The organism is Citrobacter sp. Cf072, assembly GCF_030334485.1.
Taxonomy (GTDB): Bacteria; Pseudomonadota; Gammaproteobacteria; order Enterobacterales; family Enterobacteriaceae; genus Citrobacter; species Citrobacter freundii.
The window spans coordinates 57,672-114,732 of record NZ_JAOWDX010000039.1 but is presented as its reverse complement, the minus strand read 5'-3'; the positions used below and the strand labels follow the sequence as shown (position 1 = coordinate 114,732).

55 protein-coding genes, 3 tRNA genes and 1 pseudogene (1 of these 59 running past the window's edge) are annotated in these 57,061 nt (G+C 53.8%); 35 read left to right on the top strand and 24 right to left on the bottom strand.

Annotated features, from left to right (window positions below):
- The 4 genes from OGX66_RS07795 to fecI form a co-directional block, all read right to left on the bottom strand.
- Nucleotides 1-892: the 5' portion of a Fe(3+) dicitrate ABC transporter substrate-binding protein FecB gene (locus OGX66_RS07795; RefSeq protein ID WP_088902444.1), read on the bottom strand. 11 nt of this gene lie to the left of the window's left edge; the window shows 892 of its 903 coding nt (coding positions 1-892); its start codon is at nt 890-892; its stop codon lies beyond the left edge, outside the window.
- A 57-nt stretch (nt 893-949) separates the two neighbouring features.
- On the bottom strand, nt 950-3,274 hold the full coding sequence (gene fecA, locus OGX66_RS07790; RefSeq protein WP_270939453.1) for a TonB-dependent Fe(3+) dicitrate receptor FecA: 2,325 nt from the start codon (nt 3,272-3,274) through the stop codon (nt 950-952).
- Nucleotides 3,275-3,360: 86 nt separating this feature from the next.
- On the bottom strand, nt 3,361-4,314 hold the full coding sequence (gene fecR, locus OGX66_RS07785; RefSeq protein WP_136346152.1) for a ferric citrate uptake sigma factor regulator FecR: 954 nt from the start codon (nt 4,312-4,314) through the stop codon (nt 3,361-3,363).
- Complete coding sequence (gene fecI / locus OGX66_RS07780) at nt 4,311-4,832, bottom strand: ferric citrate uptake sigma factor FecI (protein WP_003846770.1); 522 nt, start codon at nt 4,830-4,832, stop codon at nt 4,311-4,313. Before fecI ends, fecR begins: the two co-directional genes overlap by 4 nt.
- Nucleotides 4,833-5,055: 223 nt before the next feature.
- Here fecI and OGX66_RS07775 point away from each other — a divergent pair.
- A pseudogene (locus OGX66_RS07775) lies at nt 5,056-5,277 on the top strand (type II toxin-antitoxin system PemK/MazF family toxin); the annotation flags it as partial.
- A gap of 47 nt (nt 5,278-5,324) precedes the next feature.
- On the opposite strand, the gene OGX66_RS07770 reads toward OGX66_RS07775, so the two are convergent.
- Nucleotides 5,325-5,400: transfer RNA gene (locus OGX66_RS07770), tRNA-Asn, on the bottom strand.
- Between the two features lie 326 nt (nt 5,401-5,726).
- Here OGX66_RS07770 and nac point away from each other — a divergent pair.
- Together nac and cbl are read left to right on the top strand one after the other, a co-directional pair.
- Complete coding sequence (gene nac, locus OGX66_RS07765; protein ID WP_003030855.1) at nt 5,727-6,644, top strand: nitrogen assimilation transcriptional regulator NAC; 918 nt, start codon at nt 5,727-5,729, stop codon at nt 6,642-6,644.
- A 101-nt stretch (nt 6,645-6,745) separates the two neighbouring features.
- Nucleotides 6,746-7,696, top strand: a complete 951-nt coding sequence (gene cbl, locus OGX66_RS07760; protein ID WP_058842613.1) for an HTH-type transcriptional regulator Cbl — start codon at nt 6,746-6,748, stop codon at nt 7,694-7,696.
- A 140-nt stretch (nt 7,697-7,836) separates the two neighbouring features.
- On the opposite strand, the gene OGX66_RS07755 is transcribed toward cbl, so the two are convergent.
- A tRNA-Asn gene (locus OGX66_RS07755) sits at nt 7,837-7,912 on the bottom strand.
- A 99-nt stretch (nt 7,913-8,011) separates the two neighbouring features.
- Nucleotides 8,012-9,499 (bottom strand): EmmdR/YeeO family multidrug/toxin efflux MATE transporter, encoded by a 1,488-nt coding sequence (locus OGX66_RS07750; protein ID WP_003846749.1) that lies wholly within the window; start codon nt 9,497-9,499, stop codon nt 8,012-8,014.
- Nucleotides 9,500-9,659: 160 nt separating this feature from the next.
- Between OGX66_RS07750 and OGX66_RS07745 the strand changes: the two genes are divergently transcribed.
- A tRNA-Asn gene (locus OGX66_RS07745) sits at nt 9,660-9,735 on the top strand.
- 82 nt (nt 9,736-9,817) lie between these two features.
- Here OGX66_RS07745 and paaZ read toward each other — a convergent pair.
- Nucleotides 9,818-11,863, bottom strand: a complete 2,046-nt coding sequence (paaZ, locus tag OGX66_RS07740; protein WP_270939454.1) for a phenylacetic acid degradation bifunctional protein PaaZ — start codon at nt 11,861-11,863, stop codon at nt 9,818-9,820.
- 285 nt (nt 11,864-12,148) lie between these two features.
- Here paaZ and paaA point away from each other — a divergent pair, with 285 nt between their 5' ends.
- The 13 genes from paaA (at nt 12,149) to paaY (ending at nt 23,366) form a co-directional block, all read left to right on the top strand.
- Nucleotides 12,149-13,078: a 1,2-phenylacetyl-CoA epoxidase subunit PaaA gene (gene paaA, locus OGX66_RS07735; RefSeq protein WP_049002573.1), complete on the top strand. Its 930-nt coding sequence runs from the start codon at nt 12,149-12,151 to the stop codon at nt 13,076-13,078.
- Between the two features lie 11 nt (nt 13,079-13,089).
- Nucleotides 13,090-13,377: a 1,2-phenylacetyl-CoA epoxidase subunit PaaB gene (paaB, locus tag OGX66_RS07730; RefSeq protein ID WP_003030843.1), complete on the top strand. Its 288-nt coding sequence runs from the start codon at nt 13,090-13,092 to the stop codon at nt 13,375-13,377.
- Nucleotides 13,378-13,384: 7 nt separating this feature from the next.
- A complete protein-coding gene (gene paaC / locus OGX66_RS07725) occupies nt 13,385-14,140 on the top strand; it encodes a 1,2-phenylacetyl-CoA epoxidase subunit PaaC (protein WP_088902440.1) in 756 nt (251 codons plus the stop codon).
- A 12-nt stretch (nt 14,141-14,152) separates the two neighbouring features.
- A complete protein-coding gene (gene paaD / locus OGX66_RS07720; protein ID WP_044711769.1) occupies nt 14,153-14,653 on the top strand; it encodes a 1,2-phenylacetyl-CoA epoxidase subunit PaaD in 501 nt (166 codons plus the stop codon).
- Nucleotides 14,654-14,660: 7 nt separating this feature from the next.
- On the top strand, nt 14,661-15,731 hold the full coding sequence (paaE, locus tag OGX66_RS07715; protein WP_088902439.1) for a 1,2-phenylacetyl-CoA epoxidase subunit PaaE: 1,071 nt from the start codon (nt 14,661-14,663) through the stop codon (nt 15,729-15,731).
- Complete coding sequence (paaF, locus tag OGX66_RS07710) at nt 15,728-16,495, top strand: 2,3-dehydroadipyl-CoA hydratase PaaF (protein ID WP_286511295.1); 768 nt, start codon at nt 15,728-15,730, stop codon at nt 16,493-16,495. The genes paaE and paaF overlap by 4 nt, the downstream gene beginning before the upstream one ends.
- 2 nt (nt 16,496-16,497) lie before the next feature.
- A complete protein-coding gene (gene paaG / locus OGX66_RS07705; protein ID WP_032949037.1) occupies nt 16,498-17,286 on the top strand; it encodes a 2-(1,2-epoxy-1,2-dihydrophenyl)acetyl-CoA isomerase PaaG in 789 nt (262 codons plus the stop codon).
- Between the two features lie 3 nt (nt 17,287-17,289).
- On the top strand, nt 17,290-18,708 hold the full coding sequence (locus tag OGX66_RS07700; RefSeq protein WP_088902438.1) for a 3-hydroxyacyl-CoA dehydrogenase: 1,419 nt from the start codon (nt 17,290-17,292) through the stop codon (nt 18,706-18,708).
- Nucleotides 18,701-19,123 (top strand): hydroxyphenylacetyl-CoA thioesterase PaaI, encoded by a 423-nt coding sequence (gene paaI, locus OGX66_RS07695; protein ID WP_270939455.1) that lies wholly within the window; start codon nt 18,701-18,703, stop codon nt 19,121-19,123. The genes OGX66_RS07700 and paaI overlap by 8 nt, the downstream gene beginning before the upstream one ends.
- The gene (gene pcaF, locus OGX66_RS07690; protein ID WP_088902436.1) at nt 19,123-20,328 is read left to right on the top strand and encodes a 3-oxoadipyl-CoA thiolase; all 1,206 of its coding nucleotides are present in this window, start codon (nt 19,123-19,125) and stop codon (nt 20,326-20,328) included. The genes paaI and pcaF overlap by 1 nt, the downstream gene beginning before the upstream one ends.
- 28 nt (nt 20,329-20,356) lie before the next feature.
- Nucleotides 20,357-21,673: a phenylacetate--CoA ligase PaaK gene (gene paaK / locus OGX66_RS07685; protein ID WP_088902435.1), complete on the top strand. Its 1,317-nt coding sequence runs from the start codon at nt 20,357-20,359 to the stop codon at nt 21,671-21,673.
- Nucleotides 21,674-21,831: 158 nt separating this feature from the next.
- The gene (paaX, locus tag OGX66_RS07680; protein WP_164880753.1) at nt 21,832-22,758 is read left to right on the top strand and encodes a phenylacetic acid degradation operon negative regulatory protein PaaX; all 927 of its coding nucleotides are present in this window, start codon (nt 21,832-21,834) and stop codon (nt 22,756-22,758) included.
- Nucleotides 22,759-22,769: 11 nt separating this feature from the next.
- The gene (paaY, locus tag OGX66_RS07675) at nt 22,770-23,366 is read left to right on the top strand and encodes a phenylacetic acid degradation protein PaaY (protein WP_044711783.1); all 597 of its coding nucleotides are present in this window, start codon (nt 22,770-22,772) and stop codon (nt 23,364-23,366) included.
- Between the two features lie 22 nt (nt 23,367-23,388).
- Here the strand turns inward: paaY and fhuE are convergent, their stop codons facing one another.
- Nucleotides 23,389-25,575 (bottom strand): ferric-rhodotorulic acid/ferric-coprogen receptor FhuE, encoded by a 2,187-nt coding sequence (gene fhuE, locus OGX66_RS07670; RefSeq protein WP_286511287.1) that lies wholly within the window; start codon nt 25,573-25,575, stop codon nt 23,389-23,391.
- 349 nt (nt 25,576-25,924) lie between these two features.
- On the opposite strand from fhuE, the gene hinT reads away from it, so the two are divergent.
- The 8 genes from hinT (at nt 25,925) to OGX66_RS07630 (ending at nt 31,970) form a co-directional block, all read left to right on the top strand.
- A complete protein-coding gene (gene hinT, locus OGX66_RS07665) occupies nt 25,925-26,284 on the top strand; it encodes a purine nucleoside phosphoramidase (protein ID WP_003030826.1) in 360 nt (119 codons plus the stop codon).
- 2 nt (nt 26,285-26,286) lie between these two features.
- The gene (locus tag OGX66_RS07660; RefSeq protein ID WP_003030823.1) at nt 26,287-26,661 is read left to right on the top strand and encodes a YcfL family putative periplasmic lipoprotein; all 375 of its coding nucleotides are present in this window, start codon (nt 26,287-26,289) and stop codon (nt 26,659-26,661) included.
- Nucleotides 26,662-26,674: 13 nt separating this feature from the next.
- Entirely contained in the window at nt 26,675-27,316 is a 642-nt protein-coding gene (gene lpoB, locus OGX66_RS07655; RefSeq protein ID WP_003846732.1) for a penicillin-binding protein activator LpoB, read from the top strand.
- The gene (thiK, locus tag OGX66_RS07650) at nt 27,297-28,121 is read left to right on the top strand and encodes a thiamine kinase (RefSeq protein WP_044711789.1); all 825 of its coding nucleotides are present in this window, start codon (nt 27,297-27,299) and stop codon (nt 28,119-28,121) included. The genes lpoB and thiK overlap by 20 nt, the downstream gene beginning before the upstream one ends.
- A gap of 10 nt (nt 28,122-28,131) precedes the next feature.
- Nucleotides 28,132-29,157: a beta-N-acetylhexosaminidase gene (gene nagZ, locus OGX66_RS07645; RefSeq protein WP_003841848.1), complete on the top strand. Its 1,026-nt coding sequence runs from the start codon at nt 28,132-28,134 to the stop codon at nt 29,155-29,157.
- 21 nt (nt 29,158-29,178) lie between these two features.
- Nucleotides 29,179-29,721 carry an alpha/beta hydrolase YcfP gene (gene ycfP, locus OGX66_RS07640; protein WP_003030817.1) on the top strand — a complete coding sequence of 181 codons (543 nt, stop codon included), beginning with the start codon at nt 29,179-29,181 and terminating at the stop codon, nt 29,719-29,721.
- A gap of 236 nt (nt 29,722-29,957) precedes the next feature.
- Nucleotides 29,958-31,262 carry an NADH-quinone dehydrogenase gene (ndh, locus tag OGX66_RS07635; RefSeq protein WP_003030815.1) on the top strand — a complete coding sequence of 435 codons (1,305 nt, stop codon included), beginning with the start codon at nt 29,958-29,960 and terminating at the stop codon, nt 31,260-31,262.
- A gap of 168 nt (nt 31,263-31,430) precedes the next feature.
- On the top strand, nt 31,431-31,970 hold the full coding sequence (locus tag OGX66_RS07630; protein ID WP_003030814.1) for a glycine zipper 2TM domain-containing protein: 540 nt from the start codon (nt 31,431-31,433) through the stop codon (nt 31,968-31,970).
- Between the two features lie 57 nt (nt 31,971-32,027).
- Here OGX66_RS07630 and OGX66_RS07625 read toward each other — a convergent pair whose 3' ends face one another.
- Both OGX66_RS07625 and comR read right to left on the bottom strand, forming a co-directional pair.
- On the bottom strand, nt 32,028-34,208 hold the full coding sequence (locus OGX66_RS07625) for a TonB-dependent siderophore receptor (RefSeq protein ID WP_046670504.1): 2,181 nt from the start codon (nt 34,206-34,208) through the stop codon (nt 32,028-32,030).
- Between the two features lie 255 nt (nt 34,209-34,463).
- Nucleotides 34,464-35,099: a TetR family copper-responsive transcriptional repressor ComR gene (gene comR / locus OGX66_RS07620; protein ID WP_016149993.1), complete on the bottom strand. Its 636-nt coding sequence runs from the start codon at nt 35,097-35,099 to the stop codon at nt 34,464-34,466.
- A gap of 243 nt (nt 35,100-35,342) precedes the next feature.
- Here comR and bhsA point away from each other — a divergent pair, with 243 nt between their 5' ends.
- Entirely contained in the window at nt 35,343-35,600 is a 258-nt protein-coding gene (bhsA, locus tag OGX66_RS07615) for a multiple stress resistance protein BhsA (RefSeq protein WP_003030810.1), read from the top strand.
- A gap of 86 nt (nt 35,601-35,686) precedes the next feature.
- Here bhsA and ldtC read toward each other — a convergent pair whose 3' ends face one another.
- The 3 genes from ldtC to OGX66_RS07600 form a co-directional block, all read right to left on the bottom strand.
- The gene (ldtC, locus tag OGX66_RS07610; protein WP_003846722.1) at nt 35,687-36,652 is read right to left on the bottom strand and encodes a L,D-transpeptidase LdtC; all 966 of its coding nucleotides are present in this window, start codon (nt 36,650-36,652) and stop codon (nt 35,687-35,689) included.
- Between the two features lie 149 nt (nt 36,653-36,801).
- On the bottom strand, nt 36,802-40,248 hold the full coding sequence (gene mfd / locus OGX66_RS07605; protein WP_270939456.1) for a transcription-repair coupling factor: 3,447 nt from the start codon (nt 40,246-40,248) through the stop codon (nt 36,802-36,804).
- A 118-nt stretch (nt 40,249-40,366) separates the two neighbouring features.
- Nucleotides 40,367-41,431: an acyltransferase family protein gene (locus OGX66_RS07600; protein ID WP_088902432.1), complete on the bottom strand. Its 1,065-nt coding sequence runs from the start codon at nt 41,429-41,431 to the stop codon at nt 40,367-40,369.
- A gap of 261 nt (nt 41,432-41,692) precedes the next feature.
- Between OGX66_RS07600 and lolC the strand changes: the two genes are divergently transcribed.
- The 5 genes from lolC (at nt 41,693) to cobB (ending at nt 46,668) form a co-directional block, all read left to right on the top strand.
- Nucleotides 41,693-42,892 carry a lipoprotein-releasing ABC transporter permease subunit LolC gene (gene lolC / locus OGX66_RS07595; protein ID WP_003030806.1) on the top strand — a complete coding sequence of 400 codons (1,200 nt, stop codon included), beginning with the start codon at nt 41,693-41,695 and terminating at the stop codon, nt 42,890-42,892.
- Nucleotides 42,885-43,586: a lipoprotein-releasing ABC transporter ATP-binding protein LolD gene (gene lolD, locus OGX66_RS07590; protein ID WP_003030805.1), complete on the top strand. Its 702-nt coding sequence runs from the start codon at nt 42,885-42,887 to the stop codon at nt 43,584-43,586. The genes lolC and lolD overlap by 8 nt, the downstream gene beginning before the upstream one ends.
- Complete coding sequence (lolE, locus tag OGX66_RS07585; protein WP_088902431.1) at nt 43,586-44,830, top strand: lipoprotein-releasing ABC transporter permease subunit LolE; 1,245 nt, start codon at nt 43,586-43,588, stop codon at nt 44,828-44,830. The genes lolD and lolE overlap by 1 nt, the downstream gene beginning before the upstream one ends.
- Before the next feature lie 89 nt (nt 44,831-44,919).
- Nucleotides 44,920-45,831, top strand: coding sequence for an N-acetylglucosamine kinase (gene nagK, locus OGX66_RS07580; RefSeq protein ID WP_003030802.1), 912 nt, complete (start codon nt 44,920-44,922; stop codon nt 45,829-45,831).
- A gap of 15 nt (nt 45,832-45,846) precedes the next feature.
- On the top strand, nt 45,847-46,668 hold the full coding sequence (cobB, locus tag OGX66_RS07575; RefSeq protein WP_003030799.1) for a Sir2 family NAD+-dependent deacetylase: 822 nt from the start codon (nt 45,847-45,849) through the stop codon (nt 46,666-46,668).
- Nucleotides 46,669-46,767: 99 nt separating this feature from the next.
- On the opposite strand, the gene potD is transcribed toward cobB, so the two are convergent.
- The 10 genes from potD to OGX66_RS07525 all read right to left on the bottom strand — a co-directional run bounded on the left by potD (nt 46,768) and on the right by OGX66_RS07525 (nt 54,495).
- The gene (potD, locus tag OGX66_RS07570) at nt 46,768-47,814 is read right to left on the bottom strand and encodes a spermidine/putrescine ABC transporter substrate-binding protein PotD (RefSeq protein WP_003030797.1); all 1,047 of its coding nucleotides are present in this window, start codon (nt 47,812-47,814) and stop codon (nt 46,768-46,770) included.
- 27 nt (nt 47,815-47,841) lie between these two features.
- Nucleotides 47,842-48,621: a spermidine/putrescine ABC transporter permease PotC gene (gene potC / locus OGX66_RS07565; protein ID WP_003030794.1), complete on the bottom strand. Its 780-nt coding sequence runs from the start codon at nt 48,619-48,621 to the stop codon at nt 47,842-47,844.
- Entirely contained in the window at nt 48,618-48,827 is a 210-nt protein-coding gene (locus OGX66_RS07560; RefSeq protein WP_137397961.1) for a hypothetical protein, read from the bottom strand. The genes potC and OGX66_RS07560 overlap by 4 nt, the downstream gene beginning before the upstream one ends.
- Nucleotides 48,806-49,924, bottom strand: coding sequence for a phage integrase Arm DNA-binding domain-containing protein (locus OGX66_RS07555; protein WP_115258738.1), 1,119 nt, complete (start codon nt 49,922-49,924; stop codon nt 48,806-48,808). Before OGX66_RS07555 ends, OGX66_RS07560 begins: the two co-directional genes overlap by 22 nt.
- Complete coding sequence (locus OGX66_RS07550) at nt 49,899-50,162, bottom strand: excisionase (protein ID WP_137397962.1); 264 nt, start codon at nt 50,160-50,162, stop codon at nt 49,899-49,901. The genes OGX66_RS07555 and OGX66_RS07550 overlap by 26 nt, the downstream gene beginning before the upstream one ends.
- Before the next feature lie 67 nt (nt 50,163-50,229).
- Nucleotides 50,230-52,701, bottom strand: a complete 2,472-nt coding sequence (locus OGX66_RS07545; RefSeq protein WP_286511278.1) for a 3'-5' exonuclease — start codon at nt 52,699-52,701, stop codon at nt 50,230-50,232.
- A gap of 141 nt (nt 52,702-52,842) precedes the next feature.
- Entirely contained in the window at nt 52,843-53,181 is a 339-nt protein-coding gene (locus OGX66_RS07540) for an RrF2 family transcriptional regulator (protein ID WP_256873913.1), read from the bottom strand.
- The gene (locus OGX66_RS07535; RefSeq protein ID WP_135107954.1) at nt 53,181-53,519 is read right to left on the bottom strand and encodes a hypothetical protein; all 339 of its coding nucleotides are present in this window, start codon (nt 53,517-53,519) and stop codon (nt 53,181-53,183) included. The genes OGX66_RS07540 and OGX66_RS07535 overlap by 1 nt, the downstream gene beginning before the upstream one ends.
- A 161-nt stretch (nt 53,520-53,680) precedes the next feature.
- Nucleotides 53,681-53,896 (bottom strand): hypothetical protein, encoded by a 216-nt coding sequence (locus OGX66_RS07530; RefSeq protein WP_032943037.1) that lies wholly within the window; start codon nt 53,894-53,896, stop codon nt 53,681-53,683.
- A gap of 218 nt (nt 53,897-54,114) precedes the next feature.
- Nucleotides 54,115-54,495, bottom strand: coding sequence for a helix-turn-helix domain-containing protein (locus OGX66_RS07525; RefSeq protein ID WP_003832307.1), 381 nt, complete (start codon nt 54,493-54,495; stop codon nt 54,115-54,117).
- Between the two features lie 105 nt (nt 54,496-54,600).
- On the opposite strand from OGX66_RS07525, the gene OGX66_RS07520 reads away from it, so the two are divergent.
- From OGX66_RS07520 to OGX66_RS07505, 4 genes are all read left to right on the top strand, one after another.
- Nucleotides 54,601-54,813, top strand: a complete 213-nt coding sequence (locus tag OGX66_RS07520; protein ID WP_003832309.1) for a helix-turn-helix domain-containing protein — start codon at nt 54,601-54,603, stop codon at nt 54,811-54,813.
- Between the two features lie 3 nt (nt 54,814-54,816).
- Nucleotides 54,817-55,371, top strand: coding sequence for a toxin YdaT family protein (locus OGX66_RS07515; RefSeq protein ID WP_038643237.1), 555 nt, complete (start codon nt 54,817-54,819; stop codon nt 55,369-55,371).
- Nucleotides 55,372-55,623: 252 nt separating this feature from the next.
- Nucleotides 55,624-56,535 (top strand): DnaT-like ssDNA-binding domain-containing protein, encoded by a 912-nt coding sequence (locus tag OGX66_RS07510; protein WP_038643236.1) that lies wholly within the window; start codon nt 55,624-55,626, stop codon nt 56,533-56,535.
- Nucleotides 56,447-56,992, top strand: a complete 546-nt coding sequence (locus tag OGX66_RS07505) for a replication protein P (protein ID WP_127785720.1) — start codon at nt 56,447-56,449, stop codon at nt 56,990-56,992. Before OGX66_RS07510 ends, OGX66_RS07505 begins: the two co-directional genes overlap by 89 nt.
- Nucleotides 56,993-57,061: the final 69 nt, after the last annotated feature.

Below are 57,061 nucleotides of genomic sequence, written 5' to 3'. Positions count from 1 at the left end.
CGGATAAAGGCTGGTGATGAAAGATTTTTACCGTGTCGCTGGCAATACGTTCGGCCGCAAAAATGCCGCGCATCCGCGCCCAGGCGTTACTGTCGACCGACGCCGTCTGCTGTTTTTGCGCAGCCGTTAACATCTGCCACAGCGGGTCTTGCTGCCAGCGTTTCACGATGCTCTCTTCGCGATAATGTGCGACCAGCAGCCATGTAGGATTAAGCGCCAGCAACTGCTCCAGGCCGATGGACGGCATAGACGCACCCGCCATCGCCGCAGGTACCTTCAGCCCCAGAGCGGTCAGGACGCCCCCGGTCCAGGTCTCCTGCGTGTGCAGGTTGAACTGCTGCTCCCGGGACGTACCAAACAACACCTGCGTGCCTTTTGGCAACTGGCTGGCCCACGCTGACATCTGTTGTTTGTGTTTCGCCAGGCGTGACTGCATCTGTGCCTTTTTGCCCACAATCTCGCCGATGATGGCCGCAGACTGAAGATTTTCAGCGTAGGTTTCATTGCGAGATTTCAGCAGCAGCACCGGTGCAATTTGCTGTAAGGCGCTGAAAATACCCGCATGACGGCTGCTGTCGGCAATGATCAGGTCCGGTTTCAGCGCGCTGATGGCTTCTAAACTCGGCTGCGCACGCGTGCCGACAGACTGCCAGGGGTTCAGATGGGCGCGAACTTCGGGAAGAATGCGCGTGGCATCGTTATCGTCGGCAATGCCGATCGGACTAACATCGACGGCAGCCAGCGCGTCCGCGAACGACAGCTCCAGTACCACTATCCGCTGTGGCGTTTTATCAAGCGTAAAGGCGCCATGTTCGTCCTGAACCGTGGCGGCAAAAGCGTGGCTGGTGACCAGCAGCAGAGCGGCGAAAAGTGTGCGGATAAATGTGAACATCGGTGCTCCTGAAAGCCGGGTGGCGCTGCGCTTACCCGGCCTACGAAATCGGTTGAATTAGAACTTCAACGACCCCTGCATATACAGCGTGCGCGGCTGGCCTGCGTAGATGCCTTTATTGTTGTCGTCGTAAGAGCGGGTGAAATACGCTTGGTCGAAGATATTCTTCACGCCGAACGCCAGGTTCAGGTCTGCCATCTGCGGACCAAAGTCATAGGCTACGCGTGCGCCCCAGAGCATGAAGCCCGGGATGCGGCCGGTGCTGCCGTCGGCACTCTCTTTAACGGTGTTGGCGTTATCCGCAAACTGGCTGGACTGGAAATCGCTGTTCAGGTTGAAGGTCCAGCTACCCGGTTTATAGTCCACGCCCAATGTGCCTTTGTGTTTCGGCGAGAACGGCACCTGGTTGCCGTAGGTGTCGCCTTTCTCGCGGATCTCGGCGTTCACATACGCATAGCTTGCGTAGACCGAAACGTTGTCGAGCGTTGGCGTCAGCGTGCCGAGGTCATAGCGGGCCTGGGTTTCCAGCCCGGTATGGCGCGTTTTACCCCGTGCGGTTACAGTGTCGTTGGTCTGGTTGGAGTCGTACTGATTATTAAAGTTAATCAGGAACAGCCCCATTTCCGCGGTCAGCGCGCCACCGTCGTATCGGGTTCCGAGCTCCCAGGTTCGCGCTTTTTCCGGTTCCACATTGCCGCTTTGCACAGCCTTGCCAATTTGGCTGTACTGTACGGTGCCGAATGAGCCTTCAGTGTTTGCATAAAGATTCCAGCTGTCAGTCAGGTGATAGAGCACGTTTAGCGCCGGAAGTGGGGCGTTGTAGCTCACTTCCTCATGCGTGCCTTTGATGGCGTTGTTCTGGTATGACTCGATATGTTCAAAGCGCATACCCGGTGTGATCGTCCAGTTGCCTACGTCGATTTTGTCATCCAGATACCAGGCGTGCGCTTCGGTACCGGAACGGGTGTCGCGATCGTAAGGGCTGGAGTTGGACGGCAACTGCCCGCTGCTGGTGGCGGTGTAGTAACGCATTTCATGCGTCGACTCGCTCACATAGCGGTATCCCACGCCCACTTCGTGCGCGGAAGGACCCACCATAAAGCTCTGACTGTAGCGCGGTTCAATGCCGCGTACCCAGTAGTTACGCGGTGAAAGGGTGAGGCGTTTGCCCTGTTCCAGGTAGCCGCTACGCAGGGTTTCGGTGTAGAAGCCCTGAATATTGAATTTATGCTGGCTGTCCGGCTGAAACTGATAGCCGAGGCTTGCCAGCTTGCGGCGCCCCCAGAAGCGATCGTAAGGGCGCGTGGACTGCCAGCGGTCGGCGTTGTAATCCGCGCGCGACAGGCCGCCGGGCATGTCGGCTTCACCGTCGTAGTATTGCAGCAGGCTGTTGAAAGTATGCACGTCGTTCGGCGCATATTTGCTTTTCATCATCAGATCGTCGATGCGCGTTGCGCTGTGCTCGCGCCAGTCGCTGCCGCGCGTGCCGGAGTAAAGCAGGGCGTTACCAAAACCGTTATCCGCCGTGCCGCCCACCATCAGGTTGTGCGTCTCTTTGGGATTATTTTGTGAGGACGTTGGGCTGAGCTGGCCTTCCATGCCGGCTTCGATCCCGAAGTCTTGCGGAATGGCGCGGGTGACAAAGTTCACCACGCCGCCCACGCTCTGCGGCCCGTAACGTACAGCACCGCCGCCGCGTACCACATCGATGGCGTCCATATTTCCGAGCGAAACGGGTGCCAGGGAAAGCTGCGGCTGGCCGTAAGGGGCAAACGGCACCGGAATACCGTCCATCAGTACCGTTGAACGGCTGGCCAGGCGTGGGTTCAGGCCGCGAATACCAAAGTTCATCGCCAGATCGTGGCTACCGGTACCGTTGTTTTCTGGGGCGGTAACGCCAGGAATGCGGTTCAGCACCTCGCGCATGGTCGTCGCGCCGGTTTTGGCGAAATCTTCACGGCGGATAACGTCACGCGCGCCAGCATGTTCGAAAACGTCGTTTTCGCGCGCATCCCCCAGCCAGTCGCCCACCACGGTCAGGGAATCTTCTTGCGGTGCGGGTGCGTGCTCCAGTGTCCAGCTGTTATTACCCAGCGGTTTCACCTGCAGGCCGCTACCGTTCAGCAGGTGTTGCAGGCCGGTTTCGACGTCGTAGTCACCGTGAAGACCGTTACTCTGTTTGCCGCGCGTCAGGCTGGCGTCAACCGACAGGGTAATTCCGCTGAGCGCGGCATACTGATTAAGGGCTTTGTCGAGCGAACCCGGTGCAATATCAACCTGCGCTGCGAAGGCGGATAACGACAGCCCGGCCAGCGGCAGCAGGCTCAAGCGAACGGCGTTAACCAAAGGTGTTGTTTTGCGAAAAACGCGTAAAGGCGTCATACCTTCTCCATCATCATTTTTGTTGTGTTCATCTATGAGTCGAATGAGAAGGGGAAAAAGGATAATCGAAATGAGAATTATTTTTCTTACAATGCTGAGATATTTACCCAGTATCGCGTAACCGACTGAATTTTCACTGGAAGAGTCTTGGCGATAATATCCAGGATTGCATCAGTATCTTTCAGCGGGAAAGAGCCACTCAGGCGTAACCCGGCCACAGCCGGATCGCAGCGCAGCACGCCGTTGCGATAACGGCTCAGCGTGGCAATCACTTCACCCAGAGGTTTATCGCTAAAGCTCAGAATGCCCTGCGTCCAGGCGGCGCTTTCATCATCCGCTGAGGTAATTGCACCAAATTCAGACGCGCTAAACTGCAGGCTCTCGCCAGCGCTGACGATGCGTTTTTCCTGCGGACGATTTGCCAGTAAGACTTCAACCGCGTGTTGTTGAACGGTAACGCGTGTGACGTTGTCCTGCTGGTAGACGGTAAATTCTGTGCCTAACGCGGTGAGCTGGCCCTGGCGGGTCACAACGTGGAAAGGTCTTTGCTGCGCGTCTTTTGCGGTAGTAATAGCAATTTCGCCGTACCAGAGATGGACAGCGCGTTGACGCGTATCAAAACGAACGTCCGCGGCGCTTTGTGTGTTGAGCGTCAGCAGCGAGCCATCGTCCAGCCGCTGATGGCTGACCGCGCCTTTGGCGGTGCGGTAGTCTGCGCGCAGACCTTCTCCGGCTTCAGATTGCCAGAGCTGCCAGCCGCCGCCCACGCCGAGCAGCAGCAGTAGCCCTTTCATGATATGACGACGGGTAAGATGCGTATCGTGCAGCGCCCGGCTGGCGACATCGCCCGGAACGCTGCTGAGCTGGTTGCGCAGGTTTTCAACCTGTTGCCAGGCCCACTGATGATCTTTGTCCTCTTCATACCATTGTTGCCAGCGTGCTTCCTGCTGTGGGCTGACACGCTCGCCGCTCAATACGGCATACCAGTGTGATGCCGAGCGCAATGCCTGGCGGCGAGAATCGGTGATAGAGGCGTTCACAGACCGTGCTCCAGACGAAACAGCAGACAATGTTCGATAGCCTTTGCCATATATTTTTTCACTGAACTGACCGAAACACCGAGCTTTAGCGCTATTTCGCTGTAGGTCAGACCATCCAGCTGTGAAAGGAGAAACGCTTCGCGTGTTTTTCCGCTCAGCCCGTCAAGCATGCTGTCGATGAGTTGCAGGGTTTCGAGCTGACTCTCGCGTTCCTCGGGCGAAGGCGCGAGATTTTCCGGCATAAGCGCCAGCATCTCCAGATAGGCTTTTTCCAGCGCGTTTCGGCGAAACAGGTCGACCATCACCCGTTTGGCGAGAGTGCACAGAAAGGAACGCGGATCGCGGATCGTCGAGAGCGACCCGCTGCCCATTACCCTTAGAAAAGTGTCTTGGGCAATGTCATCTGCATCAAAGGCGGACTGGAGTTTGCGCGTCAGCCAGCTTTTCAGCCAGCCGTGATGTGCGCCATAAAGCGACTCGAGCGTAAAGGAAGCAGTGGTAGTGGCGTGGTCAGACATGCGGAATGTATCAAAAGTTAATTATCACGCGATTATAGTAATATGAGAATGGTTATCATTACAATTGGAAATATAATTGTATTACGCTGAACGTCTTAACACATTGTTTTTTATAAAAATCTCATGATGTGGATATTGGATGGGAAAAGGAGTCTGCTTTTGGCATGTGATGGTTGGAATGACATCTGACCATGTCTGTTGCGAGCGAGAATCGGACACCTCAGTTCCTGTCACCAGTTGCGGAAACCTTGCTCATGCTGCTGGTGTTAGCGTTTAACTGGATGATGCGGGCACTAAAACGACGGGCGTTATTCGCCGTGATCAGCCCAGAACTATTGATATGGAAGCTCGGAACGGCAAGCGCCTGGAACAAATACCTGCGGTCATTATAAATGAAGTGTTGGCCAGACTGAGCAGGGGCTTTGATATGCGCAATGAGCAATAGCAAAAAGCAAAAAGCCTGCTTAGTTTCCTAAGCAGGCTTCTTAAATATGGCTCCTCTGACTGGACTCGAACCAGTGACATACGGATTAACAGTCCGCCGTTCTACCGACTGAACTACAGAGGAATCGTTTGAACGAGGCGCATATTAGCGAGGGTGGTGAGGCTTGTCAAAGGGGTAAATACATTTGTGTGTTCGTTTGCTGACAAAATCAGCAAAGCGGCGATCTTTCCGTCTTTTTATGCTTTTGCCCCATTCTGGTGCGTTTCTACCTCTTCCAGGGCAGCCTGAATGAGATATTTCGGTGTGCAGAATGATCTTCCTTCGCTTTTACTCCTGACTTTGTGCGGCTTTAACCATAAAACACCGTTTTAGACGAAAGTGGCAAGCATCTTGCAATCCTGAATTCAATGACTGCCAGCACGGGTTCTGGTATTCCGACAGGAGGCAAAATGAACTTCAGACGACTGAAATATTTCGTGAAAATCGTCGATATTGGTAGCCTGACCCAGGCAGCGGAAGTATTGCACATTGCGCAACCCGCGCTGAGCCAGCAGGTCGCAACGCTGGAAGGTGAGCTTGATCAACAATTGCTGATTCGTACCAAGCGTGGCGTCACGCCGACGGAAGCAGGAAAAGTGTTATATACCCACGCCCGGACGATTTTACGTCAGTGTGAACAGGCGCAACTTGCGGTTAATAACGTGGGACAGACCTTGACAGGCCAGGTCTCTATCGGCCTTGCGCCGGGGACAGCAGCGTCATCCATTACCATGCCGTTATTACAGACGCTACGTGCCGAACTGCCCGATGTGCAGGTCTATCTGCATGAAAACAGTGGGGCAGTGCTGAATGACAAGCTGCTCAGCGGGCAATTAGATATGGCAGTGCTCTATGAGCGTTCACCCGTGGCGGGCATCAGCAGTCAACCGTTGCTTAAAGAGGATCTGTATCTGGTCGGCACGCGTGAGTGTCCGGGGCAAAGCGTCGATTTAGCCGCGGTGGCGCAGATGAATTTATTCTTGCCACGGGATTACAGCGCGGTTCGCCTGCGCGTGGATGAAGCTTTTTCGCTACGTCGCTTAACGGCTAAAGTGATTGGCGAAATTGAGTCTATCTCCACCCTGACGGCCGCCATTGCCAGTGGTATGGGCGTCACAGTGTTGCCCGAGTCGGCCGCCCGTTCATTATGCAATGCAGCGAACGGCTGGATGGCGCGCATCACAACCCCATCGATGAATCTGCCATTATCGTTGAACGTATCAGCCAGAGGGAGCTTATCGCCCCAGGCGCAGGCAGTGAAGGAGATCCTGCTATCGCTGGTTAGCCGTCCGGCGCTGGAAAATCGCGAACTGCAGCTGGTCAGCTAAACCTTATTCCCGCGAGGAATAAGATGCAGGTTTTTATTATTTGTTATGCCGGGCATCAGACTTTAACAATAGCGTAATGTCTGATGTGCCCGGAGTGAAACGTGAATTTCCAGCAACTCAAAATAATCCGCGAGGCGGCCCGTCAGGATTACAACCTGACGGAGGTCGCGAATATACTGTACACCTCGCAGTCGGGCGTCAGCCGACACATTCGTGAACTTGAAGATGAACTTGGCATCGAAATTTTTATCCGTCGCGGTAAACGCCTGTTGGGCATGACTGAACCGGGTAAAGCCTTGCTGATCATTGCCGAACGTATTCTGAATGAGGCCAGCAATGTTCGTCGACTGGCGGATCTGTTTACCAATGACACGTCCGGCGTTCTAACGATTGCCACCACGCATACCCAGGCACGCTATAGCTTGCCTGCGGTGATAAAAGCCTTTCGTGAGCTGTTCCCTGAGGTGCGTCTGGAACTTATTCAGGGCACACCACAGGAGATTGATGTCCTGCTACAAAATGGCGGGGCAGATATCGGAATTGCCAGTGAGCGGCTGAGCAGCGATCCATTGTTGGTGGCTTTTCCCTGGTTTCGTTGGCACCACAGCCTGCTTGTTCCTCATGACCATCCATTAGTGAAGGCTTCTCCGCTTACGCTGGAGTCCATCACTAACTGGCCGTTAATTACCTATCGTCAGGGGATTACAGGGCGTTCCCGCATCGATGAGGCGTTTGCTCGCAAGGGGCTGATACCTGATATTATTCTCAGCGCCCAGGACTCGGATGTGATTAAAACTTACGTGTCACTGGGATTGGGGATTGGGCTGGTGGCAGAGCAATCCAGCGGCGAGCAGGAAGAGGGGACGTTAACCCGTCTGGATACCCGGCATTTGTTTGATGCAAATACCGTTTGGCTAGGGCTTAAACGCGGACAACTGCAGCGCAACTACGTCTGGCGATTCATCGAGCTATGCAACGCAGGGTTATCCGTCGATGAAATTAAGCGTCAGGCGATGGAGCCAGATGAAGCGGTGATTGATTATCAGATTTAACAATAAAAGCCCGTGAGAAACGGGCTTCTCTCGTTGCCAGTATGGAAAAGCCTGTGTGTGAAGTGAAGCGCTCTACCTGGTTAATGGGATCGCAGAAAAGCAAAAAGCCTGCTTAGTTTCCTGAGCAGGCTTCTTAAATATGGCTCCTCTGACTGGACTCGAACCAGTGACATACGGATTAACAGTCCGCCGTTCTACCGACTGAACTACAGAGGAATCGTGTGAACGAGGCGCATATTAGCGATGCCGCTCAGCGTTGTCAAAGCCTGAATGGATAAATGCGATCGTTTGCTGAAATATTCCACATTTCGCCGATTATTCAGACGCAACCGGTTGTTTTATGCACTTTTCGCGTTCGGGGCGTGGGTATTTCCACAACCAGCGGCCTGTGACCATACGCCAGTAAAATAACGCGGCGCGCACGGCCCAGTCGAAGAACATACCTAACCAAACGCCGACAACTCCCCATCCTAATACGATACCCAGAGTGTAGCCCGCGACTACGCGGCAGCCCCACATGCCCAGCATCGATACCCACATAGCAAAACGTGCATCTCGCGCACCTTTAAAGCCCGCTGGTAATACCCAGGAGGCTGCCCATATCGGCATAAATGCTGCGTTGAGCCAAATCAGGATGACTATGACCTCTTTTACATCCTGATCGTGGGTATAAAATGAGGCCATCACCCCGGCGAAAGGTGCGGTTAGCCAGGCAATTGCCGTTAGGCCAATCGTCGACAGCCAGAACACATGCCGTAGCTGGATTTCAGCCTGGGCAATCTGGCCATTTCCCAGACGCCTGCCGGTAATGATTGTCGACGCGGAACCTAAAGCATTCCCTGGTAAATTGATAAGTGCGGCGATAGAAAATGCAATAAAGTTCCCGGCGATAACGCTGGTTCCCATGCCTGAAACAAACATCTGCGTCAAAAGTTTACCGCCATTGAACAGCACTGACTCGATACTTGCCGGAATGCCGATCCCCATCACCTCCCATATAATGGCGAGATTGAGTGGCTTAAAATAGCTTTTGAAGGGAATTCGCAGCGCGGGGTTAAAACCAATCATCAGTACCCAGATGATGGCAATCGCCCCGATGTAGCGCGAAATGGTCAGTCCCAGGCCTGCTCCCACAAATCCCAGACCTTGCCAGGAAAAGATCCCGTAAATCAGGATGCTACTGATGATGATATTCAGGATGTTCATACCGCCGTTTATCAACAACGGTATTTTAGTATTTCCGGCCCCACGTAGTGCGCCACTGCCGATCAGCGCAATGGCTGCCGCCGGGTAGCTGAGCACCGTTAGCTCCAGATAGGTAAGTGCCAAAGCTTTAACGTCTGGCGTTGCTTCACCTGCGACAACGTCAATAATCTGTTGACCAAAATAGTGAATGACCGCTGCCAGCACGGTAGCAAAAATTGTCATGATCACCAGCGATTGTCTGGCTGCGGCTCTGGCCCGTCGACGATCTCGTTTCCCGAGGCTAAATGCTACAACTACGGTGGTACCCAGATCGATGGCGGCGAAAAATGCCATGATGACCATATTAAAACTGTCGGCGAGTCCGACACCGGCCATTGCTTCTTTTCCCAACCAACTTACCAGGAAGGTACTCAGAACACCCATCAATAGCACACAGGTGTTTTCCAGGAAAATGGGGACAGCCAGCGGAGTGATTTCGCGCCAAAAGAGAACCTTATAACTCTTGCGTTTGGCATACCAGGGCGTGCGGGAAGCGACCTGGCGTAAGGCAGCGGAGACGTTCAAAGTGGACCTTAACGAAGAAAGTTGAAACCTCATTTCAAATGATGAGGGAGAATCAAAAAAGCTGCAAAGTTTTTTCTATTTAAAATGTCTGTAAATGCAACAAACTGTCGAGAGAAGCATCAATTGATTCGCATTCGAAGAAATGAGGTTTGACAAAAATTTTTTCGCCGCTAAGATAAGCCTCCACAACGATTCCTCTGTAGTTCAGTCGGTAGAACGGCGGACTGTTAATCCGTATGTCACTGGTTCGAGTCCAGTCAGAGGAGCCATATTTAAGAAGCCTGCTCAGGAAACTAAGCAGGCTTTTTGCTTTTTGTTTCAAATCTGGTCGCGCGAAGCGACACCGGGTTCTTAAGCCGGGAAATCCCCATGCTGACGCGCAACCAACGTCAGAATGGAATACAGCGCCACCGCCTGCTGGTGCTGATTGAAAATCTCCACCGCCCATTCCACCACGCCAGTCGCTTTTTCTTCGGCATTGCGCTGAAGTTTCACCGTTTTGCGTTTGCAGGTTAAACGCACCTGGATAGTGTCGCCCGGCTTAACCGGCTCGATAAAGCGCAGATTTTCCATACCGTAGTTGGCGATAACCGGGCCAACGCCCGCGTCTACAAATAGACCGGCAGCGGCGGAAATCAGGAAATAGCCGTGCACCACGCGTTCGCCGAAAATAGACTCGGCCGCTGCAATTTTGTCCATATGAGCGTAGAAGTGATCGCCGCTCAAACAGGCAAAATTGACGATATCCGCTTCGGTCAGCGTGCGGCGCGGAGTCAGCAGGCTATCGCCCGGTTGGATCTCTTCGAAATATTTGCGGAACGGGTGAATGCGATCTTCCGTGACCTGCGCGCCGCGCACCCACTGCTGGCTAACGGCGGCCAGCATGGTTGGACTGCCCTGAATGGCGGTACGCTGCATGTAGTGCTTCACCGCACGCAGACCGCCCAGCTCTTCACCGCCGCCTGCACGTCCAGGCCCACCGTGGACCAGCTGTGGCAGTGGAGAGCCGTGGCCGGTCGATTCCGCTGAGGATTCTTCGTTCAGCACCTGAATACGCCCGTGGGCGCGGGCTGCACCGAGGATAAACTCTCGCGCCAGTTCGCCGCTCGCCGTCACCAGCGTTCCTGCCAGACTGCCTTCACCAGCGCGCGCCAGCGTCATGGCATGCTCGGTATTCTGATACGGCATCAGCGTGGCGACCGGACCAAAGGCTTCAATTGCATGTACCGCGGTAATTTCATCCGGCTGCGGACAAAACAGCAGCGTTGGCGGGAAGAAAGCTCCAGCGGTGCTCAGATCTGCCTTTCCGCCCAGCAGTACCTCACATCCGGCTTCAACAAGACGATTCACATTATCCTGCACGTCCTGACGCTGATCGTTATTCACCAGCGACCCCATCTTCACGCCTTCCTGCGCCGGATCGCCCACTACCACCTTTTGCAGGCGGGCAATCAGCGCTTCACTGACGGTTTTCACCTGCGCCTGCGGCACGATAATGCGGCGAATGGCGGTACATTTCTGCCCGGCTTTGGTGGTCATTTCGCGCACCACTTCGCGAATAAACAGCGCAAACTCCGGCTGCTCCGGGGTGATATCGTCGCCCAGTACGCAGCAGTTCAGCGAATCCGCTTCCATGGTAAAGGGCACAGATTTCGCCACCAGATTCGGATGTACGCGCAATTGCTGCCCGGTATGTGCAGAGCCGGTAAAGGTCACTACGTCCTGGCTATCCAGATTATCCAGCAGATCGCCCGCGCCGCCGCAGATCAGGCTTATTGCGCCGTTCGGCACCAGCCCGCTGTCGACAATGGCTTTGACCATCGCCTGCGTCAGCTGCGCGGTGGCGGTCGCCGGTTTAACGATCGCGGGCATGCCGGCAAGCCAGGTCGGCGCCAGCTTTTCTAACATCCCCCAGCAGGGGAAGTTAAAGGCGTTGATATGTACCGCAACGCCGGATTTTGACGTCAGCACATGGCGCGCGGCAAAACCGCCCTGTTTGGACAACGGAATCAGCTCATCTTCCGGCCACAGCACATCATCCGGCAGCTCACGCCCGCCGAGGCTGGCATAGGTGAAAAGCGTGCCGATGCCGCCTTCGATATCGACCCAGCTGTCACCGCGTGTTGCTCCGGTTTGCGCGGATATGGCATAGAAATCGGCTTTCAGTTCCATTAAATGCTTCGCCACCGCTTTTAGCATCGCGCTGCGCTGAATAAAGCTCATTGCCTGTAACGCTTTGCCGCCGTGCTCGATGGCGAAGCGGCGCGCCTGCGCCATATCCAGTCCTTCGCTTGTCACTTCCCAAAGCGGTTCGCCGCTGATGGCGTGGTGGATAGTACGGGTGCGGCCTCGGCCGGTCTGCCAGGCGCCGGATAAATAGCTGGCTAACTGCTGCATCGTTAATCTCCAGATGTGTTCCGTAATCTATCTATAAATAGTTATTTTGTGAATCATAAAATGCAAGCGTGATTTTAATAATTTATTAACAATGCGATCGCGAACACTTTATCTAAATTGATTATAATTCTGTTTTTACTCAATAAACTAAAAGGCTTTGCGTAGCGTGTCACAAAATCCACAAACAAAATTTGTGGTTTTATTTAACCAAGATGTAACTTTCATAAAACAAAATGATTCACAAAAAATGATTTGTTGAATTTATCGGAATCATAAGGTGATGACGTGACAGAAGAACAACGCTTTGACCAGCGCATCGCGCAGGAAACGGCCATCGAGCCGCAGGACTGGATGCCGGACGCATACCGTAAGACGCTGATCCGCCAGATTGGCCAGCATGCGCACTCGGAAATCGTCGGCATGCTGCCAGAAGGCAACTGGATAACCCGCGCACCCACGCTGCGGCGTAAGGCCATTCTGCTGGCAAAAGTACAGGACGAGGCCGGACACGGCCTGTACCTCTACAGCGCGGCTGAAACACTGGGCTGCGCGCGTGAAGACATCTACCAGAAGATGCTCGACGGCCAGATGAAATACTCCTCCATCTTCAACTACCCAACCCTGAGCTGGGCGGATATCGGCGTGATCGGCTGGCTGGTCGATGGCGCGGCGATCGTCAACCAGGTGGCACTGTGTCGTACCTCCTACGGCCCGTATGCCAGGGCGATGGTCAAAATCTGCAAAGAAGAAAGCTTCCACCAGCGTCAGGGCTTTGAAGCCTGTATGGCGCTGGCGGCGGGCAGCGAAGAACAGCGGCAGATGCTCCAGGATGCGATCAACCGTTTCTGGTGGCCCGCGCTGATGATGTTCGGGCCGAGCGACGACAACTCGCCGAACAGCGCCCGCAGTATGGCGTGGAAAATCAAACTGCATTCCAACGACGAACTGCGCCAGCGCTTTGTGGATAACACCGTTCCGCAGGTTGAAATCCTCGGCATGACCGTGCCGGATGCCGATCTGCAGCTTGATGAAGCGACGGGGAAATACCGATTCGGTGAGATCGACTGGCAGGAATTTAATGAGGTCATCAACGGTCGTGGTGTCTGCAATCACGAACGTTTGGGCGCCAAGCGTAAGGCCTGGGAAGAGGGTGCATGGGTGCGCGAAGCCGCGCTGGCTCATGCCGAAAAACAACGCGCTCGCGATGCCGCCTGAGGAGAAAAAAGATGAGCAAAACATACTGGCCGTTATACGAAGTGTTTGTCCGCAGCAAACAGGGTTTGTCGCACCGCCACGTGGGCAGCCTGCACGCCGCCGATGACCAAATGGCACTGGAAAACGCGCGTGATGCCTACACCCGCCGCAGCGAAGGCTGCTCCATCTGGGTGGTGAAGGCGAGTGAAATCGTTGCCTCGCAGCCGGAAGATCGCGGTGAATTCTTCGACCCGGCAGAAAGCAAAGTCTACCGCCACCCGACGTTCTACACCGTGCCGGACGGCATGGAACATATGTGAGGCAACGATGACGACTCTCAATCCCGTTGCAACCTATGCCCTGCGTCTGGGCGATAACGGCCTGATCCTGGCACAGCGTTTAGGCGCATGGTGCGGCCACGCACCGGAGCTGGAAATCGACCTGGCGCTGGCCAATATCGGTCTCGATCTGTTGGGACAGGCGCGCAATTTTCTCAGCTACGCCGCCGAACTGAACGGTAACGGCGACGAAGACACGCTGGCCTTCGGCCGCGATGAACGCCAGTTCAGCAATCTGCTGCTGGTTGAACAGCCGAACGGCAACTTTGCCGACACCATTGCCCGCCAGTTCTTTATCGACATCTGGCACGTGGCGCTGTTCAGCCGTCTGGTCTATAGCCGCGACGCGCAGCTCGCCGCCATTGCGGCCAAAGGGTTGAAAGAGGTGCGTTATCACCAGCGCTTCAGCCGCGGCTGGCTGGAACGTCTGGGCAACGGCACCGCGCTCTCGACGCAGCGTATGCAGCAGGCAGTCGATAACCTGTGGCGCTATACCGGTGAACTGTTCGTTGCCGATGCGCTGGAAATTGACCTGAGCGAGCAGGGGATCGCCGTCGATCCGCGCACGCTCCAGGCGGAATGGCAGGCAACGGTTCACACCGCGCTGCTCGATTCCGGCCTGCAAATTCCCCAGGAGGCGGCGTTCCGCAGCGGCGGTAAGCAGGGGCTGCACAGTGAACATCTCGGTCCGATGCTGGCAGAAATGCAGTATTTACAGCGTTCGTACCCTGGACAGCAGTGGTAACAGGAGGTGGCTATGCAACGTCTTGCCGATATCGCGCCCGCCGAAGTGTGCACCGTGTGGGGACTGTTAAGCGCGATCCCCGACCCGGAAGTGCCGGTGCTGACCATTACCGATTTGGGGATGGTACGCCGGGTTGAACGCCTCGGCGACGGCTGGGTGATTGGCTTTACGCCAACCTACTCGGGTTGCCCGGCCACCGAACATCTGCTGGGTGAAATTCGAACGGTGATGGCGGATCACGGCTATACGCCGGTGCACATCGTGCTGCAGCTCGACCCGCCGTGGACCACCGACTGGATGAGCCCTGATGCCCGCGAGCGTTTGCGCCAGTATGGTATCAGCCCGCCGCATGCCCATGCCTGCCACGCCGGCGAGATGCCAAAGGATGTGGTCTGCCCACGCTGCGGCAGCACCCACAGCTCACTGATTAGTGAATTCGGTTCCACGGCCTGTAAAGCGCTGTATCGCTGCGATAGCTGCCGTGAACCCTTTGATTACTTTAAATGTATTTGAGGCTGCGATGACAACATTTCATTCGCTTACCGTGGCAAACGTTGAGCCGGAAACCCGTGATTCGGTCACCATTACCTTTGCCATTCCCGACGCGCTGCGTAGCGTGTACGCCTTCTGTCCGGGCCAGCACCTGACGCTGAAAACCCGCTTGGGCGGGGAAGAGTTACGCCGCTGCTACTCCATTTGCCGCAGCCGTTCGCCATCAGAAATCAGCGTGGCGGTCAAAGCCATCGACGGCGGCCGTTTCTCCCGCTATGCCCAGCGCGATATTCAGCAGGGTATGGAATTTGAGGTGATGGTGCCGCAGGGGCACTTTGGCTACCAGCCGCAGGCCGAGCGTGAAGCGGAATATCTGGCGATTGCCGCTGGTTCCGGCATTACGCCGATGATGGCGATTATTGAAGCGACGCTGGCGACCGAACCGGCCAGTCAGTTCACCCTGATTTACGGCAACCGCAGCAGCCACAGCATGATGTTCCGTCAGGCGCTGGCCGACCTGAAAGACCGCTACCCGCAGCGTTTGCAGGTGGTGCATCTGTTCAGCCTGGAGTCGATGGACAGCGACCTGCTGCAAGGGCGCATTGACGGCGACAAGCTGCATGCGCTGGGCAAAACGCTGCTTGATTTCAGCCGTTTTGATGATGCATTTATCTGCGGCCCGTCGGCGATGATGGACGAAGCCGAAGTGGCGCTGCGTGAACTGGGCGTGCCGGAAAAATCCATTCACCTCGAGCGCTTCAATACGCCGGGTACCAGCGTGAAACGCGCCACCGGCGTGCAGGCGGAAGGCCGCACGGTGACCATTCGCCAGGACGGCCGCGATCGCCTGATTTCGCTAAATGCCGAAGATGACAGCATTCTTGATGCGGCGCTGCGTCAGGGCGCAGACCTGCCGTTTGCCTGTAAAGGCGGCGTCTGTGCCACCTGTAAATGCAAAGTGGTGCAGGGCGAAGTGGCAATGGCCGCCAACTATAGCCTGGAAGCCGATGAAGTGGCGGCGGGCTATGTGTTGAGCTGCCAGGCGCTGCCCAAAAGCGCGGATGTGGTGGTCGACTTTGACGCGCGGGGGACGGCATGAGCGAACTGCTGATTACCCGTCATGACCGTGTGCTGCAACTGACGCTGAACCGTCCGCAGGCGCGTAATGCGTTAAACAACGCGCTGCTGACGCAGATAGCCGACGCGCTGGAAAGTGCGGCTGCAGACGCCTGCGTGAGCGTCTGCGTGATTAGCGGTAACCCGTGCTATTTCGCTGCCGGTGCCGATCTCAACGAAATGGCGGAAAAAGACTTGCCCGCCACCTTCGACGATATTCGTCCTCGTTTGTGGGCGCGCATCGATGCCTTCAACAAGCCGCTGATAGCGGTGGTGAACGGCTATGCGCTGGGGGCGGGCTGCGAGCTGGCGCTGCTGTGTGATCTGGTGATTGCCGGCGATAACGCCCGTTTTGGCCTGCCGGAGATTACTCTCGGCACCATGCCGGGGGCGGGTGGTACGCAGCGGCTTATCCGCAGCGTTGGTAAAGCGCTGGCGAGCCGGATGGTGCTGAGCGGCGAAAGCATTGACACCGAACGCGCACAGCAGGCTGGGCTGGTGAGCGACATTCACCCGGCGAACCTCTCTGATGAATATGCCCTGAAGCTGGCTGCAAACATCGCTCGCCACTCGCCGCTGGCGCTGCGTGCGGCAAAGCAGTCGCTGCGTCTGGCGCACGAGGTGAGCCTTCAGGCCGGTCTGGTGCAGGAACGCCAGCTGTTTACGCTGCTCAGCGGTACCGAAGATCGTCGTGAAGGCGTCAGCGCCTTTTTAGAAAAACGCACACCGGAATTTAAAGGACGCTAATCGTGGAAGCTTTCATTCTCAGCGAAGTGGAACAGGGCGTCATGACCATCACCCTGAACCGCCCGGACCGACTCAACAGCTTTAATGACGTGATGCACCAGCAGCTCGCCGACTGCCTGAAACAGGCCGAACGTGACGACACCATTCGCTGCCTGCTGATTACCGGTGCCGGTCGCGGTTTTTGCGCCGGACAGGATCTGAATGACCGTAACGTTGACCCAAGCGGCCCCGCGCCGGATCTGGGCATGTCGGTGGAACGCTTTTACAACCCGCTGGTGCGTCGTTTAGCCGCGCTGCCGAAGCCGGTTATCTGCGCCGTTAACGGCGTGGCCGCCGGGGCGGGTGCAACGTTAGCGCTGGGCTGCGATATCGTGCTGGCCGCGCGTTCGGCGAAGTTTGTGATGGCCTTCAGCAAGCTTGGCCTGGTGCCGGACTGCGGCGGTAGCTGGCTGCTGCCCCGTGTGACCACCCGCGCTCGCGCCGTAGGTTTACTGATGCTGGGCGATAACCTCAGCGCCGAACAGGCCGCGCAGTGGGGGATGATCTGGCAGGTGGTGGATGACGCTGAACTGAAAGACACCGCGTTAGCCATGGCGCGTCATTTTGCTACGCAGCCGACCTATGGGCTGGGGTTAATTAAGAAAGCTTTGCAGCTTTCCGAAACCAATACGCTGGATCAGCAGCTTGAGCTTGAGCGCGACTACCAGCGCATGGCCGGTCGCAGCGACGACTATCGCGAAGGCGTCAGCGCCTTCCTCGCCAAACGTCAGCCACAGTTCAGCGGGAAATAAGCCATGAGCCAGACTCTTCACACCGTCGCCGTGATTGGCGGCGGCACCATGGGGGCCGGGATCGTCGAAGTGGCGGCCCGTGCCGGACACGCGGTGCGGCTGTATGACATTTCGCCTGAGGCGATTACCCGCGCTATCGACGGCATTGCCGAGCGCCTCAACGCCCGCGTTAGCCGCGGCAAAGTCAGCGCCGAGCAGGCGCAGGCGCTGCTGGCACGCATTACGCCAGCAACCGAATTAACACAGCTAGCCGATGCGCAGTTAGTAATTGAAGCCGCTTCGGAACGCCTGGAGATTAAACAGGCGCTGTTCAGCCAACTGGCGGAAATCTGTTCGCCGTCGACGCTGCTGACCAGTAATACCTCGTCTATCTCCATTACCGCCATTGCGGCGGGCATTAAGCACCCGGAACGGGTGGCGGGGCTGCATTTCTTTAACCCGGCGCCGGTGATGAAGCTGGTCGAGGTCATCAGCGGCCTTGCCACCTCCACGGAAGTGGTGGAGCAGCTTTGCCAGTGCGTGAGCGCCTGGGGCAAACAGCCGGTACGCTGCCGCTCCACGCCGGGCTTTATCGTCAACCGCGTGGCGCGCCCGTTCTACGCCGAAGCCTGGCGCGCGCTGGAAGAGCAGGTGGCATCCGCGGAAGTGATTGACGCGGCGCTACGCGACGGCGGCGGTTTCCCTATGGGGCCGCTGGCGCTGACCGACCTTATCGGTCAGGACGTCAACTTTGCCGTTACCTGTTCGGTATTTAACGCCTTCTGGCAGGATCGCCGCTTTCTGCCGTCTTTGCTGCAACAGGAGCTCGCTCTGGCGGGGCGTCTGGGCAAGAAGAGTGGACACGGTGTCTATCGCTGGCCTGTTGAAGTATCGCCTGATCTGGCTGTTGCAGCGGTACAGCCTGAAAATGCAGCAAAAAACATTAAACGTGACGTTGTCACTGAACTGGATGATGTGCTGCTTCTTGAAACCACTGGTGAAACCGCGCTGGCTTTAAGCGTGCAGCATCAGCGCCCGGTAGTGGTTTATGACCATGCGGCGGGCGACACGGTCGTACTGGCGAGCGCGCAAACCAACCCACAGTCGGCAACCGATAAAGCGGTGTACTACTTCCAACAGCAGGGCAAAAACGTGCTGCGTATTGCCGACTACCCAGGGCTTTTGGTGTGGCGCACGGTGGCGATGCTGGCGAACGAAGCGCTGGATGCGGTGCAAAAAGGTGTCGCTAATGCGGACGATATCGATACTGCGATGCGCCTGGGGGTGAACTACCCGCGTGGGCCACTGGCCTGGGGAGAATCGCTCGGCTGGGGACGCGTGCTGCGTCTGCTGGAAAATCTACAACAGCACTACGGCGAAGAACGCTATCGCCCAAGTGCGCTGCTGCGCCAGAAAGCGCTGATGGAGATGCGTCATGAGTAATGAAGCCTGGCGCAACGCCCGCGCCATGTACGAGAAGGACACCTGCGCCCGCGCGCTGGGCATCGAGATTATCGAAATGGATGAAGGCTATGCGCAGATGACAATGGCGGTGCTGCCATCGATGCTCAACGGCCATCAGACCTGTCACGGCGGGCAGCTGTTTTCGCTGGCGGATACCGCCTTTGCTTACGCCTGCAACAGTCAGGGACTGGCGGCGGTGGCGTCGGCGGCGAGCATCGATTTCCTGCGCCCGGCCTTCACTGGCGATCTGCTGACCGCCACCGCGCGGGTGAAACAGCAGGGCAAGCTGACCGGCGTTTACGACATTGAGATTGTTAATCAACAGCAAAAAACCGTTGCCCTGTTTCGCGGAAAATCGCACCGCATCGGCGGCACGATTACAGGAGAAGTCTAATGCGTGACGCATTTATTTGTGACGGTATTCGTACCCCGATTGGTCGCTACGGCGGGGCGCTGGCAGGCGTGCGTGCCGACGATCTGGCGGCCATTCCATTGCGTGAATTGCTCCGTCGCAACCCGCGCCTGGATGCCAGCGCCATCGACGATGTGATTTTCGGCTGCGCCAACCAGGCCGGTGAAGACAACCGTAACGTGGCGCATATGGCAACGTTGCTGGCGGGTTATCCGCACAGCGTGGCGGGCACCACCATCAACCGTCTGTGCGGTTCCGGGCTGGACGCCATCGGCTTTGCCGCACGAGCCATTAAAGCGGGTGATGCGGACCTGATGATTGCCGGTGGCGTGGAGTCCATGTCCCGCTCGCCGTTCGTCATGGGCAAGGCCACCGCGCCGTACCAGCGTCAGGCGGAAATGTTTGATACCACCATCGGCTGGCGTTTTGTGAACCCGCTCATGCAGCAACAATTTGGTACTGACAGCATGCCGGAAACGGCAGAGAATGTAGCCGAATTGTTAAATATAAGCCGAAGGGACCAGGACGCCTTTGCGTACCGCAGCCAACAGCGTACGGCGAAAGCGCAGCGCGACGGCATTCTGGCGCAGGAAATTGTGCCGGTGCAGATTATTGGTAAGAAAGGTGCGGTCAGCGCGGTGCGTGAAGATGAGCATCCGCGCGCGGAAACCACTTTGGAGCAACTGGCCTCGCTGAAAACCCCGTTCCGTAAGGGCGGCGTGGTGACGGCGGGCAACGCTTCCGGCGTCAACGACGGTGCTGCGGCGCTGATCATCGCAAGCGAGCAGCAGGCCGCCGCGCAGGGCTTAACACCACGTGCGCGCATCATCGCCATGGCGACCGCAGGCGTTGAACCGAAGTACATGGGGCTTGGGCCGGTTCCGGCGGTGCGTAAAGTGCTGGAGCGCGCCGGGCTGAATATTAACGATATGGATGTAATTGAGCTGAATGAAGCCTTTGCCGCCCAGGCGTTGGGAGTGATGAGACAGCTTGGACTGGCAGATGATGCAGAACACGTAAATCCCAATGGGGGGGCTATCGCTTTAGGTCACCCGCTGGGGATGAGCGGTGTGCGGTTAGCGCTGGCCGCGACGCTGGAGCTGGAACGACGCAATGGACGCTATGCGCTGTGTACGATGTGTATTGGCGTGGGTCAGGGCATTGCCATGATCCTTGAGCGAGTGTGAGCTAATTGACCTGCGAGTACCCTACAACATGACCACTACAACAAAATTAGATCCAATTGAAACCGCATCGCGTGACGAATTAGTCGCTCTGCAGACCGAGCGCCTGAAATGGACGTTAAAACACGCCTATGAAAACGTGCCGATGTACCGCCGCAAATTTGATGCGGCGGGGGTTCACCCGGCTGATTTCCGTGAGCTGAGCGACCTGAGCAAATTCCCGTGCACCACCAAGCAGGACCTGCGCGATAACTATCCGTTCGATACCTTCGCGGTACCGATGGAACAGATTGTGCGTATTCATGCGTCATCCGGTACGACGGGTAAACCGACCGTCGTTGGCTACACGCAGAACGATATCGATACCTGGGCTAACATCGTCGCCCGTTCGCTACGTGCCGCAGGCGGTACCGCGAAAGATAAAATCCACGTCGCTTATGGCTATGGCCTTTTCACTGGCGGACTGGGCGCGCACTACGGTGCCGAGCGTTTAGGGGCGACGGTGATCCCGATGTCCGGCGGCCAGACCGAGAAACAGGCGCAGCTGATCCGTGATTTTAAGCCCGACATGATCATGGTTACGCCATCCTACTGCCTGAACCTGATTGAAGAGCTGGAGCGCCAGATGGGCGGTGACGCGCGCGGCTGTTCGCTGCGTACCGGTGTCTTTGGCGCAGAGCCGTGGACAACGGGGATGCGCGCGGAGATCGAACGTCGCCTCGGTATTACGGCGCTCGATATTTATGGCCTGTCGGAAGTGATGGGGCCGGGCGTGGCGATGGAGTGCATCGAAACGGGTGATGGTCCGACAATCTGGGAGGATCATTTCTTCCCGGAAGTGGTCAATCCGGATGACGGTACGCCACTGGCTGACGGTGAGCACGGCGAACTGCTGTTCACTACGCTGACGAAAGAAGCGCTGCCGGTCATTCGTTATCGTACCCGCGACCTGACGCGCCTGCTGCCGGGAACCGCGCGCACGATGCGTCGTATGGATCGCATTAGCGGGCGCAGCGATGACATGCTGATTATTCGCGGCGTCAACGTATTCCCGTCTCAGGTGGAAGAAGAGATCCTCAAGATTGATCATCTGGCCCCGCATTATCAGCTTGAAGTGGATCGCCGTGGCCATCTTGATTCACTTTCGGTACGCGTGGAGCTTAAAGAGAGTAGCCTGGTGCTAAGCCACGAGCAGCGCTGCCAGATTTGCCACCATCTGCGTCATCGCATTAAGTCGATGGTCGGCATTTCAACGGATGTCAGCATCGTCAATTGCGGCAGCATTCCACGCTCCGAAGGCAAGGCCTGCCGCGTGTTTGACCTGCGTAAAGCTGCCGCCAACGGCTAAGTCTCGTAGGCCTGATAAGCGTAGCGCCATCAGGCACAATGGCGCAACGCTGCCGGATGGCGGCGTTGCCTTATCCGGCCTACAAACTCCTGGCGTATCGCTGATCTATTCCTGTGCTATGATTCAAAAAGCACAAAAAAGACAACAGTATGAATCATATGGAAAAGCTCGATAGTTTTATTCAGCAGGCGGTAACCGCAATGCCGGTCAGCGGCACCTCGCTTATCGCCTCGCTTTACGGGGACTGTTTATCGCAACGCGGTGGAGAAGTCTGGTTGGGTAGTGTTGCCGCGCTGCTGGAAGGGCTTGGCTTCGGTGAGCGTTTTGTACGTACCGCACTGTTTCGCCTTAATAAAGAAGAATGGCTGGACGTGGTACGTATCGGCCGACGCAGTTTCTACCGCCTGAGCGATAAAGGGCTACGCTTGACGCGTCGCGCCGAGAGCAAAATCTACCGTGCCAGCGCCCCTGAGTGGGACGGTACCTGGCTGCTGCTGCTCTCCGAAGGGCTGGAAAAAAACACCCTCGCCGAAGTTAAAAAGCAGCTGTTATGGCAAGGTTTTGGCGTACTGGCGCCGAGTCTGCTGGCGTCACCATCGCAAAAGCTGGCGGACGTCCAGTCGCTGCTCCATGAAGCTGGGGTGGCGGAAAACGTCATCGTTTTTGAGGCGCATTCGCCGTTGGCGCTCTCCCGCGCCGCGCTGCGTGAGCGGGTAGAAGGGTGCTGGCACTTAACCGAACAAAATGCCATGTACGAGGCGTTTATCACTCTGTTCCGTCCGTTGTTACCGTTGCTACGTGACGCCGGGCCGGACGAACTTACGCCAGAGCGCTGCTTCCAGATCCGCCTGTTGCTCATTCACCTTTATCGTCGGGTTGTGCTCAAAGATCCGCTGCTGCCGGAAGAATTGTTGCCTGCTCACTGGCTTGGGCAGACGGCGCGTCAGCTGTGTATTAATATTTATCAACGTGTTGCGCCCGGCGCCCAGGTTTTCGTCAGCGAAAAAGGCGAGAGCTCGGTGGGGGAACTACCCGCGCCAGGGCCGCTCTATTATCAACGCTTCGGCGGATTAGCCGAGGCGTAACAGGAGAAGCCATGCCGATTTACCAGATTGACGGGATGATCCCGGTAGTTCCTGCGGAAAGCTATGTTCACCCAACCGCAGTGCTGATTGGCGATGTCATTCTCGGCAAAGGTGTTTATGTTGGCCCTAATGCCAGCCTGCGCGGAGATTTTGGGCGTATCGTGGTTAAAGATGGGGCGAATATCCAGGATAACTGCGTGATGCACGGATTTCCCGGCCAGGATACGGTGGTGGAAGAGGACGGACATATCGGCCACGGAGCGATTCTGCACGGCTGTGTGATAGGGCGTAACGCGCTGGTCGGCATGAGCGCGGTGATTATCGATGGCGCGACCATCGGTGAGAACAGTATCGTTGGTGCTTCGGCATTTGTGAAAGCGCGCGCCGAGATGCCTGCCAACCATCTGATTGTCGGCAGCCCGGCGAAAGCGATTCGCATGTTAACTGAGCAGGAGCTGGTGTGGAAAAAACAGGGCACTCGCGAATATCAGGTGCTGGTTGAGCGCTGCCAGAAGACGCTGGCAGAGGTGCAGCCGCTGACTGCGGTAGAACCCGACAGAAAGCGGCTGGAGTTTGATGAGAATTTGCAACCTAAGTCAGCGGGTTAGCAATTCTACGCAATACCTGGTGTCAGAACTGATAGCTTGCGGTGATGCTGACGTTGCGCGGCTCACCATAAACGATAGAACCGTCGATATTCGTGTCGTAGGTTTTATCGAACAGGTTATTGAGGTTACCCTGCACTGAGAAGTTTTTTGTTACCTGGTAACGGGTGAACAAATCTACCAGGGCGTAGCTTCCCTGTTCCGCGCGGAATGTGCCATAAGGCGTGACCGTATCGCTGTAAACACGATTCTGCCAATTGACTCCGCCGCCTACGGTCAGTTCCGGCATGGCTGGCAGGCGATAACGGGTGAACAGTTTTACCGTGGTCCGTGGCAGGTTAGGGTTTACAGCATTGCCTTCGTTGTCTTCAGCAACATAGCGTGTCGCGCCAAACGTCATCTGCCAGTTATCGGTGATCGCACCGTTAATTTCGAATTCGACCCCTTTGCTGACTGTACCATCCATCACTTTAAAGGCCGTATCGCCATTGCTACCGGCGATTGGCACGCCGGTTGATTGTGCTACGTTATCCTGTTCAATGCGGAACACCGCGAGCGTGGTGGTTAAACGGCTGTTCATCCAGTCGGACTTCAGGCCAAGTTCATAGTTGTTGCCGGTAATCGGAGAGAGATATTTACCGGAACTGTCGCGCTTGTTCTGCGGCTGGAAGATTGAGGTATAGCTGGCGTAGGTAGACCAGTTGTCGTCAATGTCATACACCAGGCCCGCGTACGGGGTGGTGTGGTTTTGCTCCATACTGTAGGTCAGGGTGTCGATACGCCAGTTGGTATAACGCGCGCCGACAATCAAATGCAGTGGGTCGGCCAGCGAAATACGCGTTGCGGCGTACAGCGATTTCATGTGCGTGGTATCGTCCTGAGCCAATGACTGCGGGTTCCAGTTGGTTTCCGGGAAGTTACCATCGTAGGTATAGAAGCTGCCGATTTCGTTGGGGAAAACGTTCGCCCACGAGCTTTCATAACGGTTATTCTGTTTACTGTAGCTGCCGCCCAGCATCAGATTATGCTGACGACCAAACAGATCGTAACCGCCGTCGGCAAATAGATCGACAGCATCCACTTTACGTTTGCCGCTGTTCCAGCCGGTTCCTCCGACGTAGTCATATCCCGGACCATAGTTGCCATATGGGCCAATCAGCGTGCCGTCGGCCTTATTAACATAGGCATCGACGTACATCATTTTACTGTCGAACTTGACCTCGGAGTGGGTGGCGTTCATGGTCGCCTGCCAGGTATCGGCAAAACGTTGTTTGATGGTGACAAACACTTTGTTGAAGTCTTTATCGTTGTAAGCCCAGTCCGGCGCAGTGCTGCGCGAACGGTCATAGCTGTTTTTACTGCCATCGGTATTCCAGCGCGGTAATCCACCCCAGGTTGGGCTGTTGATATCAATGCGCTGGTATTCATAACCTGCAGACAGGCTGGTGGTGTCACCCAAATCGGCATCGACAATCCCGGAGAAGAACATTTTTTCGCTATTGTAGCGATCAAGCCAGGAGTCGTTATTCTGGTAACCCGCCACGATGCGACCACGCACATTGCCGTCTGCCGTAAGCGGGCTTTGCAGATCGGTCACATAGCGTTGTTTGTTCCAACTGCCATATTCTGCAGAAACATTACCGGTGAACTCGCGGCTGGTGGCATGCTTACGGATCATGTTAATGGAGGCTGAAGGGTTACCCGTCCCGGTCATCAGTCCGTTTGCACCACGGACCACTTCGACACGCTCAAAAAGGGCGGTGTCGGAAAGGGCGTCACCGAGATTCCAGCGGGATTCAAAATAGGTCGGGATCCCATCGACCATATAGTTATCAATCTGAAATCCGCGCGAGTAATAGCTGCTGCGATCGGAATCCGCCTGGCTTTTGCTTATCCCCAACGTGTTGTCCATCACATCGCCCAGCGTTTGCAACTGCTGATCTTCCATGCGCTGCTGGCTGACAATGCTGACCGATTGCGGAATATCGCGCTGTGTCATCTGCATTTTTGTGCCCACGGTCGTCGATTTAACGCTGTAATCCTGTTCGTCGCTGGATGCGGCTGGAGCAGAACCCTCCACGATCACTGTCTCTTCAGCAGGGGCTGCGAGGCTGGTGGAAGGTAAAAGCGCTAGCGTGATGCAGGCTGCCAGCGCAGAAGGGGCAAGCCCCGGTTGGCGTTGAATATTCCCGTTGAGTGTTGTGAAAGACATCGAAAAGTCCTTGATAATTATTAATATTAAGTTCGAATCACCGGTAGTTGTGATGAGCCCTTTGGTTGTAAATTATTAAATGCGCATGTAAATACAAATGCGAAATATACGCATTAGCACTTAATGTGTAAACGGATGCTACGACATAAATGAAATATTGTTTCAGTACTATGCTTGAGCAATAGCGCTGGGAAATGGTTATAAGAGCAGCATTGACTGGGGTTTTCGCTTAAAAAATCGAGGGTTAAAGTTGAAAGAGCGTGAGTAACTCGCTCATACTCTATACTCGCAGAGTTACCCGGCGTAGCATGGCAAAACGCTTGGGCTGTTAATGAAAAAGGAAAACGTCGTGGCAGAAGAAACTATATTCAGCAAAATTATCCGTCGTGAAATTCCGTCGGATATCGTATACCAGGATGAACTGGTCACTGCGTTTCGTGATATTTCCCCTCAGGCACCTACGCATATTCTGATCATTCCTAACATCCTGATCCCAACCGTCAACGATGTGACGGCTGAACATGAACAGGCATTGGGCCGCATGATCACCGTTGCAGCGAAAATTGCTGAGCAGGAAGGCATTGCTGCAGATGGGTACCGCTTAATCATGAACACCAACCGCCACGGGGGTCAGGAGGTGTATCACATTCATATGCATCTGCTGGGTGGCCGTGCGCTTGGCCCAATGCTCGCGCATAAAGGTCTGTAGGCATGATCAGAGGATGCATTGCACTTTCACTGGGCTTGCTGCTACTGGCGGGTTGTCGAACACACCCAGAAATTCCGGTAAGTGATGAACAGTCGCTGGTGATGGAGTCAACGATTCTGGCGGCAGGTATAACAGCAGAACAGCCCACGTTAACCACGTCTGATATTCAGGCCTCGGCATCCTCGCGACTCTATAACGAAAGACAAGAACCCGTCACCGTTCATTATCGGTTTTACTGGTATGACGCCAGAGGACTGGAAATGCATCCTCTGGAAGCGCCACGCAGTGTGACTATTCCGGCTCATTCGTCGGTGACGCTGTACGGCAGCGCCAATTTTCTGGGGGCGCACAAGGTTAGACTTTATCTTTATTTGTAAGGGGTGAATCTTGATGATCAAAATGAATCGCTACGCACTGATTGCCGCGCTGGCGATGTTTCTCTCTGGCTGTGTGGTGCAACGAGAGCCCGCACCGGTAGAGGAAGTCAAGCCGGTGCCGGAACAGCCTGTGCAGCCGCAACAGCCGGTGCCGGTAGTGCCAACGGTGCCAACCATACCGCAGCAGCCGGGTCCGATTGAGCACGAGGACCAAACGGCGCAGCCGACGCCACGTCAACGTCATTATGACTGGAACGGGGCTATGCAGCCGATGGTCGGAAAAATGCTGCAGGCTGACGGCGTAAAAGCGGGCGGCGTTCTGCTGGTTGATAGCGTGAATAACCGCACCAACGGCTCGTTAAACGCGGGTGAAGCCACCGAAACCTTACGTAATGCTCTGGCGAATAACGGTAAGTTTACTCTGGTTTCCGCTCAGCAACTGGCAGTCGCCAAGCAGCAGTTAGGTCTGTCGCCGAACGATAGTCTGGGAACGCGCAGTAAAGCGATTGGTATCGCCCGTAACGTTGGCGCGCAGTATGTGCTTTATTCCAGCGCATCCGGCAACGTCAATTCGCCTGCGCTGCAAATGCAATTAATGCTGGTACAAACTGGCGAGATAATCTGGTCAGGTAAAGGTGCCGTTCAGCAACAATAACAGACTCACGCGCGGCGAAGTGTTGTCGCGCTATTTCCCGCAGTATCATCCCGTCGCAGCCAGCCAAACTGGCCTGAGCGGCGGGAGCTGCATCATTGAGCATCATTCTCACCGGCTGGTACTGCGTTGTCATCACGACCCTGATGCGCCGGAATCGCATTTCTTACGCCAATATCATGCGTTAAAACACCTGCCAGAAAACCTTGCGCCACGCCCTCATTTTTATACGCGTGGGTGGATGGCCGTCGAGTTTTTTCACGGTAAGGTAGAATCCAGATTACCGGACGCCGACGAACTCGCAGGCTTACTGTATCATCTGCACCAGCAACCCCGATTGGGCTGGCGAATCAGCCTGCTGCCGCTACTTGAACAGTACTGGCAGTGTGGCGATCCGGCGCGTCGTACACCATGCTGGCTGCGCGCGCTGAAGCGGCTGAGGAAACGAGGTGAGCCTCGACCTTTGCGTCTGGGGCCGCTGCATATGGATGTTCACGGTGACAACATCGTACGCACAGCCTCAGGGCTGCGGCTGATTGACTGGGAATACGCCGGAGACGGTGATATTGCCCTGGAGCTGGCGGCGGTATGGGTCAGCGATGAATCCCAGCACCAACAGCTGGTTAGCACCTACGCCCAACGAGCGCACATTGAGCCAGACGTTTTGTGGCGACAAGTCAGACAATGGCAACCCTGGATAATGATGCTGAAGGCGGGGTGGTTTGAGTATCGCTGGTGGCAAACCGGCGATAGACAATTTATCAGGCTGGCCGATGAAACCTGGCGGCAGCTAACAATGAAAGGATAAGGAGAGCAGTGTGGGCCCAGTAATGTTGGATGTCGAAGGGTATGAGCTGGACGCAGAAGAGCGTGAGATTCTGGCGCATCCGCTGGTAGGTGGGTTGATCCTCTTTACCCGAAATTATCATGACCCGGAACAGCTGCGTGAATTAGTGCGACAGATCCGGACTGCGTCACGTAACCATTTGGTAGTGGCGGTAGATCAGGAAGGCGGACGCGTACAGCGCTTTAGAGAAGGCTTTACTCGCCTGCCTGCGGCTCAATCGTTTGCTGCGCTGCACGGTCTGGAAGAGGGCGGCAAACTGGCTCAGGACGCCGGATGGTTGATGGCCAGCGAAATGATCGCGATGGACATTGATATCAGCTTCGCACCGGTACTGGATGTGGGCCATATCAGCGCCGCAATCGGCGAGCGTTCTTACCACGCCGATCCGCTAAAAGCATTGGCGATGGCGACCCGCTTCATTGATGGTATGCATGCTGCAGGTATGAAAACGACCGGTAAACATTTCCCTGGTCATGGGGCCGTGACGGCGGATTCACACAAAGAAACCCCAACCGATCCTCGCTCAGAAGCCGAGATTCGTGCGAAAGATATGTCCGTGTTCCAGACGTTGATTACTGAGAACAAACTGGATGCCATTATGCCTGCGCACGTCATCTACAGTGATGTAGATCCGCGTCCGGCGAGTGGCTCACCTCACTGGCTGAAAACGGTGCTGCGCCAGGAGCTTGGCTTCGATGGTGTCATTTTCTCCGACGATTTGTCGATGGAAGGGGCGGCGATTATGGGAAGCTATGCCCAGCGTGGACAGGCATCGCTGGATGCAGGTTGCGATATGATCCTGGTCTGCAATAATCGTAAGGGAGCGGTCAGTGTGTTAGATAATCTGTCGCCGATCAATGCAGAACGTGTTACACGTTTGTATCATAAAGGTTCATTTTCACGTCAGGAACTGATGGATTCGGCACGCTGGAAGACGGTAAGCGCTCAGCTAAACCAGCTTCATGAGCGCTGGCAGGAAGAGAAAGCAGGTCATTAACGCAAGTTTGGCGAGGATGCGATGATTATCTATTTACACGGTTTTGACTCTAACAGCCCGGGCAACCATGAGAAGGTGTTGCAGCTGCAATTCATCGACCCGGATGTCAGGCTGATTAGCTACAGTACGCGGCATCCCAAACATGATATGCAGCATCTGCTAAAAGAAGTGGACAAAATGCTACAGCTGAATGTGGATGACCGTCCGCTGATTTGTGGTGTGGGGCTCGGGGGATATTGGGCTGAACGGATTGGTTTTCTGTGTGATATTCGTCAGGTAGTGTTTAATCCTAACCTGTTCCCGTATGAGAACATGGAAGGCAAAATTGACAGACCTGAGGAGTATGCAGACATCGCAACAAAATGCGTGACCAATTTCCGCGAAAAGAATCGCGATCGCTGTCTGGTTATCCTGTCGCGTCATGATGAAGCGCTCAATAGCCAGCGTTCGTCGGAAGAGCTGCATCACTTTTACGAGATAGTCTGGGACGAAGAGCAGACGCATAAGTTTAAGAATATCTCTCCGCATTTGCAGCGCATCAAAGCGTTCAAGACGTTAGGTTAATCCTTATTGAGTGCGTAAAAAACCAGCCATCGGGCTGGTTTTTTTGTTCTTAAAGTTCCGGTTGTCTATCTTTTCAGCATCAAAACTTGATACACATCAATTTTGGTATGACCAATGCACCGTTCGTGTTATTCTCACTCTCGAAGAACATTTTCATTACTGTAACTTGTTGTTAATTAAGAGCTATATCAATAACTTTTAATTAACAATTGGTTAATAAATTTGAGGGGGTCACGTTGACTACACCATTGAAAAGGATCGTGATTGTCGGCGGCGGTGCTGGCGGACTGGAAATGGCGACGCAGTTGGGTAAAAAACTCGGGCGTAAGAAAAAGGCCAAAATCACACTGGTAGACAGAAACCACAGTCACTTGTGGAAACCGTTACTGCATGAAGTGGCGACGGGTTCACTGGATGAAGGCGTGGATGCGCTGAGCTATCTGGCACATGCCCGTAACCATGGCTTCCAGTTTCAGTTAGGTTCGGTGATAGATATCGATCGTGAAGCGAAGACCATTACTCTCGCTGAGCTGCGCGATGAGAAGGGGGATCTGCTGGTTCCCGAGCGTAAAGTGCCGTATGACACGCTGGTGATGGCGTTGGGCAGTACCTCCAACGATTTCAACACCCCTGGCGTGAAAGAAAACTGCATTTTCCTCGATAACCCGCATCAGGCGCGTCGTTTCCACCAGGAGATGCTGAATCTGTTCCTGAAGTATTCCGCGAATCTGGGCGCTAACGGAAAAGTGAATATCGCCATTGTGGGCGGTGGTGCGACGGGGGTTGAGCTCTCCGCTGAGCTGCACAATGCGGTAAAACAGCTGCACAGCTATGGTTACAAAGGGCTGACCAACGATGCGCTGAACGTTACTCTGGTGGAAGCTGGCGAGCGCATTCTGCCTGCGTTGCCGCCGCGTATTTCCGGTGCTGCGCATAATGAGTTGACCAAACTGGGAGTACGCGTACTGACCCAGACGATGGTCACCAGCGCTGACGAAGGCGGACTGCACACCAAAGATGGCGAATACATTAAAGCCGACCTGATGGTGTGGGCGGCGGGTATCAAAGCGCCAGACTTTATGAAAGACATTGGCGGTCTGGAAACGAACCGTATTAACCAACTGGTGGTTGAGCCAACTCTGCAGAGCACACGCGATCCTGACGTATACGCGATTGGCGACTGCGCTTCCTGCGCTCGCCCGGAAGGGGGTTTTGTGCCTCCACGCGCTCAGGCAGCACACCAGATGGCGACCTGTGCGATGAACAATATTCTGGCACAGATGAACGGCAAGCCTCTGAAAGCGTATCAGTACAAAGATCACGGCTCTCTGGTCTCGCTCTCTAACTTTTCTACCGTGGGTAGCCTGATGGGCAACCTGACTCGTGGTTCGATGATGGTGGAAGGGCGTATTGCGCGCTTTGTATACATCTCACTGTACCGCATGCACCAGATTGCTTTACACGGCTACTTCAAAACCGGCCTGATGATGCTGGTCGGTAGTATCAACCGGGTGATTCGCCCGCGTCTGAAACTGCATTAATATCGACTTGTGGCGCCGGATGATTTTACGCATCCGGCGCCTTCCTTCAGAGTTCTCCGAATCATCCTGCGTTCGTGCCTCATCCTGCTATTTTCATCCGTAATCTGATTGGCATTCCTTACCTTCTGTTGCAAAGTTGTTGCTAATAGCAAAAAAGGAGGAAGTCCCGTGAATAAATCAATGTTGGCGGGTATAGGGATTGGCGTAGCTGCTGCGCTGGGTGTTGCAGCAGTGGCCAGTCTGAACGTTTTCGAGCGTGGCCCACAGTATGCGCAAGTTGTCTCTGCAACACCGATTAAAGAGTCGGTAAAAACACCGCGTCAGGAGTGCCGGAACGTAACTGTCACGCACCGTAAGCCGGTACAAGATGAAAACCGTATTGCGGGTTCCGTATTGGGTGCGGTTGCGGGTGGCGTTATTGGCCATCAGTTTGGCGGCGGACGTGGTAAAGATATTGCCACCGTGGCCGGGGCTTTAGGCGGCGGCTATGCAGGTAATCAGATTCAGGGTTCGATGCAGGAAAACGATACTTACACCACCACGCAGCAGCGTTGTAAAACGGTGTATGACAAATCTGAAAAGATGCTGGGCTACGACGTGACGTACAAAATTGGCGATCAGCAGGGGAAAATCCGTATGGATAAGGACCCCGGCGCGCAAATTCCGTTGGATAACAACGGACAGTTGGTACTGAATAACAAAGCGTAAAATAGCATTATCCTGAACATTAGCCCCCCATTCGCTCAGGCTGGGGGGCTTTTTTTATCAGAAGGTTAAGGCATAGTTCAGACCAAAGGTGCGGCCCCGGCCCTTGTATTCATACAGTGACGGACTGCCGTAGGTTGGGCTGTACAGCAGTGGCGCACGTTGTCCCCACAGCGTGGTATACTCTTCATTCAGCAGGTTTTCCACGCTAAAGGTCAGCTTACCCAACGGGAGCTGATAGCTGCCGATAAAGTCCATGGTGTTATAGCCATCCAGCTTATTGCCGCTGGCGTCGGTCAGATCAAATGTTTGCTGGCTCTGTACGCGCAAGGTCCACGGTTCTGGTGCCCAGCCGACCCACGCGGTTGCTTTCGACGGTGAGGCCAGAGTCACATCCCATTTTTGCCATTTACCGTTCTGTTTCACTTCCGATTTAATAACATTGAAGTTGCCGCCCAGGCTCCAGTCCGTATCCGCAATGAAATAATCCACCGCGCCTTCAAGGCCATAAATGCGGCGATCGTCGGGTTGAACGTTAATGGTCATATCGCTGCGGTTGATAACGATCGATTTATCCGAAGTCGAGTAGTAAGCGGCCAGTTGCGTGCGCAGACTATCGCCGGTGTAGCGCCATCCCAGTTCGTACGAGTTAACTTTAATCCCTTCCAGACGTGAATCCGCCACGTTGACGCTGCGCTGGAGCTGGTAATGATCGCCAACCAGCGAATAGGTGCCGTTACCGTAATATTTCCCTGGATCCGGAAGCTCCACGCCCTGAGAGAAATTAAACCACGTTTGCTGACGGTCAGTCAGATGGGCGAGGATACCGGCGTTGAACAGGAAATTATCGTAATCGGTTTTGCCACCCGGAATGGTATCGGCAGAGTTCGCAAGCCCGGTCGCGATTCCCTGCTGTTGAGCATAGCCAACAAAATCATCAACCCTGTTTTCGGTCCATTGATAGCGCACGCCGCCGCTGAGGGTAAAGATGTCGTTAATGTCATAGCTGTTTTGCAGGAAAGGCGCGAAATTGGTGATGCTGTAACCGGGGTAACGCCCGGTGGTATAAGCGGTGCGGTTATCCATGCCGCCAGAGGGCAGGGACCAGGCCAGATCGAAGAATTTCTGATTGGAATCGAAGGTCTCGTGATCGGCATCGATACCCCACGTCAACTCCCAGTTATCCATCAACTGGCTGTTGAGGGTAATTTTGGCGCCAAACTGGTCTGTGTCCTGCTGTGATGCGGAGAAACTGGTGACCTTACCTTTGCTGAGCGTCGGGAAAGGATAGAATTTCAGCGATTCGTCGCGGTAATAGATTTGGCTGACCAGGTTCTGGCCGAAAAAATCCGCATCTGAATATTGCAGGCTGATCAGATGACGTTCGGTGCCGGGAATACGATCGGAATTCAGTCCGCTGCTGGTATAAGCTTTACCGTTTCCGGTCACGGCGGACATGTTCTCGCCGAGATCCAGCCCGTAATCATCATCCCCCTGGCTCTTGTAATACTGTGTAACCAGTTGCAACTGACGGTTGTCGTCAAGTTCAATCGTCCCGGTGCCCATCACGTCCAGACGATCGGAGTGCTGTAGTCCGGTTTGGGTGTTATCCAGCAGCAGGGCATCGTGATTACCGTCATACCAGCCGCCAAATCGTTGATACGCGACGGACATACGCCCGGAAGCGCGATCGGTTCCTCCACTCACCGCCGCGGCAACGCGTTCATCATGATCGTTACTGTTGTTGAAGCCGCTTTTGCTCCCCAGTTCGAGTTCTACTTCACGCTCCGGCTGGCCTTTTTTGGTGACGATGTTGATTAATCCGCCGGTACTGCCACCGCCATAAAGTGAGGTTGCGCCTGAAATGACTTCAATGTGCGCAATGTTAAACGGGTCAATGGAGTCAAGTTGACGGCTGTCGGTTCGTGAGGAGTTCAGACGGACACCGTCAATGAGCACGACAATGGCGCGACCACGCATGTTCATGCCGTAGTTTGTACGCCCCTGGCTACTGACATCGATTCCTGGGATTAACTGAGCAAGAACATCCTTGAACTCTTTCCCCCCCTGAACCTGTTGTTCAATCTCGCTTCCTTCAATAACCCAGGTCGTTTGCGCCATTTCTGCCACGGTGCGTTGGCTACGGTTGGCGCTGACGATGAGGTTCTCTTCCTCAGCCGCAATGGCCGGGAGGGTTAAAGACAACAGGAGAGGATTGAGCACCCAGAGACGCTTATTCATTTGTATTCCTTTTAAAAAGAGTCGATCTGTTTTTGTTATGGCGGTAGAGAAACCGATGGTTACATTGTGAAACAGGTATTAAAACAAATGCGAATATTGCTGATAACAATTGTCGTTATCAATACCTTTTACAAAAAATGATCGGATAACACGATGAAAACAATGAGAAATGTAGGGACAATGGAACGGGAATCTAACCGGGGGCTTTATCAGCTCCCGGGGGTGTTAGTACAGCGAGGGAATTGCGGGAAAGGGTTAAGCTTTGACGAGTTCGGGCCACAGTCGCAGGGTGGTACGTGCGATCTGCATCAGTTTTTCAAACGTTGCACCTTCACGGGCGCTGATCGACATACCTTGTAAAATACAGTTCAGGTATTCAGCCAGTTTTTGCACGTCACAGTAGGCGGGGATTTCACCTCGTTGCTGACGTTGATGAAGAAACTGAGTAAGCGTCTGTTCCTGCATTGCATGGCGGGATTTCACCGTGTGCGCAATATCGCGGGAAGAGGCTGCCAGCGTCGCAGAAGTGTTAATCATGAAACATCCCGCCGGGGTGTCCTTGCTGGTAAAGCAGGTCGCTACGGCGGTGAAATAGTCTTCCAGTGCGGACTCAAGGCTTTTTTCTTCACAAAACAGCTGAGCTTCGTGTTTCGCCGCAAAGCGGGTGATGTAGCGGTCCAGCACGGCACGGAACAACCCTTCTTTATTGGTGAACTCCGCATACAGCGTGGGCGCTTTTGCGCCGGTAGCTTCTACGAGATCGGCGAGCGAGGTCGCTTCATATCCGTGCTGCCAGAAGAGTGTCATGGCCTTATCAAGCGCGGCTTCCCTGTCGAACACTTTTGGTCGGCCACGGCTTTTTTTTGCACAACCTGTCGTTTCAGTTGTCATGGCGCCGATGTACCTTTGTTGGGTTTATTGAATAACCATTATAAAAATATTCGACTGCACACTCCAGCGGATTCACGATAAAAATAAATTATATCTATTGTCATGAAAAATAAGACCTTTATATTTTATATAACGATCATTATAAAAAAGCATTGACGTGTGACCTGGATCACATCTATGATTTACCTATCGATCGTTAAGTTAATCTTTTCGACACCCATTCATCTGCTAAAGGTCACTATCATGAAAAACGTAAAAACCCTGTTTGTTGCTGCTGTTCTTAGCTCACTGTCATTTGCAAGCTTCGCCGCTGTTGAAGTTCAGTCCACACCTGCGGGTCAAGAGAAAGTCGGTACTATTTCTGCGAATGCGGGGACTAACTTAGGTTCACTGGAAGATCAACTGGCGCAGAAAGCCGATGAGATGGGTGCGAAGTCTTTCCGTATTACTTCCGTTACCGGCCCTAACACCCTTCATGGGACTGCTGTTATCTACAAATAAGATTTAACCCATCGCAATGCCACTGCGAGTTAAATAAAAAACCCCCGCGGAATAAAATCCAGCGGGGGTTTTTTTATGTGCGGAGTTTACATCGGCTGTTGAGCAACGTCGTGATGACGGGTCACATCGACCGGCATGCCTGAGCGAATCTCCATCGCATGATCCATGACGGCGGTATCTGTTTGCGCCGCATTTTTAAATGTCTGCATGGACGCGTTCAGCACGATTGGCAACAGTTGCGGGTCGTCATTGATTTTTTCGGACAGCGGCTGATGCACTTCTACCAGCCGCACGCCGTTAGGCTCAACGGATGCTTTGATCGGTGTATTGATAATATTGACCTTAGTTCCGGGCGTTACCTGACGGAACAGGGTTTCGATATCACCGTCTCGCAGACGAATACAGCCGGAACTGACGCGCATGCCGATGCCAAAGTCAGCATTGGTGCCATGCAGCAGATAAACGCCGCCGTATGCCGCTAAGCGAATTGCATGATGGCCCATCGGGTTATCCGGACCGGCAGGTACAACGGCAGGCAGGTCAATTCCGTTTGCTTTGTATCGCGCGCGGATATTTGCCGTCGGCGTCCAGGTGGGGTTGGCGCGTTTATCAGAAATGGTGGTTACCATCGTAGGCGTCAGCGTGTCACCACCTAACTGGCCAATACCAATAGGATAAACGGTCACCGAATTGGTCCCCGGCTGGTAATAATAAAGACGCAGTTCGGCGAGGTTGATAACAATACCTTCGCGCGGGGCGTCAGGTAGCAGAGTTTGTAACGGTATAGTCAGCACGCTGCCCGGACGTGGTACGTAAGGGTCAACGCCGGGGTTGGCCTGCAGCAGCGCTAAAAAGCCGACATTATATTTTTTCGCAATCGCCTCCAGAGAACCGCCATTGTCTTCAACAACGTGAACGGTATTCTGGCCCACCAGACGGCTTCCCGGCGGCGGTAGCGGCCAGGTGTTTGCCTGAGCCGGAAGTGCTAACGCGAAGGTCGCTGCCAGCGTAAAAAACGCGAGCCAGCGAGAGAGTCGTTTATTGTTTAACATCACCATAAATCCATTGTTTTTACGTGGTTTTTATTATGTAAAAGTAAACGAGAATTATGGCGGTTTGCTGTGTCTGGAAGTGCAGGGAAGTGCAAAGAGTTTGTAAATTCATCAGGCCGGGTGAGTGGTGTGCTCACCCGGCCTGTTCACTATGCTACGGCGTTTTCTTCAAGCTGACGCATAAACTGGCGGACCCAGTCGATCCGCGTTTTACGCTCGCCCAGATCTTGCATAAATTTCAGTCGGGTTGGGCCGTCCAGACGGAAGTGTTGCGGTTGTTTTTGCAGTAAACCAATCAGCCAGACCGGGTTGACGTGGTTTTTCTCGGCAAATTCGATGGTACCGCCTTTGTCATGACCTTCGAGCTTTCTGATCCCCAGTTTCTGCGCCTGCTGGCGTAAACGAGCGATATCCAGCAACGTACGGGCCGGGTCGGGCAGCAGGCCAAAACGATCTATCAGCTCGACCTTAATCTCTTCCAGTTCGTTTTCGCCTTTCGCGCTGGCAATGCGCTTGTAGAACGATAGTCGGGTGTTAACATCCGGTATATAGTTATCCGGCAGCAGAGACGGCATACGCAATTCAACTTCGGTTTGCTGGCTGGTGAGATCTTCCAGTGACGGTTCGCGTCCCTCCTTGAGCGCATCGACAGCATTTTCCAGCAGCTCCATATACAACGAGAAGCCGATGCTTTCCATGGAACCACTTTGATCTTCACCCAGCAGTTCCCCGGCGCCGCGAATTTCAAGGTCGTGGGTCGCCAGCGCAAATCCTGCACCCAAATCTTCCAGCGAAGCGATGGCTTCCAGACGCTTTTGCGCGTCGGTGGTCATTGCTTTTGGATGCGGCGTCAGCAGCCAGGCGTACGCCTGATGGTGTGAGCGTCCCACACGACCGCGTAGCTGGTGCAATTGCGCTAAACCAAAGTGATCGGCGCGTTCGATGATAATGGTGTTGGCGGTCGGAATGTCGATCCCGGTTTCGATAATAGTGGTACACACCAGCACGTTAAAACGCTGATGGTGGAAATCGTTCATCACGCGTTCCAGCTCGCGCTCGCGCATTTGCCCGTGGCCGATACCAATACGCGCTTCCGGCACCAGTTCTGCTAATCTGTCAGCGGTTTTCTGGATATTTTCGACGTCGTTAAACAGATAATAAACTTGTCCCCCGCGCAGAACTTCACGCAGGATCGCCTCGCGTACCACCAGGCTGTCGTATTCGCGTACGAAGGTTTTGACCGCCAGACGACGAGCAGGCGGCGTGGCGATGATCGACAGATCGCGCATGCCGCTCATCGCCATATTGAGCGTACGCGGAATAGGCGTTGCCGTCAGGGTCAGAATATCGACATCCGCACGCATCGCCTTGATGCGTTCTTTGTGGCGAACGCCGAAACGGTGCTCTTCATCGACAATCAGCAGACCCAGATCTTTTAACTTCACATCCGCTTGCAGCAGTTTGTGCGTGCCGATGAGAATATCAATTTTCCCCTCGGCAACCTGTTCCAGAATCTGCGCTTGCTCTTTGGCGCTACGGAAACGGGACAACATCTCAATGCGTACCGGCCAGTTGGCAAAACGATCGCGGAAGTTGTCGAAGTGCTGCTGTGCGAGCAGGGTAGTCGGAACCAGCACGGCAACCTGTTTGTGGTTCTCTACGGCAAGGAAAGCGGCGCGCATCGCGACTTCGGTTTTACCAAAACCGACGTCGCCGCACACCAGGCGGTCCATGGCCAGCGGTTGACACATATCGCTGAGTACAGCGTTGATCGCCTGCGCCTGGTCAGGCGTGGTTTCAAACGGGAAGCTGTCGCAAAACAGCTGATACTGTTCACGGTCATGCTTAAAGGCAAAGCCTTCTTTCGCCGCGCGCTGGGCATAAATATCCAGCAGCTCTGCCGCGACATCGCGCACCTTCTCAGCGGCTTTCTGTCGGGCGCGTGACCAGGCATCGCCGCCCAGTTTATGCAGCGGCGCATTCTCTTCTGCACCGCCCGCATAGCGGCTGATCAGATGCAGTGACGACACCGGCACGTACAGTTTGGCGTCGTTGGCATAGGTGAGCATCAGATATTCACCGGTGATACCGCCCGCTTCCAGCGTGGTCATCCCGGCATAGCGACCCACGCCGTGTTCCAGATGCACTACCGGCTGACCGGGATGCAGCTCTGCAAGGTTACGAATTAATGTATCCGGGTTGATGGTGCGACGCGAATCCTGGCGGCGACGCGCCACGCGTTCCCCAAGCAGATCGCTTTCACAAATCAGTGCCAGATTGCGTTTGCTATCGATGAAGCCGTGCTCAGCTGCGCCAATCATCAGATAACGACCGTTATCTACGGCTTCATCGAGTCGCAATATCCGCTTCGGTGCCACTTTGATACGAGCGAGCAACTCGCCAAGCGCTTCACGTCGGCCTTCAGTTTCGACCGAGAAAATCACCGGGCCGGTAAAGCCCTCAAGGAATTTACGTAACGCATCTAACGGTGATTTTTGCTGTGCCTGCACGGCGATGTCCGGCAGCTTCTGGAACCCGAGGTTGGTATTCGCAGCTTTGTTCGCCAGACTCTCGGTTTTCAGTTGAACGCGCGGCCAGCGTTTAAGTTCAGAAAACAGCTCATCAACCCGCAGCCACAGCGATTCCGGCGGCAGAAGCGGGCGCATTGGATCAACACCGCGATTTTCAAAGCGTGACAGGGTATCGGCCTGGAAGCGTTCTGCGCTGGTCTCGATATCACCGGTATTGACCAATAACGTATTGGCAGGGAAGTAGCTGAACAGCGGCGGCAGCGGCTCGCTGAAAAACAGCGGTTGCCAGTATTCAATACCCGCAGGTAACGTGCCTTTGCTGACCTGCTGATAAATATGTTCGGCGTCGCGTTTAACCTCAAAGGTATCGCGCCACTGACTACGGAATAGCTCGATGGCCGTTTTGTCAGTCGGGAATTCGTGCGCGGGAAGCAAATTAATGGCATCGACTTCTTCCAGCGTGCGCTGGGTGTCGGTATCAAACAGACGCAGGCTGTCGATTTCGTCATCAAAGAAATCCAGACGATAAGGCAACTCGCTGCCCATCGGGAACAGATCCAACAACGCGCCGCGCGTGGCGTATTCGCCGTGTTCCATGACCTGATCAACATGGCGATAGCCAGCGCTATCCAGCTGTTCGCGCAGGGCGTCGCGCGAAAGCCGCTGACCTTTTTTCATGACCAGCGCATGCCCGTGCAGATAGCTGTGCGGACAGACACGCTGCATCAGGGTATTTACCGGAACGATCAGTACGCCTCGCTGCATGGCAGGCAGTTGATACAGCGTAGAGAGACGCGAAGAGATAATCTCCTGATGGGGAGAAAAACTGTCATAGGGCAGCGTTTCCCAGTCGGCCAGGTTCATCACCATCTGGTCGGTAAACTGACGAATTTCATCATGCAGGCGCAAAGCATTTTGCATGTCCGGCGCGATCAGCACCACTGGACCGGCGTGATGTTCGGCGATTTCGGCGACCAGCGTTGCGCAGGCGGCACCGGTAAGCTCACCCAACTGGCGCTGATCGCCAGCTTTCGCTGGGAGCGTGTAACGATGTTGTTCAGGCATTCGGTTGTCAGGTTCTCGTTTAGATATACATCTGATAAGCAATGTTCTTTATTATCCGTGATCGTTTCTCATAAGCAAATTGATTCGCCCCCTGATGGGGGCAAAAAGCGCGTTGGGGTTAGCGCGAAACGACCGATAATGAAGGCGGGGAAAAGAGCAGGTCGGCCACTGTTTTTTGTGAAATTTTACGCACCAACAGGCCAAACAAGGTGCACAGCAGCAGGCAGGCGAATGGATACACCAGCAGCAGGGCCAGCTCTGCATATGCAGGCCAGGCGGCATGATTAATGTTTGGGATTAGCGTTAAGCTGAACAGCTCAACCAGAATACGGTGGGTGGTGTAGATGGCGATGGTATTGGCACCAATTACGCTTAACGGGCCGGACTCACGCATACCAAAGCGCAGCTCAAATTGATAAAACAGCTTCATGATCAGCACAATGGAAAGAAGAGAAAGTAATAGTGAGACATTTGCCAGCCACGCGACGATGGCGGCGATTGCGCTAACCAGAACAATGAGCGCATGGCGGCGCAGGGGCACCTCCTTAATCCATACCATCAGCGTTGCGCCAAACCATGCACCGAGGCTGTACCAGGGCAGATTGCGAATCACGCTGTTCATTCCCCACCACGGCGTCGGGACAAAGTTGATCGTCACGCTCAGCGCCACAAATAACGCCAACAGCGGCACCGCCCAGCGGCTGAAAATTTTACACAGAACAAAATAGACAATCAGTGCGTACAGATACCACAAGCTGGTACTGGCGGTCAGCATCCCGTGGGTAAAACCTGCGATCGAACCAGCATAAGCGGCGTTGGCAGCATGGCTCAGATCGCGCTGTGGGGCCAGCCAGTTATTGAGCGCCACTAACGCCAGCCATTGCACCACACCCCAGAGAATCAGCACCCAGGCAATACTCCAGATCCGTTTATCCACGCAGGTGGCCCACGGGACGCTATCAATGTAGCGACGGATCAGATATCCCGAAATAAAGAAAAAGACCGGCATGCGAAACGGCGCCAGGTACAAATTGAGGTAAATCCAGCATTTGCTCAGCAGCTCTGAAAGCGGATGCTGAAAAGTAGTGAGGTGCGGGTAAAATGTGATTACCGAGTGGTAAATCACCACCAGGCAAATACATAACCCTTTGATTTTATTAATCCATAGTTCTTTTTTATTCATCGAGACGGCGTATCCATATTGTTGGTTATAGCCTGCCATCCTGCGCAACCCGCTGTGCGCTGTAATGCGTAACTGTCTGCATTTTGATTTTTTAAGATAAAGATCAGGGACCGGGATGGAAGGGAAAAGGGACAGCTTTAGTGAATTGATTTATTTATACTTTTAGGAATAGTGCTGACGAACACTTACGGTTCAGTCATTTACCCATTCCGCTTTCGCTTATATACTCGTGACTTTGCTAACAGCAACCAGACGGATTTCATGTACCAACCTGTCGCTCTATTCATCGGCCTGCGTTATATGCGTGGGCGTGCAGCAGATCGCTTCGGTCGCTTCGTTTCCTGGCTCTCCACCATTGGCATTACCCTCGGGGTGATGGCGCTGGTCACGGTGTTGTCGGTGATGAACGGTTTTGAGCGCGAGCTGCAAAACAATATTCTTGGTCTGATGCCTCAGGCCGTCCTCTCGTCTGAACAGGGTTCCCTCAATCCGCAACAACTGCCGGAAAAAGCGGTGGTGTTGAACGGCGTCAACCGAGTTGCACCCATAACTACGGGAGATGTGGTGCTGCAAAGCGCGCGTAGCGTGGCGGTCGGCGTGATGCTCGGTATCGATCCGGCGCAAAAAGATCCGTTAACGCCGTATCTGGTCAATGTGAAGCAAACAGATCTGCAACCGGGTAAGTATAATGTCATCCTCGGCGAGCAGCTTGCCGGGCAGTTGGGCGTGAACCGTGGCGATCAAATTCGCGTGATGGTGCCTTCGGCCAGCCAGTTTACGCCGATGGGACGTTTGCCGAGCCAGCGTCTGTTTACGGTGATTGGCACCTTCGCCGCCAACAGCGAAGTAGACGGCTACCAGATGCTAACCAACATTCAGGATGCTTCCCGCCTGATGCGCTATCCGGTGGGCAATATTACCGGCTGGCGTCTGTGGCTGAACGAACCGTTAAAAGTTGATACGCTGAGCCAGCAAACGCTGCCGCAGGGCACCAAATGGCAGGACTGGCGCGAGCGCAAAGGGGAACTGTTCCAGGCCGTGCGCATGGAGAAGAACATGATGGGGCTACTGCTTAGCCTGATCGTGGCTGTGGCGGCTTTTAATATTATTACCTCGCTGGGTCTGATGGTAATGGAGAAGCAAGGAGAAGTGGCGATTCTACAAACGCAGGGGCTAACGCCGCGGCAGATAATGATGGTGTTTATGGTTCAGGGGGCCAGTGCCGGGATTATCGGCGCGCTGCTTGGCGCGGTGCTGGGCGCATTGCTCGCCAGCCAACTGAACAATTTGATGCCAATTATTGGTGTGCTGCTGGATGGTGCGGCGCTGCCGGTCGCTATCGAGCCGCTGCAGGTTATCGTCATTGCGCTGGTGGCGATGGCCATCGCGTTGCTGTCTACGCTTTATCCTTCCTGGCGCGCTGCCGCCACTCAACCCGCTGAGGCTTTACGTTATGAATAAGATCCTGTTGCAATGCGACAACCTGTGCAAACGCTATCAGGAAGGCACTGTGCAGACCGATGTCCTGCACGATGTCAGTTTTAGCGTCGGCGAAGGTGAGATGATGGCGATTGTCGGCAGCTCTGGCTCCGGCAAGAGTACGCTGCTGCATCTGTTAGGCGGGTTGGATACCCCGACTTCCGGCGACGTCATTTTTAGCGGTCAGCCAATGAGCAAGCTCTCGTCGGCGGCGAAAGCGGAACTGCGTAATCAGAAGCTGGGCTTTATTTACCAGTTCCACCATTTACTGCCGGACTTTACCGCGCTGGAAAACGTAGCGATGCCGCTGCTGATAGGCAAGAAAAAACCAGCTGAAATAACCGAGCGCGCACGGGATATGCTGAAAGCCGTAGGACTGGATCATCGTGCCAGTCATCGCCCGTCTGAACTGTCTGGCGGCGAACGCCAGCGTGTGGCCATCGCTCGTGCGCTGGTGAATAACCCGCGTCTGGTCCTGGCGGATGAGCCAACGGGTAACCTGGATGCGCGTAACGCGGACAGCATTTTCGAGCTTCTGGGCGAGCTGAACCGTTCTCAGGGCACGGCATTTCTGGTGGTGACGCACGATCTGCAACTGGCGAAGCGGATGAGCCGCCAGCTGGAGATGCGCGATGGTCGCCTGACGGCAGAACTGAGCCTGATGGGAGCTGAGTAATGGCTTCGCCTTTATCGTTATTGATTGGTCTGCGCTTTAGCCGTGGTCGGCGGCGCGGCGGTATGGTTTCGCTGATATCTGTGATTTCCACCGTTGGCATCGCGTTGGGTGTGGCGGTGTTGATCGTTGGTTTAAGTGCCATGAACGGATTTGAGCGTGAGCTGAACAACCGTATTCTGGCCGTAGTCCCACACGGAGAGATTGAAGCCGTAAATCAGCCGTGGAATAACTGGCAGGAAGCGCTCGACAAAGTACAAAAAGTGCCGGGTATTGTCGCCGCGGCGCCTTATATCAACTTTACCGGACTGGTAGAGAGCGGGGCGAACTTACGCGCGGTGCAGGTGAAGGGCGTTGACCCGAAACAGGAACAGCGTTTAAGCGCACTGCCATCCTTCGTGCAAAACCATGCCTGGGATAATTTTAAAGCCGGTGAACAACAAATCATCATTGGTAAGGGTATTGCCGATGCGCTGAAGGTGAAGCAGGGCGACTGGGTGTCGATTATGATCCCTAACGCCAGCGCGGATCATAAATTACAGCAGCCTAAACGCGTGCGTTTGCACGTAACGGGAATTCTGCAGCTGAGCGGTCAGCTCGATCACAGCTTTGCCATGATCCCAATGGAAGATGCGCAGCAATATCTGGATATGGGAACCAGCGTTTCCGGGATTGCGCTGAAGGTTAACGACGTGTTTAACGCCAATAAGCTGGTGCGGGACGCGGGTGAAGTCACCAATAACTATGTTTATATTAAGAGCTGGATCGGTACTTACGGCTATATGTATCGCGATATCCAGATGATTCGCGCCATTATGTATCTGGCGATGGTGCTGGTGATTGGTGTGGCCTGCTTTAATATCGTTTCCACGTTAGTGATGGCGGTAAAAGACAAAAGCGGCGATATTGCGGTATTAAGAACCCTCGGGGCGAAAGATGGGTTGATCCGTGCCATTTTTGTCTGGTACGGCCTGCTGGCGGGTCTGTTCGGTAGCCTGATAGGCGTCGTCATCGGGGTGGTTGTCTCGTTGCAACTGACGCCGATCATCAACGGAATCGAGGCGCTTATCGGTCATCGGTTCCTGTCCGGCGATATCTATTTCATTGACTTCCTGCCATCGGAATTACACTGGCTGGATGTGATTTACGTGCTGGTGACAGCACTCGTGCTGAGTCTTTTGGCAAGTTGGTATCCGGCGCGTCGCGCCAGCAATATTGATCCTGCGAGAGTACTTAGCGGCCAATAACAACAATAATACACGACAGCATTCATGCTGCATCAAGGCGTAGCCAACGCAGAGGCATCTTGAAGGATGACGTGTATCAAGGAGCGGTGATGTATTACGGATTTGACATCGGCGGGACCAAAATTGCGCTGGGCGTGTTTGATAAGCAACGTCGTCTGCAATGGGAAACTCGCGTCCCTACACCTCGCGACAGCTACGACGCTTTCCTTGATGCGGTCTGCAATCTGGTGACGGAAGCTGACCAGCGTTTTGGTATCAAAGGTTCGGTCGGTATCGGGATTCCTGGCATGCCGGAAACGGAAGACGGCACGTTGTACGCGGCCAACGTTCCTGCCGCCAGTGGCAAACCGCTCCGCGCCGATCTTAGCGCTCGCCTTGACCGCGATGTGCGTCTGGATAACGATGCGAACTGTTTTGCTCTCTCCGAAGCCTGGGATGACGAGTTTACCCAATATCCGCTGGTGATGGGGTTGATCCTCGGTACGGGCGTTGGCGGCGGCCTGGTGCTTAACGGGAAATCCATCACCGGACGCAGCTATATCACCGGCGAGTTTGGTCATATTCGTTTGCCGGTCGATGCGCTGACGCTGATGGGCTTTGATTTCCCGCTGCGCCGCTGCGGATGCGGCCAACTGGGATGCATCGAAAGCTATCTTTCCGGCGGTGGATTTGCGTGGTTGTATCAGCATTACTACCATCAACCGCTGGATGCCCGTGAAATTATCGCGTTGTGGGAGCAGGGCGATGAACATGCGCGTGCACACGTAGAACGCTATCTGGATTTGCTGGCGGTGTGTCTTGGGAATATCCTGACTATCGTCGATCCTGATTTGGTGGTGATTGGCGGAGGCTTATCGAATTTTACCGCTATTACGACGCAACTGACGGACCGACTGCCACGTCATCTGTTGCCGGTTGCCCGGGTACCGCGTATTGAGCAGGCACGGCACGGTGATGCCGGCGGGATGCGCGGGGCTGCTTTCCTACATCTTACCGATTAATACAAAGAGGTTGTTATGCTGTCGCGTCGGGGTCATCGGTTAAGCCGCTTTCGTAAAAATAAACGCCATTTGCGCGATCGCCTGCGTCAACGAATCTTTTTCAGAGACAGAGTGGTGCCTGAATTGATGGAAAAACCAAGAGTGCTGGTACTGACGGGAGCGGGAATCTCCGCTGAGTCAGGAATTCGAACCTTCCGCGCGGCGGATGGTCTCTGGGAAGAACATCGGGTTGAGGACGTTGCGACTCCGGAAGGATTTAGTCGAAACCCGGAACTGGTTCAGTCGTTTTATAACGCCCGTCGCCATCAATTGCAACAGCCAGAAATCCAGCCCAACGCGGCGCATATCGCACTGGCAAAACTCGAAGCCGAACTGGGCGACCGTTTTTTACTGGTGACGCAGAACATTGATAACCTGCATGAGCGTGCGGGCAGCCAGAACGTTATCCATATGCACGGCGAACTGCTCAAGGTTCGCTGCTCGCAAAGCGGGCAGATTCTGGAATGGAAGGACGATGTGACCCCGGAAGATAAATGTCACTGCTGTCAATTTCCGGCACCGCTGCGACCACACGTGGTGTGGTTTGGTGAAATGCCGCTGGGCATGGATGAAATTTACATGGCGCTGGCAATGGCGGATGTATTCATTGCGATTGGCACATCGGGACATGTTTATCCGGCTGCGGGTTTTGTGCATGAGGCGCGGCTGCATGGGGCACATACGGTAGAACTAAATCTCGAACCGAGCCAGGTTGGCAGCGAGTTTGAAGAGAAGTATTACGGTCCGGCAAGCCAGGTGGTGCCAGAGTTTGTTGAGAAGTTATTGAAAGGTCTGTGAGCACGGATGGCGTAGGCCCGATAAGCGCAGCGCCATCGGGCAGTGATGATGCGCCGGATGCGACGCTGGCGCGTCTTATCCGGCCTACGAGGAGGGCAATTAACGTCCTGCTTTTAGCTTCTGATAATACTCTTCATAGATAGCGCTGGCGGAACCGACGTCGTTCTGCCATTCCCCTTTGTTGATGGTTTCTGCGTCAGGGTACAGGGTTTTATCATTTGCGACTTCAGGGCTTAACAGCTTACGTGCTGCCAGGTTTGGCGTCGGATAACCAATAGTTTCCGCAACTTCTTTCGCCACGTCCGGGCGCAGCAGGAAGTTAATCAGCTTCAGCGCACCTTCTTTGTTTTTCGCGTTAGCCGGAATAGACAGGCTATCCATCCAGAAAATGCCACCTTCTTTAGGCCATACCACTTCCAGCGGTGTACCTGCCTGACGCGCAACATACGCGGAGCCATTCCATACCATCCCCAGATTGACTTCACCTTCCATATACGGGTTGGCCGGGTTGTCAGAGTTAAACGCCGCGACGTTAGGCATCAGCTTCTTCAGTTCGTTATAGGCGGCTTCAATCTCTTTCGGGTCGGTGGTATTGCCGGAGTATCCCAGCTTGCGCAGCGCCATCTGGAACACTTCACGCGCATCATCCGTTAACAGCAGACTGCCTTTGTACTCCGGTTTCCATAGATCGGCCCAACTGGTGACGGTTTTCGGATCGATAGCATCGCTGTTTACGCCAATGGCCGTCGCACCCCAGATATACGGGATGGAGTAGTCATTGTTCGGGTCAAACGGCTTGTTGAGCATTTCCGGATCGAGGTTGTGGAAGTTGGTCAACGTCGACTTGTCGATCTTCTGGATCATGCCTTCTTTACGCATTTTATCGACATAATAGGTGGACGGAACCACCAGATCGTATGCGCCGTCTTTATAGGTTTTGAGCTTGGCGTACATGGTTTCGTTCGACTCGTAGGTCGAATAGATAACCTTAATGCCGGTCTCTTTGGTGAATTGTTCCAGCAGCCCTGGCGGGACATACTCGGTCCAGTTATAGAAATAGAGCGTGTTGTTGTCATTCGCGTGAGCGGCGCTCATGCCCAGTGCCAGAGCACCCGCCGCGAGCAGGTGGCGTGACCATTTTTTCATCATTTAACGTCCCCTGAATTAAGGGCCTCAGCGGCCCTTGGTTTTATCACGTGCAATAAGCTGGCTGGCGATCACCATAACCAGCGACAGAACCAACAAAATGGTCGCCAGCGCGTTCACCTCTGGTGATACACCGACTTTGACCATTGAGTAGATTTTTAATGGCAGAATTTCATAACCCGGTCCGGTAACGAAGGACGAAACGACGACATCATCCATCGACAGCGTAAAGCTCAGCAACCAACCTGCAGCCACCGCAGGCATAGCCAGTGGCAGTATAATCTTGCGCAGAATAGTTACTTCGCTGGCACCCAAATCTTTAGCAGCCTCAAGCATGCGTACATCAAAACCTTTCAGGCGTGAGTAAACTGTCACCACCACAAAAGGCAGACAAAAAGTGATATGTGAGAACAACAGCGACCAGAAACCCAGTTGAATGCCGATCAGCATAAACAGCACCAGCAGAGATATTGCCATCACAATATCTGGCGACATCATCACCACGAACAGCATACCACTGACGAACGGTTTACCGCGAAAACGGTAGCGGTACAGCGCAACCGCAGTGAGTGAGCCGATCAAGGTGGCAAACGTGGCGGATAGCACAGCCATCGTCAGCGAGTGCTGCGCCGCCTGCAACAGGCTGTCGTTATTCATCAGCAGGCCGTACCATTTGGTAGTAAAACCCTGCCAGTTGATGCCGAAGCGCGAGCTGTTAAAGGAGTTCACAATCAGAATGATGATTGGAATATACAGATACGCGTAGATAGCGGTCATAAAACCGCCGCGGAGCAGTCGACCGATCATTCGAGTTCCACCTTCTTGTTCAGAAGGCGTGACGCTTTCAGAGCATTGAAAATAATCAACTTTTTCTCTTCTCCAAAATCTCTCCAAAACTTCCCACCAAAACAGACAGCCAAAAAATAAGCGGCCATCACTAAGGCCGCGAATTTTACAACAATTTTCCAGGTGATCGGAAAAAAATGCCCATTTAAATGACTAGCTTTAGCCATTCCTGTCCACGAGTGTCGTTATAGCGATCTGTTGTTGCCTGCACTTTATGGCCCAGCAGCGTTTTAGTGTCGATCCCTTGCGCGCGGTACAGTCGTTCGGCTAGCGAGCGTTGCTCGTGGAATGTCGTTGGCGTTTTCCCGGCTGGTGGCTTAATTCCCGCCAGATCCCGGGCATCCGCAAAATAATCTGACAGGTTGTCTTTGCTCATTGGCTGGCCTTTTTTCTGCAACCGGCTGTGAACCAGGTAAGGGCTAACAATCTTGTTGCGACAACCGGCAATGACCTCTTTGAGCGTCATGCCCACGGCATCGCAATGAAGTGACAGGGGTAACGCAAGGCGCATACCTGTTTTGCCCTGAATGACATGCAAATGACCGTCCCACACATCAGAAAATTTCATTCTGACAATATCCTCTCTTCGCTGGCCGGTAACCAGGGCGAGAAGCATGGCGTTCCTGTTGTAATGCCCTTCAGGGGTAACATTGAATATGGCCCGCCAGTCCTCGATGCTGAGTCGTGCCCGGGTCACTTTCGGTACCGGTTTTCGCGTCGCCTCCGGAGGATTCCAGCCAGGAGGAACTTCACCCGCATGCTGTGCTTCGCGATAAATATCCACCCACACCACGCGATTGTTTAGCGCTGTGCTGGCCTGCCCCTTATCGAGCCATTCCTCCAGTATCAGGGAAAAATCCCTGACTTCCAGACTACGCAACGGATGATTACCAAGTCGACCAACCAAAAGATTAGCCATCCTCATCTTTTCTTTGAGTCGGGTTTCTGACAGATCACCGTTGTCTACACGTGTGCGCTGCACTTTTTCATAGCGAACAATCCACGCCTTTAAACTGATCCCGCGCGCCTTATTTAATGATGGTTTTTCATCGATTTTTTTCAGGAAATAATCAGCTTCTGCCGCAGCCAGTCGCTGATTGGCGATGACCGCTATTTTTTCTGCTTTGGTTTTATCGGTTCCGAGTCCGTGAAATTTTCCGGTTACTGGGTTTTTATATTGGTAATAGGTTTTGTCGGTTCGGCGATCAAACCGGGCATAAAGCCCGGGAATGGAGATGCTATTTTTTCGTGGCCTTGGCGACATGATTGAGGATCTCCTTTAGCGCGTCATCATCGTTATCATGAATTTCTGGCGCCACGCCGACAGCGCCGGGGCCGACATACACTGCATTGCGATCTACACACCAGCGCCCGCAAATTTTTTCCGGCTTCGGGTTTATGTAGCCCAGCTTGCCGTATTTCACCAGCGTGGTATTGGTAATTACAAAACCAAAGCGACCGGCTTTCCATTCTGTCAGCGGTATCAGAAATTGTTCACTCATAGCCATCACTCGCGATAGCCAGCTATTACGATACGCGCAACAGCTGGCATTGGTTGATATTCAATAATCAGTTTGCGGTCAGACGTTGCCAGATTGCAGAGACGTATTTGACCTGATGTCGGGCGTCAGAACGCGCATTGTGCATGTCGCCTTCAAACGGGATGTCGTAGCGTGGATTGATACCGACAGATTTACCCAGTTCGACCATGGTCCTTACGTCCCTGTCATTCCAGAACGGAACAGAGAAGGGAGTTTCTGTTAACGCGTATGCGCGGCGCAGAATGACGTTATCAAACGAGCAACCATTACCCCATAATTGAACAGTGTGGCTACCGTTAGCAGCGTTTTCAGCGATAAAGTCAGCCAGGAGTTCAAGGGTTTCACGCAGCCCCAGGGCCTCATCAACAAGAATGGCAGAGCGGGCTTCAGATGATTGTTTCAACCACCACTGAATTGTCGACGCATCCGGTTTCATGCCAAACGACATCGATGATTCAAGACTGACAACCGGGTAAAATTCGGCACCAGTGTTACCAGTTGAAGGATCAAAATATACGGCGCCGATAGAGACTATTGGTGCATCAGGACCGCTGCCCATAGTTTCCAAATCAACCATCAGGTGAGTATAAAAAGCGTTCAGGTGATCCGTATCTATATGGTGAACGGGTTCATTATTCAGGGAAGCTGGAGGCTCACCAGTTGCATCAGTGCTTTCAACTGGCAAAGCTGCTGCTTCGCCCTGAGGCACATCAGGATTGGTTTTGATTTCGCTGTTGTCAGTTTTTTCCATCTGCACATCGCTGGTGGTTTCCTCGGTATTGGCTTGATGTAATTTTTCTTCGACGGCGCGCTGGCGTACCTGGTCTACGACAGAAAGCGCTGGCGCCGGCTGGTTACCCATCAGGCCATCAATGGAGAAAACACCGTTGCCCATGTTGGCGATTTCTGGTTGTTCGGCTATTGCCTTCTGTTCAGCTGTGGACCTCTCTTTAATCTCGTTTTCCCAGCTTTTTTCTGGTACGTGACCGGCTGCCGCCAGGGTTTCTTCAGTTGGGTGCTGGTGGTCGGTTTCAGTCAGATTTTTGTTGATGTAACGGCTCAGCAGCTCCGGGAAATGGTGAGTGTTTTCTTCTGCACTACGAATAAGCGCGAAAATAGCGGCGCGGGAATAATCCAGGATGCCAGCGCGTTTGCGCAGGGCGGCGGACCACTCTTTGAACGGGCTTTCATTTTTAGCAATGATCTCTTTTGCACGACGGAAAACGCCACCTGGGATATCGTAGATGTTGAAATCCATTGGAAGTGTGGCCAGCGCAATATCAATGTCCAGAGTATCCAGCGTGTGGACAAGTTCCGGGTTGCGATCGGTCTTATTGCCTCCACCAGCGTTGGTTCCGGAGTCAGTGCGCTGAATCTGCGACACACGATTGCCCTTACACCACTCTTTAACCAGCAGCCCACGGTCAATGTGCTCAGTATTGAACCAGGCCTTAAAGAACTGGATAACGGTGACCAGATCAACTCGTTTTCCATCAACCGGAAAAACGGTTTTCAGCGCGCTGACGATTTTCCAGATATCTATCTCTGGCGCTTTCCTGAATGGTTCTACATTCTCGGCGGCAAGCAGCAGGTTCTGCACATAGCTGTTATCCACATCCAGCTCGAGTTCCTGAATGGTTTTCTTCTGCTCAGTATCAATATGGTAAGCATATTCTTCAGAAATAAACTGAGCTAAGAGGCGCTGGCGTAGCGGCAAAGTCGCAACGGTAATAAGCTCTGGCGTTACAGGTGGAATGGCATGTTCATCACCCGCAACTCCAGCTTTCTTTTGATTAACCCACTCCTGAACGGTAAGAGCTCGCTTTTCTGGTTCTTCAATCCATTCGGTAATAAATTGCTCAAATAAAGCAACGGTATAGACCTGCTCACGGTCGAAGACTTCTTTTACAGCGCTTGTCAGCTTCCACTCGACATGAGCAGAAAGCTCTTTCACCGCTGGCACATTCGAAACGGCCTGTAACAGGTTTTGTACATAGAGATCATTTTCGTCCAGTTCCATTTGTCCGATCTGGATGTGCTGCGCTTCACTGATTTCCTTCTCTTCAGTGTCATTGACCAGGTGCGCAATCAGTCGCTGAGACAGGCGCAAGCGAGATATGGGGCGGAGCAATGCTGGCGCATCGCTGGTGGGTACATTGGCACTGGAGGTTTCAGGTTTTTGCTGGCTGGAAGCCTCCAGATTTTCATTATCCGGCTTCTGTTTCAGTTGCCACGTTTGCTGGTCTTCTGCCAGTTCGTAACGATCGCACCATGTGTCATCAAGTGTGCTTTCCTCAGGAAGATCGTCAACAACAAACCAGTTGGTGCGGACAGGTAATTGATAGTCGGCGCCACGACCGACGGCAATATCGTTGTCTTCGAGAATATTGAGGATTTCGCGTTCTGCACGGGAATCTGATTTCGCAGAGAACCAGCAAAACAGGTTTTTTGCCTCAGTTGCTTTCGCTTTGGCTTTAATAAGATACGCATACGTTAACATTGCGTTCGGGCTCCATAGGATTGTAAGATACCCGGCAGCTGATGATCGCCGCCTAAGGTAGTGGTTATTGGTCAAAACTCGTTCCGGAAAGCTTTGGTCGGCTGACCGGGTACTTAACCCGCCTTGCGCGGGTTTTGTGCTTTATGGGGTAGGGGATTTTCCCTGCGCCAGCTGTGCGACGGGGACCCACTCCAGAGCATTCAGCACGGGCTCAAATGAATCAGGCGTGTGAGTAACGGCGCGAACGACGTCAGCCACGCTGGGGTTTGCTTTGCTAAGGTGGTACCCGCCACCAGCGCCACGCTGGCTGGTGACGATTTCACTGCTGCGCAGCTTCGAGAAAATCTGCTCGAGGTAAGACACAGACAGCTTTGATTCTTTACTGATAGATGCGATGGAAACCGGACTGCCGTTGTAAATCCTGTGGAGGATGGCAACGACCTGAACAGAAGCCACCACGCGTTTCATTCCAAACTCCATCACGCATCCTTTGCCGGTTCGCGACCGTATCCTGGGTTATCGTTTAAGGCGTCATTCAGAACCTGCATAGCCTCATTATGTGGAAGAGTCAGAGCAAGTTTGATCGCCGTTCCAAGAGCTTCAGCCGCACATTCAAACTTACGAGCGAGCCTGGCTGTTTCATCAACTTGTTCACCCATCGCTTCCATTTCAAAGTTGTGCTCAGTCCAGACTTCATCCATCACATCACTTTCAACTTCTTCACGTAATGCTTCTTTTACTTCCAGAACAGGCAAAACCCCGATTAATGCCTCGGCTGGTGCGCTGCTGAATCGCAATGCCAGATCGTTAGCTGACATAAAAACCTCCGGAAAAAAGCCCGCCACGGGACGGGCAAAGAACACTTTTCCAATTTAACCAGAACAGGTCTTCGTCTCCTGTTTGGTTACGATGGTGGTATTACCATCACAATGCCCTGTGCACCGGGCATGAGGCTGGCAACAGCCATTGGTCAAACTCGTTAAGAACGAACTGCAGTCTGTTGGTCGGCAGACGGGTCGCCCTTCTGGGCAAGCGTGTAGCAAATCAGTCGAATGATTACTTCAATGCGATTTAGATGTACGGCCTGACACCGCACTGGTTTACGTGCGAAATCGATCATGGATTTATCCTCTTGCGTTGCCCTTGTCGCCAGGCTGGCGGAACGTTGAACCTGCTGCGTGTTAATACTTGTCATCTCATCCGGTGATTCGTATGCCGCCGGCAGCTACTTCGTGGGCGTCCTGCCTCGATGACGTTTTTCAAAATGTGTTTATATTTAAACTCTAAATGTGTTTAAAAGTCAACACAGCATGTGTTTAAGGTGGTGTTGATGATAACGATATGGGAAAAGGGAGTGGGAAAGGCATAAAAAAACCAGCCAAGGAGGCTGGTTAGAGTGCTGAAAATTGTAGCTTAGTCGTCAGTTGGCTTTAATCGTCCCCGAAGGTATTTCTCAACATACTCATCAATTTCTTTCAGCCGTAATTGAAAGGTATCGATCATTCTGTCTTGTTCAGACTCCGGCAACTGGTCAAAAAGAGTAATCAACTTACGATGTTTTGGCGTTAACCATGATTCGGCGTGATCATCACCAAACATTAGCTCAGCCGGGCTAATGCCGAGAGCTTTAGATATCGTTATAGCGTCGTCAACGCCAACATTGCGGCGACCTGCTTCATAGTTCCCGATGCGTGACTGAGCCCACCCACATAACTCTGCGAGTTTAGATTGCGACATATTTTTCTGTTCGCGTAGTTGCTTCAGTCTGGCGGCAATTGCAGTGTTTATATTCATTACTGATTTTTACCACGTTACGTGTTAACGCTCAAAGAACGTTTCGTCTTGACTGTCTAACACATTGTGTGTTTAATTCAGCTAAACACTATATGTGAGGACAAGATGAACAACATCGCCAAAGAACGGCAAGCGCTCGGTTTAACTCAAGAGCAATTAGCCAAATTATTCGGGTGGCGTCAGTCAAGGCTCTCAAATTATGAGAACGGAACACGCCAACCAGGCCTACCGGAATGCAGATTGATTGTGGAGAAGCTTAACGAGTTAGGGCGCACCTGCTCTCTTGATAGTGTATTTCCGCCACAAAGCGAGGTCTGAATGATGCAATCAGTAGCTTATACCCATAATAAACCACGAGTAGCCGCTCCGGTGAAATCGCAAAATCAATTTAAACCCCAGCGCCGTGACGGCATTCAGCACCGTGCCATATTGGCCGCCGTTCGTGAATGGGAATCGACATTACCAGGACAGGCACAGGAACGGATCACTCAGCTGGTGGCTGAAGAGTGGGCCAAAGCAGATGGACGGGGAATTGCTGTTAATAAACAGAATTTATTCCGATACCTGAAAAACGAGGGCGGTTCGGAAAAGTACACGGCTTACGTTATGCAGCTGTCAGGTTCAATTATTGCTGCTATGCCAGTTCAGATCGCCAGAAAGCACGGGTTAAGTAATGCGAGCACAGAAGCAGAGCTGGTGGCGAACGCAATCAAAGAGTGCAGTGAGGCACACCATGCGAAATTAATCGGCGCGCCATTACAAAAGCTCGAGAAGGAAATTCGTGAGGCGGCAATCGCATTGTTCAACATGTTACCTGCTGACGCGGCGGGACCACTACTGGCGAGTATAAGCGCCGTAGCGCCGCAATTGTTTTAATCGAGTTTTGACCAATGACCATTATTACTGCAACTCGCGGGGTGAAGTATGCCTAATCCTTTGGCTAAGGCCATGCCTAAGAGTAAGGCTAGTAACGAGCCTTACCGTAAGGTGAAGATCACCATGTGGGATGATCCTAAATTTCGAGCCTTATCACCACTCCCGCCAAGTGGGCAGAGTCTGTTTATTTACCTGCTTACAGGCCCATTCACGGGGATTATACCCGGGCTGTATAAGGCGGGAAGGGCGGCTATGGCCGAAGAATTAAACTGGGATGTCGAAGCCTTCGACTTAGCCTTAGGCGAAGCCATAGCGTTAGGTATGGTGGAAGCCGACCTTAAAGCCAGAGTTTTTTGGTTGCCTAACGCGGTGAAACATAACCCTCCAGCATCAGTGAACGTGATCAAATCATGGGCAAGATCGTTTGAATTACTGCCTGAATGTTCACTGAAAGATAAAGCATATGAAGCTCTCAAAGCCGCCTGCTACGGGGTTTCTGACGCTATGGGGACGGCTTTTGATAAGGCTTTCGCTTTGCCTAAGGATAAGGCTAAGTCTTTGGCTAAACCTTTGCCATCAGGTATCCAGAAAGCAGTTAGCAGTAAACAGATCTTAAACCCCTCTCTTAACGCGGGCGCGATGAAAAATCCGAATGGGGATGAACCGCCATCCCCGGTCATGCCCCGATACCTGGACGGTGTTGATGAACCGATCGGGAAATTCAGCATGACAGATAGCTGGCTTCCCTCCAGAGACTTCCGACAGCGCGCTGCATCGTGGGGTATCCCCCTGCCTGAACCAGATTACCTTCTGACTGAACTCGCAGAATTCACCGCGTATTGGGAGTCGGAAGGGAAAGTTTTTACTCAAATCCAGTGGGAACAAAAATTTGCCCGACATGTAGCCCGGGTGAGAACGCAGGTAAAACCAGAAACCGGAGGTAACAGTCATGTGGGAGCAGGATCAGAACCAACAGCATCCCGGGCAGTTCAGCAAATTCAGTCAGCACACGCAGAGTGGCGCCGCAGGAATGGACTTGATGGCGACGGAAACAGCCTGGCGACTGTGGCAGGTCATGGGGGAGGTGTATTCGAACCGATGGACCCAGAAGAACGGGGCGGAGCCTTCGCCTATCTGGATAGCCCAGATAGGTTCGATGACTGAACCTCAAATTCGGCTGGTCTGTCAGCAATGCATGGAGCGCTGCGCGATGGGAAATACATGGCCGCCTGACCTGGCTGAGTTTGTTTCTCTGGTTTCAGAGAGTGGGGCGAATCCATTCGGACTGAAATCGGAGCAGGTTATGACGGAATACCGGCGCTGGCGCAATGAGTCATATCGGTATTCAGGAAGCGATAAATATCCATGGCCTCAGCCCGTGCTGTATCACATCTGCATTGAAATGCGCAGAACGGGCGTAGAACGACAAATGACAGAGGGGGAGCTGAAACGACTGGCAGAAAAGTTACTCACGAAGTGGTCGAAGCATGTTGGTAATGGACTAAGTGTCCCACCAATTCGACGTCAACTGGAAGCGCCGCGCCATCCGGCAGGACCAACGCCAGCACAATTACTGATAGATGAATACAGGCGTCGAAAAGCGGCAGGATTAACAAATTGAATAATGAACAATCAGTAAATCTGATATTAAAACCACATAGCCATCGTATTCGAATTTTCGAATGTGATG

Bases quoted from the DNA above. Each gene is read 5' to 3' on its own strand.
- fecA (WP_270939453.1), bottom strand. From the start codon at position 3,274: ATGACGCCTTTACGCGTTTTTCGCAAAACAACACCTTTGGTTAACGCC.
- fecI (WP_003846770.1), bottom strand. From the start codon at position 4,832: ATGTCTGACCACGCCACTACCACTGCTTCCTTTACGCTCGAGTCGCTT.
- nac (WP_003030855.1), top strand. From the start codon at position 5,727: ATGAACTTCAGACGACTGAAATATTTCGTGAAAATCGTCGATATTGGT.
- OGX66_RS07750 (WP_003846749.1), bottom strand. From the start codon at position 9,499: ATGAGGTTTCAACTTTCTTCGTTAAGGTCCACTTTGAACGTCTCCGCT.
- paaZ (WP_270939454.1), bottom strand. From the start codon at position 11,863: ATGCAGCAGTTAGCCAGCTATTTATCCGGCGCCTGGCAGACCGGCCGA.
- paaB (WP_003030843.1), top strand. From the start codon at position 13,090: ATGAGCAAAACATACTGGCCGTTATACGAAGTGTTTGTCCGCAGCAAA.
- paaC (WP_088902440.1), top strand. From the start codon at position 13,385: ATGACGACTCTCAATCCCGTTGCAACCTATGCCCTGCGTCTGGGCGAT.
- paaD (WP_044711769.1), top strand. From the start codon at position 14,153: ATGCAACGTCTTGCCGATATCGCGCCCGCCGAAGTGTGCACCGTGTGG.
- paaE (WP_088902439.1), top strand. From the start codon at position 14,661: ATGACAACATTTCATTCGCTTACCGTGGCAAACGTTGAGCCGGAAACC.
- paaF (WP_286511295.1), top strand. From the start codon at position 15,728: ATGAGCGAACTGCTGATTACCCGTCATGACCGTGTGCTGCAACTGACG.
- OGX66_RS07700 (WP_088902438.1), top strand. From the start codon at position 17,290: ATGAGCCAGACTCTTCACACCGTCGCCGTGATTGGCGGCGGCACCATG.
- paaI (WP_270939455.1), top strand. From the start codon at position 18,701: ATGAGTAATGAAGCCTGGCGCAACGCCCGCGCCATGTACGAGAAGGAC.
- pcaF (WP_088902436.1), top strand. From the start codon at position 19,123: ATGCGTGACGCATTTATTTGTGACGGTATTCGTACCCCGATTGGTCGC.
- paaK (WP_088902435.1), top strand. From the start codon at position 20,357: ATGACCACTACAACAAAATTAGATCCAATTGAAACCGCATCGCGTGAC.
- paaX (WP_164880753.1), top strand. From the start codon at position 21,832: ATGGAAAAGCTCGATAGTTTTATTCAGCAGGCGGTAACCGCAATGCCG.
- paaY (WP_044711783.1), top strand. From the start codon at position 22,770: ATGCCGATTTACCAGATTGACGGGATGATCCCGGTAGTTCCTGCGGAA.
- fhuE (WP_286511287.1), bottom strand. From the start codon at position 25,575: ATGTCTTTCACAACACTCAACGGGAATATTCAACGCCAACCGGGGCTT.
- OGX66_RS07660 (WP_003030823.1), top strand. From the start codon at position 26,287: ATGATCAGAGGATGCATTGCACTTTCACTGGGCTTGCTGCTACTGGCG.
- lpoB (WP_003846732.1), top strand. From the start codon at position 26,675: ATGATCAAAATGAATCGCTACGCACTGATTGCCGCGCTGGCGATGTTT.
- ycfP (WP_003030817.1), top strand. From the start codon at position 29,179: ATGATTATCTATTTACACGGTTTTGACTCTAACAGCCCGGGCAACCAT.
- OGX66_RS07625 (WP_046670504.1), bottom strand. From the start codon at position 34,208: ATGAATAAGCGTCTCTGGGTGCTCAATCCTCTCCTGTTGTCTTTAACC.
- comR (WP_016149993.1), bottom strand. From the start codon at position 35,099: ATGACAACTGAAACGACAGGTTGTGCAAAAAAAAGCCGTGGCCGACCA.
- bhsA (WP_003030810.1), top strand. From the start codon at position 35,343: ATGAAAAACGTAAAAACCCTGTTTGTTGCTGCTGTTCTTAGCTCACTG.
- ldtC (WP_003846722.1), bottom strand. From the start codon at position 36,652: ATGTTAAACAATAAACGACTCTCTCGCTGGCTCGCGTTTTTTACGCTG.
- mfd (WP_270939456.1), bottom strand. From the start codon at position 40,248: ATGCCTGAACAACATCGTTACACGCTCCCAGCGAAAGCTGGCGATCAG.
- OGX66_RS07600 (WP_088902432.1), bottom strand. From the start codon at position 41,431: ATGAATAAAAAAGAACTATGGATTAATAAAATCAAAGGGTTATGTATT.
- lolC (WP_003030806.1), top strand. From the start codon at position 41,693: ATGTACCAACCTGTCGCTCTATTCATCGGCCTGCGTTATATGCGTGGG.
- lolD (WP_003030805.1), top strand. From the start codon at position 42,885: ATGAATAAGATCCTGTTGCAATGCGACAACCTGTGCAAACGCTATCAG.
- lolE (WP_088902431.1), top strand. From the start codon at position 43,586: ATGGCTTCGCCTTTATCGTTATTGATTGGTCTGCGCTTTAGCCGTGGT.
- nagK (WP_003030802.1), top strand. From the start codon at position 44,920: ATGTATTACGGATTTGACATCGGCGGGACCAAAATTGCGCTGGGCGTG.
- cobB (WP_003030799.1), top strand. From the start codon at position 45,847: ATGCTGTCGCGTCGGGGTCATCGGTTAAGCCGCTTTCGTAAAAATAAA.
- potD (WP_003030797.1), bottom strand. From the start codon at position 47,814: ATGAAAAAATGGTCACGCCACCTGCTCGCGGCGGGTGCTCTGGCACTG.
- potC (WP_003030794.1), bottom strand. From the start codon at position 48,621: ATGATCGGTCGACTGCTCCGCGGCGGTTTTATGACCGCTATCTACGCG.
- OGX66_RS07560 (WP_137397961.1), bottom strand. From the start codon at position 48,827: ATGGCTAAAGCTAGTCATTTAAATGGGCATTTTTTTCCGATCACCTGG.
- OGX66_RS07555 (WP_115258738.1), bottom strand. From the start codon at position 49,924: ATGTCGCCAAGGCCACGAAAAAATAGCATCTCCATTCCCGGGCTTTAT.
- OGX66_RS07550 (WP_137397962.1), bottom strand. From the start codon at position 50,162: ATGAGTGAACAATTTCTGATACCGCTGACAGAATGGAAAGCCGGTCGC.
- OGX66_RS07545 (WP_286511278.1), bottom strand. From the start codon at position 52,701: ATGTTAACGTATGCGTATCTTATTAAAGCCAAAGCGAAAGCAACTGAG.
- OGX66_RS07540 (WP_256873913.1), bottom strand. From the start codon at position 53,181: ATGGAGTTTGGAATGAAACGCGTGGTGGCTTCTGTTCAGGTCGTTGCC.
- OGX66_RS07535 (WP_135107954.1), bottom strand. From the start codon at position 53,519: ATGTCAGCTAACGATCTGGCATTGCGATTCAGCAGCGCACCAGCCGAG.
- OGX66_RS07530 (WP_032943037.1), bottom strand. From the start codon at position 53,896: ATGACAAGTATTAACACGCAGCAGGTTCAACGTTCCGCCAGCCTGGCG.
- OGX66_RS07525 (WP_003832307.1), bottom strand. From the start codon at position 54,495: ATGAATATAAACACTGCAATTGCCGCCAGACTGAAGCAACTACGCGAA.
- OGX66_RS07520 (WP_003832309.1), top strand. From the start codon at position 54,601: ATGAACAACATCGCCAAAGAACGGCAAGCGCTCGGTTTAACTCAAGAG.
- OGX66_RS07515 (WP_038643237.1), top strand. From the start codon at position 54,817: ATGCAATCAGTAGCTTATACCCATAATAAACCACGAGTAGCCGCTCCG.
- OGX66_RS07510 (WP_038643236.1), top strand. From the start codon at position 55,624: ATGGCCGAAGAATTAAACTGGGATGTCGAAGCCTTCGACTTAGCCTTA.
- OGX66_RS07505 (WP_127785720.1), top strand. From the start codon at position 56,447: ATGGGGGAGGTGTATTCGAACCGATGGACCCAGAAGAACGGGGCGGAG.